Raw genomic sequence first — 57,671 nt, 5'->3', positions numbered from 1 at the left:
GTACGGATAGGGCAGGGCGGCAGCGAAGACAATGTCTCGCGCCCTTAGGCCTGTCGTCTGCTCCGCAACCCCCTTGTTCGCGGCGCATCGAAATGCCTGACGCCGTTCTCTATAGCTTTCGGCGCTGTCCTTACGCGATGCGGGCGCGACTGGCACTCGTCGTGAGCGGCATGATCTGCGAACTGCGCGAGGTCAGATTGTCGGCAAAGCCGGAGGCGATGATCAGCGCCTCGGCAAAGGGAACGGTTCCGGTGCTTGTTCTTCCGACCGACACGGTCATCGACCAGAGTATCGACATCATGCGCTTCGCGCTTGGGCAGCGCGATCCGGAACGCTGGTTGGAGCGCGACGATAATGACCTGATCGCGCGGAATGATGGGGCCTTCAAACACCACTTGGACCGTTATAAATATCCCGAGCGCTACGATGGCAATCAACAGGCGCACCGGGATGAGGGTCTCATGATCCTGCGTGATCTCGATGATCTGCTGGCCAGCTCCGGTCAGCTCAGCGGCAATTCACGTGGTCTCACCGATGCGGCTGTTTTTCCATTCGTCCGTCAGTTTGCCGCAGTAGATCGAGCGTGGTTCGACACTCAGGACCTACCACATCTGCATACTTGGCTTTCCGGCCATCTCGAATCGAGGCTGTTCGCGGCTATCATGGAGCGGGCGGCACCGTGGACGCCCGGTGACGCTCCTGTGATGTTGCAGGGGACGGAGCCGGACCTTTTGTGAATTACCTTCACCCGCTTGTCGTTGCCATATTTTGCCGCGGGGTGGTCCTCTCCGCAGCGATCACCAAGACCGTAGCGTCGGCGCGTCCCAGTGCTGCGTAAGTCGGGTTATTTTTTGCCAGAAAAGTGGGTTACAATGCTCTCGCTCACAGGCAAGTGTATCCTCGAAACCAGTCGGCGAAGCGGGGAACACCAATCTCGATCGGGATGCTCGGAGCATATCCGGTATCGCGAGTGAGGGCTGTGATGTCGGCATATGTCGCAGGTACATCGCCCGGCTGCATCGGCAGGAGATTGCGCAGTGCCTTGCGGCCAAGCGCGTCCTCCAGCACGGCAATCAGGCGCAGAAGTGGCTCGGCGCGGCTATTGCCGATGTTGTACAGCGCATGCGGTTTCACGCTGCCCCCCGCCTTCGGGGCGCCATCGTCCGCCGGCGGCTGATCGAGGCAGGCAAGGACGCCGCCAACGATATCCTCGATATAGGTAAAGTCGCGCGACATCTCGCCGTTGTTATAAACATCGATCGGGCGACCGGTGAGAATGCGTTCGGCGAATTTCCACATTGCCATGTCGGGGCGGCCCCAGGGACCATAGACTGTGAAGAAGCGAAGTCCGGTCAGCGGGATGCGGAACAGATGGGCATATGTCTCGCTCATCAATTCGTCCGCTTTTTTGGTCGCGGCGTAGAGCGATACGGGATGGTCGGCGCGGTCTTCAACCGAGAACGGGAGACTGGCATTGCCGCCATAGACTGAGCTCGAGCTGGCATAGACCATGTGCTCCAGTTCGCGCCCACGCGCGATTTCGAGCATGTTGACATGGCCCGCCAGGTTTGATGCTACGTAAGCTTGCGGATTTTCGAGGGAGTAACGTACGCCGGCTTGCGCGCCAAGGTGGACGATTGTGTCGAAGCGAAGTGGGGCGAGAGCGCCGGCGAGCGCTGCCTGATCCGAGAAATCAACGGCGCGGAAGTGGAACAGACCGCGGTGGCGATGCTCCAGAAGATCCAGCCGCGCCTTCTTCAACGATACCGGGTAGTAGTCGTTGAGGTTGTCGATCCCCACGACCGGTTGGCCGCGTGCCATGAGCGCGTCGGAGACCGCCGCACCGATGAAACCGGCTGCGCCCGTCACCAGAACTGTCGATTGCTTCATGTCGTTCATTGCCGCCTTCACGTCTGAAATATGATCGCCAGTGGGGATCTAGCGCAGAAAAGTGGACCAGAAGATAACTGCAGGGTAAGGCGCCGTCATTTCGCGGTTTCCGTGGCCCAAGACAGTCGACCGGGATCGGCATGGACGGACGTAGCCGGAAAAATGCGACGATGGGGAGAACTGGGCTCCAGTGTCTGCGCGCAAGCAGCCTAGCTCAGGGTGCGGTATCGCGGCGTAGCTTCGGGTAAGCTAGTGCTCATGAGCGCTTATGGTGATATGCGATTACGATAGTTGCAGTACCACGGCTAGCCGGCAAAAAGGACTGCCACTTCGAACTGGGAAGGCTGGCAGGCAGAGCAGTTCTGGGCTTGCGTCACCAAGCCTCCCGGCGATCACGGCATTGCCCGAATCGGTGGGTGGATCGCGGGAAACGCCCAGACCGTTCCTTAGAACGCAGGGGCGGGCCTGGTCGCGCCGCCGGCCTGAGCGGATCATTCTCGGTTGCAGCCGCAACTCAGCGCGGGCGGGACTACGGGCACGGGGGGTGGCTCGCATGGAGATGGCCCGTAGTCGCGACGTGCGCCTAGGCTCGGGTAGTTGGATTGAAAAAGGAAGTGGCCATCCTGCCCTACAGCGGCCCGGACGGCATCTCCTCGAGTGCGCGACTGGCGGCAGGAGGGACAAGGTAAGAGCTTGCTTCGCCTGCAGTTGTCAGCTTTGTTGGCGCTGCACCTGCGAAGGTCAACGCCCGATACCAGTTAGAAATGAAAAGCGCTGCCATGCGTCGGGAGCCCCTGCGGGGCAAGTCCGGTGGGAGAGGATGCCACCTAGAGCATCCCGACGCCTGCGCCGAGTCGCACGAAAGTCGTTTGGACGGGCGCTCGCGTTGGTTCAGGAGGGACTTACAGGCTTGTCGTCATGATCGCGCAGGGCCCAGTAAAGACCAAGCCCCGCCGCTGCTGCAGCGAGCAATGCGACCGTTGCGTCCCGGGCCTTCAAATCATTGTCTGCGGCGACTACCGCCGATTTTCGCTCGCCGCTCTTGAGCGCGCTGGACCCAGAACCGAATGTCACAGCAGCAGGGCGTACCGATGCGCTTGCAATGCCTGGTGCCACCACAGCAGCAGACAGCGAGCAAACGAGCCCGGCTTTAAGAATAGCCCTCATCACAAAATCCTTTCCCTGTCGCGGAACAGTGCGTAGCGATATCAGCGGAAACGAGCCAGCAAGCATTGCAGTTCCCCGCGCAGCGCGACCCTCGAATGAATTATCTGCTATCTAACGGTGGCCACTATTGCGCGGTTTTACGCTCTCCGCCAACAGGAGCGTAAGAATTTCAAATCGCCCTCTGGGCGGGCATTCAGCACAGCGATCGGCGCGACCGGTAGCGCTTGCGGCGACGGCGCGGACCGACATCGCCGGTCGGTGAGAGCTAGAAGCGCGCCGCAAAGTCGGCCCTAGAACGCCTCTGGTTCATTTCCTGTCGATGCCCCGCGGTCCAGGCTGCCCTCGCGGCCGAACTGATATAGGGATTATCCGATAACTTCAGGCCTGAGCGCGCTCCTTTTACGCCCCACGCAAAGGCTTCAAAATCCATCGTCACCTGTTACCACTCCGTCACGTCGATGGGTAATGTGACGGTGGGAACGCCGTTCCCGAACGCAAAGCTATACGAAGCGAATCGCGGCCAGCCGGCTCGCTCGCAGGACGGATCGAGGAGAGGGCCTTCGGCGCTGCAGCGGCCTCATGCTTGCTGCTGCTGCCATGTTCTGGGTATCGATGAATGTTTTTCCACCCATCGTCTTCTGCAGAAATGCCGCAACTCGTACCCGATTGACCCATGCATTTCGCCTGGCCATTCACAACTAGGACCGCAGCTCCCATCCCGCGCCGGAGGGCAGCGATCGGCGGACAAATATCGTGATAGAAGACCGAGCCCCAGACGAAATAAAGATGAGCTCTTTCACGAGACGATTGTGCCGCGTGTCAACGCTCGGGACGCGCGAAGGCCCGAGTTAAGGAAATTCAGGGGTAAACTAATCGGGCAGATGGAATCGCAAAAGACCGAGAGTAATAAACAAGATAGAACTTTTAAAACATGACAGCTGTTTCTATTAAGATGTAAAAAATATAATATCTAATTTTGAAATCTTATACACTAACTATGTAGTACTTAGTTTATTTCAGACTAGCGCTTGCTTGTGAGGCAAGAGGCAATTTCTTATTCGATAAGTTATGCGCCAAAATTATGGTGATGCGGTGATGGCTTGTTAACAATAGTGCTACTCGATACCGTCAAGATGCCTGCATCGGGAGACTTTTTTTGAGGCATGTTTAGGTGCGACAAACATGCGCACTTGCATCCATCTGGATGAATGGGCAAGCATCTGGCCTGATGCAGAAGCATGAGGATTTTGACTTTTAATAGCGATCACGCGGATCAACTTGGCGGCCATCGCGAAGGTGCTCACGGGGCAGTTGAGAGGCTAGCAATCCGCTTGCGTAGCGCCAAGCTGAGAGTAAACCAGTCGGAGGCAGGAGCGGGGTCGCTATGTTTTCGGCATCGATGCAACTTTTCAAGTGCGCTCTTGGCTCTCATAAGCCCGTTCGCGAGGATGTGGACTGGGATGGCAGGAACTATGTCAGCAATTGTCGAGGCTGCGGTACGCGCATCAGACGCAGTTCTTACAGCGACTGGCGAAAAGACTGGCTTAAGGGCTGACCCAGAACGGCCTGTACTGATCGCCGTTGTCTAGCATTATCTAGCGTGCGTGCCGCCGCGCCTGCTCGTGCCGGGATTGATTGCCCGTCAACGGTCTGTCGTATCATCCTTGCCCAGCCACCGCAGGATTTTGGCAAATGATATCGATTTCTTGCGGGCGCCGCCGACGTGGTTTGTTGCGGGCTGCGAAATTGAGGCCGAAGACGTGGGCAGGTCAACGCGGAAGGGGAAGGCCCGCCGGGATGCGGGTGAAAACGCCTAAGGACCCGCGCCGGCTTGTCCCCGTGAAGGTGCCTTCGGCCTTTGATTTGCGGTGAGCGGCGCCAAAAACGCATAAAGAAGAAAGATGGCGTGCCAGCGGCGGGTTCGAGCCAGACCCGCGCGTTTTGCTCCGGGGCTGGCGTTGGCTGCGGAGGCTTCATGCACCGTAGTCAGTCCGATAGCCGTGTTAACGAATGCTAGGTCTAACGTCCTGTGCGGCAGCATCGGCGCGTAATAGCTGCGGGCGCGCTGGCTCATTCCTCATCCCGGTTGCCGCGCGTTCATATACTGGAGGACACTACCACGACAAACCAACGAGCTAACTTCAGGTTGTCCCTACATCAGGGATGTCGGGTGACGCTCCGAGCGAGGATTGGTTGCTTCAAAATGGATATCGCATGAAGAGAGTAAAATTTGCGAGATTTTGCTTGCGGCGCGGACGAAGGTTGCTGACATTCGAAGCGTTTGGTCCCGTTCGGACCGAATGGGGTGACCGGGTCGCTGACGCGTATGTTCAGGTCGTCGACTAAAGGCGCCGGCACGTGCTCCCAACGCACGTTCTCGAGCTCGGTCACTTCTTATAACCGTCCCCCTCGATGCCGTCGTGCGCGATTATAATCCAATTATAAAATGGACGTTTCCTGCCATGAAAAGCAGCCTTCATCTGCGACGTTGAGAGTCGCGATTTAGATGGAAGGAAGTGACCATGAAAGAACGTGAACATAACGAAAGTGATGTCATTGAGCTTGGCATTGCTCATATCGAGACCAGGGGCAATGCTCTATTCGGCCGTGATGACACCCAGACCGGTATGAAGTACGGGGTCGCGGGAATTTCATCCGAAGACTGAAGCAATAGGGGTGCGTATCTCGCTTGATATGCGCACCCCACTTCAGGGAGGGCGTCAGATGGTACATGTCCTTAAAAGCGGGCTCTTCTATCGGTGCTTTCCTGGCACGGTGGTTTTTCTGGATCTACCCGGTGACCGATATTTTCAGTTGAGCGGCGAGCGCGCGCGGTATTTTGCCAGCTTTGTGGCGGGAGATGCTGATGCCAATGCCATCGAATGGTTATGCGATCGCGATATCATCGAAGCTGACGGTGGTCCGCCGCGCGAGCTTCAGCGCGACGCTCAGGAGCCATTGACGGACTACAAGCAATTGCCGGGCATCAATCCTCAGGCGAGGCTCGTCATGGAAGCGATCATCGCACTTCATTTTGCACGAAGGGCTGTTCGACATACGCCGTTCCAACGCATCATCGAAAACCTCGTCGGTCGGCGCGGCCAAGCCAACGGGCGCATCAGGTCGAATGGGCGCGCAGACGCGCTCGTGATTGCCGCTGCTTTCGAATCCCTCAAACGCTTCAGCGACACGACGGACATGTGTCTCCCCCTAAGTATCTCGATGATTACTGTCCTGCGGCGGCGTGGCCATGACCCAAGCCTGGTTTTTGGGGTATCGCTGCCATTTGCTGCGCATTGCTGGGTCCAGCAGGATGAAATGGTTCTGTCTGATCGCCTCGACCGCGTCCGGTGTTTCTCGCCGATCCTGGTCATCTGATGACCGGCCGATTTTTTATCGCGGCCGATGAGCCGCACTCGAGCCAGTCCCGTGATCGGGTGGTAGGGATGGACCCTGTCTTTTGCTCTGGGTCTTTCCGGGTCTGGTCCGAGGGGCCAGCCATCCACACGGGCAAGCGCGGCGTCATAATCGGGCATATGTTTACCCGGACCCTGCCGAGTCGGCGTGTCTCGCAGATCGATCAGCCTGCTTACGATCGCCTCGAGCGGTCGGGTTTCCTTGATCTGACGCGTGACTATTGGGGCGCCTACATCGCGATCTTCCTGACTGGAAGCGGTCATTTGGCCATTTTTCGCGACCCGTCAGGCGCACTTCCCTGTTTTTTCGGCTCAGCGGACGGGCGGGTCCGGCTTTCCAGTGACGCTGACCTAGCTGCTGCGAACGACGGAGCAAGCCGCGTTGACTACCTGGAACTCGCTCGTTTTCTCTGGTCGCCCGATGCGATGGGGCCAGCGACCTGCGTTGCGGGAGTAAACGAACTGATAGCAGGACATTGCCTCACAACCGACGGGCAGCGTTGCGACATCGCCTGTTGGTGGTCCCCTTGGGACTTTGTAGATTCACGCGCGGCATCCCGGCCCACGGACGCACCGCAAAAGCTTCATGCCACGACTGTGGATTGCGTTCGGACCTGGGCAGAATGTTTCCCGAACATCGTCCTCGGCGTGTCCGGAGGGCTCGATTCATCGATCGTGGCGGCCTCGTTGCCGCCGGAGGCGCCTTCTATTCGGTGCCTGACGATGATTGGACCCGATCCGGAAGGGGACGAAAGCGGCTACGCAACGACTCTGACCGATGCGCTTGGCCTGCCCCTGATAATGGAGCGGTACAATCTGCTGCGCATCGACGTCGGCAGAGGGACGCTTCCGCATCTCCCGTGGCCCATAGCGCGCCAATTCGCCCAGAACATACAGGCCGTGCACACGCGTCTGGCCGATGAGAATACAGTTGACGCCTATTTCACCGGGAACGGTGGTGACAATGTCTTTTGCTCCATGCGGTCGACCACTCCAATCGTCGACCGCTTCCTGACAGAGGGGCTTGGTCCGGGCCTCTGCCGGTCAGTGATAGATGTGTGCGACCTCACAGAGGCGAGCTTGCTGGCTGTCGTCAAAGCCGGCTGGCAAAAATACCGGCGTGGCGGCCGCGGCTATGCCGTTGTGCCGGAGTCGCGCGGCCTGTCGATCCAGGCAACAGAGGCCATCGCCGGGAGCCTCGTGCGCCATCCCTGGCTCGAGGCCCCCGCAGGATCCTTACCCGGGAAGGCGGCACATGTCGCCATGCTCATGCGCGCACAGAAAGGTCTTGAGCTGTATCCCAGGGGCAAAAGTGCGCCCCAAATCGCGCCATTGCTTTCTCAGCCGCTGGTCGAATTGTGCCTCACCATCCCCGCGTGGCAGTGGATTGGATCTGGGCAGGACCGTGCGTGCGCGCGGCAGGCCTTTGCAGATGTGCTGCCCGCCGCCTTGATAAATCGGACGTCGAAAGGCGGCCCGGGCGGCTTCATGCGTCAGATATTCGAGCACCATGCTGACACGGTGCTCGCCATGCTGCGTGACGGCATCTTGGTGCGCGAGAAAATTGTCGACCCAGGCTTTCTCGATGAACCGGCCATTCCTGGCTGGCGAGGCATTGCGAAGACCCAACGGCTTATGGCGCTCTGCGCGGCGGAAAGTTGGGCAAGGTCCTGGGAAAATCAACACTCGACGACAAGGTGACTCATTGGGGAAGCCTGGTATGCCGATTTCGATTTGGCTCCCCCATTTTCCTCCAGCGCGCATATTGGTCGGCATATGCCGGATCCGACGTTTCCGTCCCGCGCAGCCAGAAATCGAACCAAGCCAAATTCTCCTGCATGGCAGCGAGGCGGTTGGACGGGATATGAAATACGTGCGTTTCATAGGCGGTGGGCGTTTCGCCGGGGTAGAGCGTAATCTGAGCAGGAATTGAGGACTTGCGGAGCGCTTTGAACAGCTCGATGGCGCCGCTAAGCGGCGCGGCCATCTGCTGCAATATGGGACCACTTGCGGATCCGGCGCGTAAGGAGGGTGACAGGCGCTGATACCGTTTCAAATTATCGAGAGAATAGGGAGATCCGCCAAAGATGGCAGTATAGGTGCGTGTGCTCTCCGGATAAACGCTTGGCTCGAGAAAGCCGCCATCACCGCTCGATGCGGCCCGGAAAGCGCCGGACTGGGTCATCGTCACATTCACCATCTGCGACCCGCGGCTGTATCCGGCAATGCCGACCCGTACAGGGTCGGCTAGGCCGCGGCTCACCATGTCACCAACGGCATCTTCAAAACTGTAGACGCCGTTCAGCCAGACGAGCCGCTGTACCTCTTCCGGCTTTACCCGGCCCTCGGCTCCACCCCACTCGTCATAGGCCGCCATCAGCTTCGCACTCTGACTGGGCGAAGGGTCGTTCATCAGGATAACGACATAGCCTTTCTCGGCAAACACCTGCACCGGATAGTTCCACTGAAACTCTTCATGAGCAAAGCGCTCATCGGCATCGCTGCCATGTGTGACGACAATGGCAGGATAGCGCACTCCCTCAACATAGTTCCGCGGATAGACGACGAACCCTGTCGCGGAATAGCCAAGCCGATTGCGCCAGGTCTGCGCCTCGGCTCGCAATGGCGCGATGCGGTCGTGATCGGGCGAAAGGGAAATAAGCCGGTGAACTGCGCGTTTTCGGCGGGGCGTGACCAGCACCAGTTCAGGCGACCTCGTGATAGCTTCCCTGACACAGACGCCGATGTCGAGTGTCTCCGAAAAATCGCATTTGGTGACACTGCCGGAGACGACGAGCGCTTTGCTTCGTCTGGCATCCACAAGTTGCAGGCCGTAGGCCGGATGGTCAATGGCCCGGGTCCCAATCAGCGCAAGCGACCCGTCCGCTGATCGCCAGCTTCCCGCGGAGCGGGCGTCGCCGACAAGAAAAGCGACCTTGCCATAGGAATAGACCTTGCCGTCTGGCATTGTCTCCTCCAGCGCGCGTTCCCCGGCAAACCCTGCCGTATCAAGCCTGCCGCCGTGCGGCCCTAGCGATTGGATGCTGTGAGGGTCTTGCGGCGGCCCATCCTGACGCACCGGGAGTTGTCGATCCGCGTCCCACCGGAAGGCGATGAATTGGGATGCCCCGTCTGGTCGAACCTCTTCCGCGAAGAATGTGAATGCCGACCCGTTCCAGCGTGGGTTGCCATTCAGGTAGCGTGCAATGCGATCGGAAGTGGGACGGGTGAGGACGCTCACGTCCCGCCCGTCTTGAAAGCGAACGTGGAAATCTACTTCGACGCCACTAAGGGCACGTGGTCGTGCTGCCGCCAGCGCAACAGCGTCATCCCTCAGCACCGCCGGACGCAGCTTTTCCGCCCGCAGCACTGAATACCACAGCAGCTTCCCATCCGGCGACCAATCGTAGGACAGGATGCCAGACCGAAGTGGTTGCCTGGCCAGCAGGTCGCCAACCACCCCGTCAGCATTTCCCGTCGGCACTATCTCGTTATTGCAAGCAATCGGCTTCATCACACCGCGCCTGTCGATGCGGTAGAGCTGAATTCCATGGCCCACATCCGTGAGCACACTCCAATCGCTGCTCCCCGGGATAGACCTTAACCGGTCAATCCAGGCGGCTTTCAGCAACACGGTGTCGGACTTGCTGCCCAAATCGACCAGGTGAAGCGTAGAGATCGCCGCATCTTTGGAAATATCGGCGCGGCGACTGATATAGAGTGCAGATTTCTCATCCCGTGACAATATCAAATCAGCGACTTGAGGCACCGTTACGATGTCTTCAAGCGTCCATGCCCGCGCTATGCGTGATGGGCTGGATCTTGCGGACGTATCTGTAACCTGGACGGCATGCCCGGGCGCGGCAATAGCAATTAGAGTTGTGATGACCGCAGCTGTTCGAACCGTGATCATGGTGCTTACCAGGTTCTGCTGAGCGAAACGCCCAGATAGCGCCCGGTAGCTGAATAGTTAGTGGCATCGAACGGCGTGTCGAAGGGCGCATCCGTAAGAATTGAATCGGGTTTTGCATTGAGAATATTGAGGGCATTGACAGCCAATTCAAAACCATGGGCGAATTTGACTCGCCCGGTCAGATCGACCGTGGTCACTGAAGAGATTTTTCGAACCGTTGTTTGTCGGTTGTCCTCGACCCCGCCCGTATAATTCAGGAATGAGGCAATAGAGAATTGGTCACTGCTCAGGACCGCTCCGCCGCGGGCCTTAAAATGTGGCGGATTGAATATCGTACCCGCCAGGTCCGTTTTTGGCAGCCCGGCAATAAGCTGCTGATTGCTGCTCAGCCAGGTTCCGGCTGCGGTAAGTGCAAGCGTCTGGTCCCTGCCGACCTCCGCAGAGTACCGGACAGACATGTCGAAGCCCCGATAGAGTTGACTCGCCAAATTCCGGTCGCGCGCGTCCAGGATTGCTACAACCTTTGCGGCATCGAATGGCCCGGATGAGGCATTCTGGAGCCCGCCGAGTGCACCATTCGCGACCTTGTCGATCTCGGCGGGGCTGGGATTGAACGTGATGAGATCGGCGTAGATGGGGTTGGTGAGGGCACCAGCGGTTGAAACAAGGGGAGGTGCCACGCGATCGCTGTAGTCGAAGCGAAAATAGCTAGCCGAGATGTCCAAGCCGTGCAGGAGCCTTACCTCGGCACCAAATACCCAGCTTTCGGACCGCTCGGGCTTCTGATCCTCATTCGCGCCGAGCGCCGCCAGATAAGTTGAACCGGCAGGGAAGGCGGCACCATACCCCGAGATATCAACGAGAACGGCAGCGTAGCCGGCGTATTGCTGGTACAGCGTCGGCAACTTGAACGATCGGCCCCAGGACGCCGTCAGCCTTACCGCTTCGATCGGCTCATAGATGAGCGCCGCCTTGGGGGTAGCGATATCGGAAACACCAGAATAGTGTTCGTAACGGACTGCTCCTGTCAGCGAGAGCCGATGTAAGAAAGAAATATTCTGCACGGGGCCGATAAGCGGAAGAAAGATCTCGCCGTAGGCAAAATAGTTGTCGCGCTTGCGCGCTAGGTCGACGCTCGATGAAACTGCCCGAAGTTTGTTGCTGCGAAATCCACCGCCAAACGCCAACCTCGCGTCGCCGCCCGGCAGACCAAATAATGGTCCCTGCGCGCTTGCCTCCAGAGAAATGGCATCATTGTCGTAGTCTCGGGTTACATTTCCGGTCTGGACACCCGCGAAGTAGATTTTTGAAAGACCGCTGGTGTCATCGAATCCGTAAAAGCCATTCACTTTTGCGGACCAGTTTGCCGGCAGATCGACGTTCAGGCTCGGAGCGACACCGAAGGACTCGAACTTTGTTCGGGCCATCAATCCCTGAAACGTAACTGGCTGGTCGGTTAAATAACCGCTTGCACTATCCATGTTGCCTGTCTTGTAGACAAGATCAGTGCCGAATGTGATGTCCGGCCCAATATCCTGATGCAAACTTATCAGCGCACTGTGGCGGTCAATACCCGGATATATAGTCGACCTGGGATTCTGCGACTTTGTGTAGCTTCTCTCGCCGGCGAAAATGGGATCATTCTGAAAGTAGTCATAAACGGCGAGGAATCCGCCGCCGGACCATACCGAACCACCTACAATATCGTATTGCTGCTGAAAGTTTCCTCCATCGGTAGACCCTCCGATCCTCGCTGTCATCGACAGCCCGGAATAATCAGGTCTGAGGATAATATTGGCCACGCCGGCAACGGCATCCGCGCCATAAATCGCAGAAGCTCCATCCGAGATGATCTCGATCCGATCGACCGCGGTCGCCGGGATGGCGCTGATATCTATCGACGCACTGGTGCTGCTGTAGCTCAGGCGATTGCCGTTGAGCAGCGTCAGCGTAGCATTGGGGCCGATGCCTCGTAGATTGAAGGTCGAAGCTCCGTTCACGTTAACATTCTGGTCTGCTGCGCCCTGTGAGCTTCCGATCCCCGGATTCTGTCCACCCCCGAAATTCTGGGGCAGACTTCGTGCGACTTCGCCCAGGTCCGACTGGCCGGCGTTTCTCATGTCATTCTGGGTCACCGTCGTCACCGGGGCCGATGGCGGGGCCCCGCGGATCCGGCTTCCGGTGACGACGATGCTGTCCTGTTGCCCCGCTTCGGCATTGCCAGCAGGAGATTTCGACGCGGTGCGAATGACAATTGCGTCGCCCGAGAAGCTGGCGACGAGACCACTGCCGTCGACAAGTATTTGGACGGCCTCCTCGACAGTGAAGTTGCCTTTAAGGGGGGGTGCCGACCGACCGAAAACATCCCTCGGCGTAAAATAAATTTGCGATCCGGACCGCGCAGCGACTTCCCTAAGAGCATCGCCCATTTGCTGCGCTTCCTGATCAAACGCGATCAGAGCGCGCTGCTGCGCCGTTGCCTGGATCGGCCAAGCCGCCACTGCCGACCCTGTCAGTACGATTCCCATCACTGCGCGCGAGATATTCATATCAGCCCCTGAGCTTGCTCCGCCTTCGATCGAGAGGCGGCTGTCATTTGGGTCTGACGCGGTCTGTGCCGCTTACCTTAGGGGGGCGATGAAATATTCTTCCTCGCAAGCACGATCTCCCCGCCATGCTTATGAACATCCAGATCAAAGAGCTGGGCTACGCTGTCGGCAAAACGCTCGGGATTGTTCAACCGGAAGCGGCCGGATACTTCGAGATAAGCGAGCGAAGGGTCTGCCAGCTTGATCGGGTGCGCTGAGGATCGATTGGCGATTGCCACTAGATCGGAAAGTCTTGCGGAACGGTAGTCGACGTCCTCTTGTGGCCAGATGAGCGCAGGCAAGGCGATGGGTGCAATGCCCAGAGACCGATTGCCATCGCTGCTGAACGTCACCGCCTGGCCAGGATTGAGGCGGCGCATTGCTGGCCCAGCGTTTGAAGATTCGCCTGGAGCTCCTGGAACCACATCGATGTGCCCTTCGATCAGCGCGACCTGCACATGATGGTCGGCGTTCAGCACGACATCGAAAACAGTTCCACGCGCGGTGACGGTACCGCCGCCGGCATGGACGATGAACGGTCGTCGATCATGGGCAACATGGAAGCGCGCGCGCCCTGCGTCCAACCAGAGATCGCGCCGGTCGGCGCCGAGTGCAATCTGCATGCGCGCACCGGAGTCCAGGGTCACCGATGAGCCGTCGGATAAACTATAGAACCGGGCATGTCCTACAGCCTGCAGCAGTTGGCCTGCCTGTTCAGACGCCCCAGTCATCTCCGCCTGTTTGCGGGCCGGCACGGCAATCCATACAAGTCCCATCACCACTGCGACGGAAGCCATGGCGGCTATAGGCGCAAGGTATTTTCGGCGACGCCGGACAGAGGCGGCCTTCCCAAACCGTGTGGATGTCTTCAGCACATCTGAATTGGTGAAATGCTCAGAAAGGCGGTTGTAGGCTTCTCGGTTTTCTGGCCCAGCCGTCATCCAGGCATCGAACTGCGGCTTCCATTTCTTGGAATCCGGTCCTCGCATGCGGGCAAACCACAGCGCGGCTGCGGCCGGGCCGGCGTCGTCTTGATCGGTGGGCATTGTCATTCTGGGGCTACGACCTGTTGAATATGCGCAATCGCCCGCATCATATGATACTCCACCGTCGCGATGCTTATGCCCAGCTGCCGATGAATGTCGCGATAACTCATATCCTCGACGCGGTGCAGGAGATAAACCCGGCGGGTCTTCTCGGTCATACTTTGAACGGCGTCTTCATACTGCCCAAGCAGCTGGGCGGCTTCCAGAATTTTATCCTGTTCCGCTGCTGTGGCCATATCATGATGTGGCTCAAGCGGCACGAAAACGGCCTCGGCGACGGTCTTTCGGCGCGAGCGATCGATGAGCAGGTTGCGAGCGATGCGGCGGACGTAGCCGGGCGGATTGCTGAGCGCTTTCGTTTGGCGGCTACCTGCAAGACGAACAAACACCTCCTGTACAAGATCGGGTGCGGCTTCATCCCCGACCTTGCGGCGGAAGTACCGCAGCAGACCGGCTGCTTCTGTCCTGAACAGAACGTCGATCAGGGAGGTCGCAACCGGCGAACCTTCGACGGCGGCGGGGCTTTCGTCCTGTTGCCTCGCCACAGCGGCGGGGCGCAGGTGTAGAGGCGACGAAGAAGAGGGCACCAGCAAACCATGCGCGGCAGCACCGAAGGTCCGGCGCATGCCGGTCCATCAGATACACGAGGTAAGCCGCCGTCGGGAAGCGTCAGCCGCCCTGGTTCCGGTTGGGCCACCCGTCCACTTCGGGACAGGTGAGTGTGATGCCTGACGGGATATTCCCACGACGCCTTTGCCAGCATATCGGCGTCGCAATCCGAGCTTGCCTTGGATTGACCGAATTTGCAACAGTGGGCTTGCCGACCTTGTTCAGCCGCCGGTTGCGGCTTCCAGCGCAGCCAGATGCTCCGTGCAGCTAACCTCGACAAGTTTCATGAGAATTGCGCCGCGCGCTCCCAACCAGGCGAGCTGCTCTTCGTCGATCATGAAGTGCTTGTGGTAGCGGGCTTTTACATACGCGACCTGAAGCCGTTCGTAAGCATCAATCTCAAACTGCGTGTCACGAGGCCAGGCTTCAGTCAGGCGGCCATCAACTTGTTCCGCCTGCTCCCGAAGCTTGACGATATCGTGGACGTAAGGCGTGTACAAGGTGCGGACGAGGAGGACGGTGTGGTAGAGTTGCTCAACACATTGGTGGAGCTCCAGCGCGGCCTTCTTGAACCGATTTCGCTTCATGTTGCTGCAATAGTCATCCCAAAATTCTTCGGCCATTTGGAAAAACTGTTTGTAGTAGTCGAGCGACATCCGATAAACTTCTGATGGCGTTTTCTCTTTCGGTGTCGCAAGCTGGGTCTTATCAGATTCATAAAGCACGATGCCATCGCGTACGACATCCATAAAGAAATATCGGCCATGGCGAAGGCCTTCGTTCACTTCATCCAGGGAATGGACGATGAGCTGCGCCGGTGCCAGAAGGTAGTGCTTGAAGAGGTATTCAACGCGTAACCTCTCTTCAAGATTTGCCCAATACCGTATCTTCTCGGTCAGGCGTTGGTCGCTGACGATGATTAGCAAATCCACGTCGGATTGCTTGCCGACAGCCGTCGCCACATCGTCTACCCAATCGCCGCGCGCATAGCTGCCGAACAGGATAATTTTTAGAATCGCGCCATTGGTTTTCCATTCGTGACGCGCAAGACTGAGTGAATCGGCGAATTCCTCATGAACGATGTCAACAATTCGTCTAATTAACTGCTGTCGCTCAGACGGAAGATGGCCGAGATCCCTTCTGACTGACGGGGTCAGTAAATTCGACTGTATGTTCGTATCTGTCATGTGTTCGCAACCATTGCGCAAATTTGATCGGAGGTCGAAACATCGGATTCTAACTGTTTTATCCGTTGACAGCAAACGTCTTTCGTCACGCGTGCAAGTTCTTCAGTCTGCTTGCCAAGCCATATAAGGGTCTCGTTACTTATATAATATTGTTTTGAATAACGCGCCTTCACATAGGCGTCTTTGAGTCTGCTGAACATCGTGTCTAAGCGTTTCGTGTCCGTAGGCCAAACGTAAACAAGTCGCCGATCAATTTGCTCGGCAAGATGTCGGAGGTGTCTTATATTATGGGAATGGGGGGTGTATGATGTCATAACCAGCAGCACCGTGTGGTATAGCTGTTCAACACATTGATGAAGCTCGAAAGCAGCCTTCCGAAGGCGACCCTTTTCGAGGTTTGACTTGAAATCGTCATAGAACTCGGCAGCATCGGGATACCAACTGTCGTAATATTCTCTAGCCTGTGCCAAAGCATCCGCAGGCGTCTTCGCGATTGGCTTGCGTAATGCCTTGGTGTCTGATTCATAGAGAATCACGCCCTCACGGGCGATATCGACGAAAAAGTACCGCCCTTGCGCCAAGTCGTTATTCACTTCTTGCAGGCTGTGGACGATTAGGCTGACCGGCGTCCGCATCACAGTGTTGGTGAATTCCTCCTGCAGGTGGGTTTCGAGCCCATACCAGAATTTAGGATCAGTCAGTCGCTTGTTGTTGACGATCACCAGAATGTCGAAATCCGAGCGATAGCCTTTTATCGTGTGGGGCTCGTGAACCCAGGACCCCCGAGCATGGCTACCATACAGGATGATCTTGTTGATCCGTCCCTTCTTCTTCCAATCCCGTGCATGCTCGGCAGTGGCTACATCAAAATATTCGAAGACAAGTGTTACCACCCGCTCAAGCTCGCTGCGCTTGCGTGGAGGGAGATGGGCGAGATCGGTCTTCATGGGGAACAACCTAGCAACAAAACTGGTCCCGCGCACCCCCGCTTGTGCCGAGCAAGTGAACAGTCTCCACCAGAGTCGCCGGTCGAGATCTCTGGATCAGGGAAATTGGTGTAGCACGAGACCGCGGTTTCGGGGCTCGGTCCTGAGGAAGGCGGATAGTCGCAGAGCCATCTTTCGGATTTTGATGAGGATCGCGGAAACGCGGGCTACCCTCGCTTGATCGATGAAATCGGCCGTTTGATTCGCCGTTTGAGCGCCCGTTGAGCAGCGGCTCAAATCGGACTGAGGCTTTGCAGTTCTCAGCGATGGTGACTCGGCGCAGTAGGACGGCGGCCATCATTGCTGTGATGACGTCCGTTCGTGCGTCAACCACGGTCTGTCCCAACGAGCAACCTCAGATACTGATCCGCCTTCGCCTTGCGCCGGACATGATAACGGATGAGCATGTCGGTGAGCTGTGATCGCCGTGCCTTGGAAAGCAGCGCCGATTCAAGGTCATCGATTTCGGAGGTCACGTCGGTCAGGATCATGGAATCGAGATTGCGGACGGCGTGGAGGCGGTCATTGAGGTTTCCGACTGCAAGAGACAGTTCCTTGTTGCCGCTGCCCTGGGCCATTGACAGGAATATCGCGGCCGTGCGGGAAGCATGATCCATGCCCTGAGCCGGTGCGGTCGTGAAGGCGATTGGCGTCGCGGCGAGCCGGACCAGTTCGAGATTGAAATCCAGAAGATCGCGCAGGCTCGGTTCGTCCAAGCGCGCCACGCAGAATCCCTGCCCCGCAACGGCATCCACGATGCGTTCACCCATCAGCCTGTTCAGGCTATCGCGGACCGGGGACATGCTGACCCCGAGGTCTTTCGCCAACTGCATCGCTTCCAATTTGAAGCCGGACGGCCAGACCCCTGCCATCAGGCGGCGTTTGATTTCTTCATAAGTCGGCGCAAAAACATGGGAGGGGCTCACGTCGAGGTCTCCGCGAAGCCCCTTAGCATTGCTTCCTGATCAGGCCTCAGCGCGTCGATCGCACCTATATGGTCAGGAATGTCGCTACTTAGCAGAATGGAGGGACATTGGCCCTCATAGTTGCCCAGGTTAGGCCGATGCTGCGCGTAACCGGCAAGCGCTGCCAACTCCGGCGGAAACTCCCGAGCCACCTCAGGGGGGTACGCCAGCCACTGATTTTCATAGGGCTTCAGCCATCCAAGACTATAGCCGATCACAACCGCGCGCCGGACACCACTTCCGGCGTTGGCGCCGGCACCGTGGGCGGTCGATCCCAGGAAGCAGATAGCTGATCCCGGCTCGCACTGTGCGATTATCGGTTCGCCAAGACATTCGCGGGCCAGGCCGGCAGCGCCGTGACTGCCCGGATAAATCTGCGTTGCGCCATTGATGGGAGTGAACGGGGTCAGCGGCCAGATCACATTGATGAGATATTCGTGAAGACCTTTGACACCGGCCCACATGTCATGGTCCCTGTGCGGAAACTGTCTGACTTCTCCGGGATGTATCTCGATCGCTTGGGCGACATTCAACTGCAGGCGGTCGCATGCGTCGCCTAATATGGCCTTCGCCACCTCGAGTATCACCGGGTGCATCACCAGCGCTTCGATGTGGCGAGACCGCCGTAGAAGGCTGCCAAACCGCTTCGTCTTGTATCCGTAGAAGCGACCTTGGCCAAACGGCGTTGCATAAAAAACAGGGTCGAGATCATGGACAAGTGAGGCAATCACTTGTGCCGGCACAGCGTCCGGGATGATGCAGTAGCCTTGCTCGAGTAATTTCTCCGTCGCTCGGTTAGCAGACATGAAAGGGGGCCGACTCATTCCGGACCCTCCATCGATCCGACAAGTTTGAGTGAAAGCGGTTCATAGACTCCCTTGTCCTTCAAGCCCTCAATGCTTTGTCCATCGATGCGGATGTGGAGGGCGGCCAGCATGGTGTCGCCATGACGGATAGCACGGCCGAGCGGCACACAGTGCCAGCCAAAGCGCAGCACCTGCATCAGCCAACTGATCTCCGCGACGCCGGTGTAGTCGGTAATTCCGCTGCGCAGGGCATGCTCAACCAAGGCGCACACCAGCTGGTTACGCGCGGAACGCCGATCACCGGCCGTTTGATGCCGATCGAGGCAAAAGCGGGTAATCTCCCGCACGGTCGGCCCGCTCGGCACGGGCCCGTCGCAGAGATGGGCGTACTGCCCGCCAAGCAGGTGCGGACGATCGGTCTGGAGCAGGCGCGCAGATGCGCGGTGCGCACCGTTTCGGTCCAGCAGGATCAGATATTCGGCTCCAGGATCGTCAAACTGATCGACTTCGAACTGGCCCGCCAGCACGGGCAAATCCCATTTGAGGAGGTCAATGAACACCTCCTTGCGCGCGGCGAACATTGCTCTGAATGCTTCGTGATCCGGTGCGAATAGTCCGCACGCCGGCATTTCTGCCATTTTTTGCTGCATGACGATTTCCTTCTTAGGACGCCTGCAAGCAAATCATCGGGCCGAGTTACGGTCTATACCAAGAAGGGGGGATGGGGCGCCTAATGGCAGGCACCCCATCATGGCGCCGGCCTTATTGCTATCGCCACCATCGGAAGATGTCGCCGAAGCTGATGAGCCCGTCGAACAAGACACACAGAATCAGCGAGGATCGGGAGTGCACGTCATAGCGTTCGCGGGCCGCCTTCAGGTGCTGGACAACCGTATCCGGCTTGATGCCGAGAATCCCGGCAATTTCCTCAGCGGTCTTGCCTCTGGCCGACCACAGCACACATTCACACTGGCGATCGGTCAGGACGGGCCGATCGGATGGCGGGCGAATGCCTGCGATGCGGCGGGCAGTTGTCAGAGCGAGGGCGCCCACAAGTTCGGTGGCCCCGAGCATATGATGCGGGAGGCGCCTCCCGGGACGCACCACGAAGGAGCATGAACCGCTCGCCTCGCCGGGCAGGTGCCTTGGGACTGTGTATCCATCGTCAATCCCGTTGTCCCGCCCTACCGCCAGCATCCGCCAATCGGAGGCAGTCAGAGGAATGATATCCCCGATGCGCTGCCACGCAAACCCTGTGAAGCTGCACTCCGCCCCACGGCGGATGGGGTCTGCGCGCGAAAGACTGAACCCTGTGTAAACTTCCGCCCATTCATCTGGATAATCGTGAATGAGCAAAGAACGCCGATCGGCGTGGCCCGGCCTATCGTCATAGGTCAGCGCGAAATGGTCATACCCCATTCTTCGCGCAAACTCGCGCAGGGCATGCTTCAGATCACCCGCTGCTCGAGCGGATGTGACGATTTCTGAGAATTCCTCGAAAAGTTTTAGACGCATCGTTTTGAGTGTTCGATTGCAGGAGCGTTCCCAACCCGTTGGTCATGCACATCGCCTTTGCTATGCTCCCGCAGCCGTTTCTCGATCCGGTAAGAGGGCGCCACAAAATGGCCGCTGCTTGTGCAGCGGTCGCCCTCATTAGAATCATCTCCACTTACCGACTGCTCTCAGCAATGGGCCTGATTTCACCCACATCTGGCAGTTAAGGAGTGCAGGATGATGGCATAATGCACAGGTATAGCAACAGTTTTCCTATTATTGGACGACATTGGCTGGTACATTGGGCGTACTTGGGCAAAATATCGCAGAAGTAGGGATCATTTTGTCAAGATTGGATGATGGGTAAGTTAAAAGCCTAACTGTCCGCCGCACTTAGACCTTCCGGAAACTTTTAGCCGACTTGAAAGAGATATCTTTTATCGCCTGAGCTATGTCGGACCTATATTCCTTCGACAAGGCATTTGAGCGAGATGCCTTTTCGCATGCGCGCGCGCGGCGCAGACAAACCTCGAAGCCGCAGGGCGTTTTCAGAAGGCCTTGCGCAGCGTCATGCCTGCTGCGGTGATGTTGCCAGCGTCCAGTCCAATACTGCGTGTCGCGAAGAGATCGAGATAGAGACTTCGGCCCAGCTTCATGCTTGCGGTAGCGCCAGCTTCGGACCACCCGTCCGCGTAATGCTTGCTATCGAGTTCGAACCCCTGCTCGCCTCGCCGCAGACGCAGGGCCGAGACGCCGTTGCTCGTCCAGTTGCGCGAGATTGACATGCCCGCATAGTGAACGCCAGAAGGACCGAAGGCGTGGTCGATGCGCACGGCGGCGTTGGTAGACCAGGTCGGTTCATCGGTTTCGAGGTCGGTGAGGCCCGAGCCGGTCGGGGCGGGCCGCAGCAGCCGGCCGTCAGCGAACGAGGCGGCCACCGTCGGCGTCAGATAAAATCCCGATCCCAGCGGGACCACGCGGCCGAAATCTGCTCCGAGCGCCCAGTAGGGGCTGTTCTTGGCTCCGGTGCTGGAGCGGCTGCCGCCTCCGTTCGTTGCCGCGGCGCTGATACGGCCGTAGTCCTGGCGGCCATAGCTCGCCCAACCGTCGAGCACCCAGTTGTCGAAGTTGCCGCCCGCGCCGATAGTGCCTACCGTATAGTCTGATGGAAGCGCTACGTCGGCCTGGAGCAACGTCCCATGATAGCGCATCAGGCTGCCGCGCACGTAGCCGCGCCCGATGCGGCGGGTAAGGCTCAGCGATCCCCAGCTGCCGTCGGGCCCGTCATCGCGCGCGCTGATCCCGGCCGAGACGGCGGCGGTCCACAGCGGTTCGGCGGGAAGAGCAGGCGCAAGCTGAGCCGAGGCGACGGTGAGGGGGTCAGCGGAAGCGGCCGCTTCGTCCTGCGCGAGCGCGGGTGACGGCGCGGCAGCCAGAACGACGAGGAAAGGTGCGGCCGGTAGCCTGAAGTTCGTCATGCCTCAGGCAGCTTTGCTCAGCGGCGGCCGCAGCGCGGGATCGAACGCGGCAGGCACCGCGACGCGCGCGACGAAGCCATCCTGCCCGTGGGTGAACGACACATCGCCGCCATGCGCGCGGGCGATCGAGCGGCAGACCGCAAGGCCGAGGCCGCTGCCCGCGCGGCCCGAGCGGCGCGCCGCCTCGCTACGATAGAAGGGTTCGAAGGCACGATCGAACTCGTCCTCGGGAATGCCGGGGCCGGCGTCGACTATCTCGGCCACCGCCTCGCCTTCTGACAGCGAGACCCGCACCTTGGCGCTGTCGCCGTACTTTACTGCGTTTTCCAGGAGATTGCCGAGCAGGCGGCGGATGCCGACCGCGTCGACGTCGACCGGAATGTTGGCGTTGCGCTCGATCTCGACGCGTCCTCCCACCAGCCGTGCATCGGCGACGCTGCCGGCGATGAGTTCGGCGAAGTCTACGCGCTCGCGCGGACCGGGAGTGGAAGCATCGCGGATGAAGGCGATGACCTGGCTGATCATCTCCTCCATCTCGGTCACTTCCTTGAGCAGGCCCTCACGTTGATCGTCGGGGACGTCCTCGATGCGGAAGCGCAGGCGGGTGAGGGGGGTGCGAAGGTCGTGGCTGATTGCGCCGACCATCGCCGTGCGGTCGTCCACGAAGGCGCGCAAGCGGTTGCGCATCTGATTGAACGCATTGGCGGCGCGGCCGATCTCGGCGGGGCCGGAAAGCGGCAGGATCGTCGCGGAGGGATCGCGGCCCAATTGCTCGGCGGCGCGGGCGAAGTCGCGCAGGGGCAGGACGATGCGCCGCACAAATAGCCAGGCGAGCGGGCTGACGATCGCCAGTGACAGCGCGAACCACAGCATCACGCGCTTCTGCCAGGCATTCGGAAATGGCTCGGCGCGGGGGGCAACCGCGAGCCAGGTGCCGTCGCCCTGGCGCGCCGCCGCCACGAAGTCGCCCTCGATGAAGGGCGGGGATGCTGAGGCGAACAGCGAGCTGCGGACCCGGCGGAACGGGATCGGTTGCGGGGTGGAGGTCAACTCGGGCGCGGCGGCCGGCGCGGTCGCCGGGGCGGCGGGCTGTGCTTGGGCGGCGGGCGCGTCAACATCCTGGGCGGGTGCATTGGCTACCGGCTGAGGCGCGGCAGGCGCGGCGGCGGTCGGGCGAGCGGCGGCCACCGGAGGCAGCGCTGGGTCGGCCATGGGCGGCGGCGCTATCGGGATCGGCGCCGTGATGATCGGCACCGAGGGCATGGCGTTCATGCCGGGCCGAGCCATGCCGATTGGGCCTGCCGTGTCCCGGCCGGCCGCGCCCGGATTCGCGTCGCCGACCCCGCCGGGATGGTCAGGTCTGCGGGCGGCACCTGCCCCGGGCTGCGGCCCGCTGGCCCCCGGCCGACCTTGCGACGGAGTGGCCGGACCGCGCGGTCCGCCACCCGGCTGGCTGCCGATGGCGCCTTGCGGCTTGTCGGGCCGGGGCATCGAAGAGCCCGGCTGGCCTGGACCTCGCGGCGCAGAACCGCCGGGGAAGCCACCACCACCGGGCATGCCGCCGCCGCCCGGCATCCGTCCGCCGGGGAAGCCTCCACCCGGCATGCCGCCGGGGCCGGGCGAGCCGCCAGCCGGCGGGCCACCGGGGATCGCCTGCGCCTGCGCCTCTTCGACGAGGAGCGAGCCGATCCCGCGACTGGTCACCACCGCCAGCGGCGAGCGCGCCTCGCTGGGAACCGCGACGCCGCCCACAGGAAGCTGCGTGTAGAAGGCGAGGACGACGTCTTGCGATTTGCGGCCAAGTCGCAGCGCCAGTGCGTCGCGCGAGGATTCGGAGACCAGCCAGCCCTGTCCGCGAACGTCGGGCGGTCCGCTCATCGCCTTGCGCTCGAGCCGGTCGGGCGCCGGCCCGCCACGGGTGAGCGCGGCGGCGACCTCGTCCATGTTCCAGCGCACTGCCGGTCGCGGCGGCAGCAGCACGGTGAGCGCGAGCGTCACCACCTGCGCTGCGACGAGCACGCACACGAGAATGGCGACCATTTGCATCGCCAGCGGCATGCCGAGCCGGCGCGGAAGGCTGGGGAGGTTCATGGACATGCCTGTGCCACGCAAAGGCGGCTAATTCGAGATGGAGCATTGTCGCAGGCGTCCCGCTTCGGGCGCGCAATATGCGAAGCGGGGACAGGAGAGAGGGACACGTCCCTCCTGTCCCCGCTCCGCGTTCCCTCCTCCGTCCACGAAGGTCGGTGGAAGGAACGGTCACCTCGGGCCGGTCCGGAGGCGCCGCCCGGAAGGGCGCGGGTCCGGATGGAAACTCGTTTGGCTTGCGCCTGACAGCGCGGCAGGTAACGCACACCTGTGTCAGTTTGTGGACTCTCGATTCCGCCACTGTCCGGATAGTGGACAGTTCCGGGACCGTCGCCGAGCAGGACGGGTGCGACTACAGAACCTGCTCGGACGACGGCCCCGGCACCGTCGGACGCCATGGCGGCGGCGCCCTGGACGGTGGCCTTTGGCACGACTGGGCCATGCTCCGTGAGAATGGGCGCGGGGGGCGCTGTCAATCTCATGGAGCGGGCTGCCCGATACGTGTCGTGGCTGGCTCGACTGTCCATGGCTCACTGTTTGGGGCACCGAGGTTGCGGCTGGATTTCACCGCTTTGCACGGACATTTCAGGGCTGTCGCAAGCTGTAACGCCGGCTGAAATCCGCACGGAACACGGCCTATCCATGAGGGCGGAATGATCCTAGAACCGCATGCAATGGACCTTTCGACCCGCATTCTCATCGTCGACGACGACGAGGGCATCCGCTCGCTGATCGGAGAGTTTCTCGCCAAGCACGGCTACGAGACGGCCACCGCCGCCGACCCGCTGGAGATGCGCGCGATGCTGGTGAACGAAAGCTTTGACCTGATCGTGCTCGACGTGATGATGCCGCGCGAGGATGGGCTGACCGCCTTGCGCCAGATGGGCGCCGACGCGCCCCCGGTCATCATGCTCTCAGCAGTGGGCAGCGACGTGGACCGCATCGTCGGGCTTGAGATGGGCGCCGACGATTACTTGGCCAAGCCGTGCAACCCGCGCGAACTGCTCGCGCGCATCCGCACCGTCCTGCGCCGCCGCGCTGCGGCAACGCCCGCTGCGGGCGAAGGCGGGCCGCGCGTCCCGGCGATCGATTCGGGTATCGATTCGGGCGACTGCCTGCACTTCGGCGGCTGGCGGATGGATCTGGGCCTGCGCCTGTTGTTTGACCCCAACAATGCGCTGATCTCGCTGTCGGATGGGGAGTTCCGCCTGCTGCGCGCCTTTGCCGAGCATCCACGCCGGGTGCTTACCCGCGACCAGCTGCTTGACTGGTCGCGCGGGGAAGATTCGGAACATTACGACCGCGCCATCGACGTCCAGCTCTCGCGGCTGCGGCGAAAGCTCTCCGAGGGGCAGGGCGGCAGCGACGTCATCCGCACCGTGCGCAACGAAGGCTATCTCTTTGTGCCCGCCGTGACCAACGCCTCGGAGACCTAGCGCAACACGCGCAAACTTCACGCAATCCTCCTGAAATCCGTTGGCAACCGCCGGCGCACAGTTCTCGCGGTGCAGGGCCGGCAGGCAGGCCGGGGCACACGGAGGACGAGATGGACGATCGGGAGCATGCACATGGCCATGGGCTGGCCGAGGATCTCGGCGCGATAGGCCGTGAACTATTCGGCCGGCGCCGCGCTCTAGCCTTCCTGGCGAGCGCGGGCACCACCGCCGCGCTGGCGGCCTGCGGTGGGGACGACAGCGGCTCCGCCTCGTCGTCGAGCGGATCGGCTACCACGACCTCATCTTCGCCCACCTCCTCATCATCCACCTCTTCGTCATCCACGTCTTCGACGTCGGGCGGGACTTCGAGCAGCACCTGCATTGCAGACCCGACCGAGACCAACGGTCCCTACCCGGCTGACGGCACGAACACCGCCAGCGGCGCGACCTCGAACGTGCTGACCACGAGCGGCATCGTGCGCTCGGACATCCGCTCCAGCTTCATCGGATCGACCACCACGGCGACGGGCGTGGCCCTTGAACTCACGCTTCAGCTCGTGGACGTGAACAACGGCTGCGTGGCGATTTCGGGCGCAGCGGTCTACGTGTGGCATTGCGACGCCTTGGGCCGCTACTCGCTCTATTCGAGCGGGGTGACCACCGAGAGCTACCTGCGCGGCGTTCAGGTGACCGATGCCGAGGGCAAGGTCATGTTCACGACGATCTACCCTGCCTGTTATTCGGGCCGCTGGCCGCACATCCACTTTGAGGTGTTCACCGGCGGACTGACCTCGGCGAGCACCGGCCGCACCGCCAGCCTGATCTCGCAGCTCGCGATGCCGGCCGCCACCAATACGGCGGTTTTCACCAGCGACGCGACCTACACGGCCAGCATCGCCAACTACAACGCGATCTCGCTTTCGTCCGACAACGTGTTCGGCGACAACACCTCGGCGCAGCTGGCACAGATGACGCCCACGATCACCGGCAGCACTTCGACCGGGTACTCGGGCAGCGCACTTATCGGCATCGCCGCTTGAACTGACCGGGCGGCACCGCGCCGCACCGACAAATCACAGCTACCAACCCTTCGGGACGTAAAAACATGTCTTCGCTGCATACCACCTCCAGTCTGGGCGCGATGGTGCTCGCCTTGGTTTCCGCCCCGGTCCTTGCCGACACGACCGTATCGACGGACACCGTGACCCCGCTCACCACGTCGAGCGCGGGCAACGTGACGGTCAAGAGCGCCGGGACCCTCGCGGTCGCGAGCGGCAACGCCATCACCGTCGACAGCGCCTCGACCGTGACGATGAACGGGACGATCGAAGTGGGCGGCGCTTCCAATGCCTCGGCGATCGGCGTCGCCGCCGGCACGGACTCGACCGTCAATATCGGCGAAGATGCGGTGATCACGGTGCTCGAAGACTATACCGTCGACGATGACGACAGCGACGGCATCGTCACGAGCGGCATCGCTTCGGCCAGCAACCGCGCCGGCATCCACGTCGCGGGTGACGCCTCCGGGACCATCCTCAACGAAGGCGCGATCACGGTAGAGGGCCAGAACTCGGGCGGCATCGTGCTCGATGGAGACTGGACCGGCTCGATCACCAATACCGGCTCGATCAGCGTGATTGGCGATAACGCGGTCGGTATCTCGACCAAGGGCGTGAACGGCGACCTGACGGTGAAGGGCTCCGTCGCAGTGGTCGGTTACGGTGCCAGCGCGGTCAGCGTCGCCGGTGACGTATCCGGCGATTTTACCATTCAGGGCTCGGTGACCAAGAGCTATACCTTCACCAACGACGACGGCGACGCGGTGGTACTCTCCCGCGCCGCCCTGCGTACCGGCACCGCGGCGGTCTCGGTCGCCGGCAACGTCGCGGGCGGCATCTACATCGCCGCGCCGCCGATCGACGACGGGTCGGACTCGGACGACATCGACGGCGACGGGGTCGATGACAGCGACGAAGGCACCGGCATCGTCACCACTTACGGTAACGGCCCGGCGATCCAGGTGGGCGGTATGAGCGACATCACCGTGGGATCGGTGACCGGCAACGCAGGCGCTTACTCGCTTGCCATCGACGGCACCGTCACCGCCAATTCGTACTACAGCAATACCAATGCCTACGGCGTCGTCATCGGCGGCCAGGGCGGCAACGTCACGCTGGCCGAGGGCATCGGGGTGACGGGCACGCTGTCCGCCACGTCCTACGACACCTCGGCGACCGCGTTGCTGATCAACCAGGCCAGCATAGTCACCAGCCTCTACAACAGCGGGTTGATCAGCGCCGCGCTGACCTCGCCGGGCGAAGGAACCACGGTCGCCATCCAGGACTTGTCCGGCACGCTTAGTTCGGTCGTGAACACTGGTTACATCACCGCCAGCGGATCGAGCACCGACAGCCGCACCGCGCTCGACCTCTCGGCCAACACCACCGGCATCACCCTGACCCAGTACCTCAACGACGACGATGCGGAGACCCGCGCTGATTACGTCGAGGACAACGACGAGGACGATCCGACGGTCTACGCCCAGATCACCGGCGACATCCTAATGGGTTCAGGGAACGACAGCATCACGTCCTCGACCGGCGGCATTGCCGGCGACACCTGGTTCGGCGCGGGCGAGGACAGCCTGACGCTGTCCGACGACGCCACCTACACCGGCGACGTGCACTTCGGCACGGGCCTTGCCGCCGCCAGCCTGTCGGGCGGATCCATTTTTTCGGGCACGATGGACTTCGCCGGCGAGTCGGGGACGGTGACGGTCAACGACAGCGCCGTCTATTCAGGCCAGCTCACCGATGCCGCCAATGTGGCGGTCACAGTCAACGGCGGTACACTGATCCCCGACGAGACGGCGACGGTCAGCTTCGGTAGCCTTCATGTCGTCTCCGGGGGCACGATCGGCGTCTATGTCGACGGCGCCGAAAGCTCGACTTTCGTGGTGGGCAGCGCCGCGCTGGAGGACGGCGCCAGCGTGAGCGCGACGGTGAGCAGCCTCGCGACGGCCGAGGGCACCTACACGGTGCTGACCTCGGACAACCTGACTATCGAGGGTTCGCTGGCCTCGTCGGTCGATACACCTTTCATCTACAACGGCTCGGTCAGCAGCGACGACAGCAACATCTACCTGACCCTGGCCCGCAAGACGACGGGCGAGCTGGGGCTGAACAAGGCGCAAGGCGCGGCGTGGGATGCGGTTTACGCGACCTCGCAGAACGACGACTACATGAACGCCAGCCTGCTGCAGGTCGAGGATTCGGCCACCTTGCGCGGGCAGGTTGGATCGCTGCTGCCCGACCATGCCGGCGGCGTGTTCAAGGCCGCCGGCATGGCCGACCGCCTCGCGGCACGGCACATCAGCGACGAGACCTCAATGTTCGAGATATCCGACATCGGCGGCTGGCTGGAGCCGGTCTACTGGCGCGCCAGCAAGGACGCAACCGGGACGGCGGGCTACAAGGCCAGCGGCTGGGGCCTGTCGGCGGGCGCCGAGCGGCGCACTGATCTCGGTTATTTCGGGGTGTCCTATGCATGGATGAAGGGCAACGTGAAGGATAACGGCGGTACCGGCGACCTCGACATCGGCCAGCATGACGTCGGCCTGTTCTGGCGCACGGCGAAGGGCCCGCTGATGGCTTGGGCGCGCATCGGCGCGTCGCGGATCTCGATCGATTCCACGCGTACCTATACCGGCACCGTAAGCGACACAGACTACACCTACGATGCCGATGGCAGTTGGAAGGGCTGGCTGTTCTCGGGCCTGCTCGGTGCGTCGTACAAGTTCGACATGTCACGCCGCTTCAGCCTCAAGCCGAAGGTGGAACTGGAGCAGATGTGGCTGAAGGAGGACGGCTACGACGAAACCGCCGATAGCGACGCCGTCGCCCTTACGGTCGCCAGCCGCACCAGCAAGGCGCTAACGGCAACTCCGACGGTGACTGCCTCCTATTCGCTCGGCGCGATCTCTCCCGACTGGCGCCCATTGACCCTATCCGTGGAGGGTGGCCGCCGAGAAGTGCTGACCGGAAAACTCGGCAGTACAACGGCATTCTTCAATGGCGGCGACAGTTACGATGCGGGCGAGGCTTTCACCATCGCGGGGGATAGCCTGAAGGGCGCTTGGGTGGGCGAAGTGAGCGTTCTTGCCGGTGGTTATGATTTCACCTGGAAGATTGCCGCGCGCACGGAGCGCAGCAGCACCGGCTCGGACGATTCACTCCGCGCTTCCCTGAGCGTGGCGTTCTGAACACTAGCGAGGGTCACGGGCCGGCAGAGCAAACAGGGCACGCGGCGGACCAACGGCTCATAGGGTCCAATGCCGGCCCGAGGATCATTTACAGGTATGAACGGCCATCTCAGACGGAGGACTTTATTGCCTTGCACACTCTTCGGCCATAGTGGCATGGACTAGCTTCCAGTGAACGCCTTGCTGCGCAAAAGACCGAAAATCCGGCGTTTTGCAAGGCCGCCCTGCTCGTACTGATTGTCAACGTGCATCCCCGAAAGTGTGCAGCAACGTATCGCGCATTTGGTTGCCTCCTTGCTGCCATATTGTTGGTGATTGAAATAGCCGACCTTTTTCAGTCATTTCAATTCTAAGGGTATCCAAGACCCTGCTCGGTATTTCGGATTTTCGATCAGTATGGCGGGGCGGGACAATTTGGCATTCTGGCGCAGACTGGACTGCGGCGGAAGCCAACAAAAGTCCCGAGGTCAGTGTCATTGGAAATTCATACCACTATCCTTCGGTGCGAGTTGGTTGAAACGCCCTCAAAAGATCGCGGCCCGGCTGTCGCTGTCCAACCCGAAAACGCCAATCCTCGCTCTTCGAATCGCGGTGCGACAAGTTTGTGACGAGCACGCAAGGTGCGGAGAAACGCGGCCCGACTTGCAAAGGCCCTCTACTCGAGAGCGAGACCTGGGCCTACGTCAAAAATATCGTTGCCACCCCTAGGCCTGAACTGCGGCACCGCCAGTTGTCAGTTGATCGAGCGGGGCCTCCAACTAGAATTTGCTTAGTAGAAGGAGGACGGAGCCGGAAACCCTAGCTAGCCATCTCCCTTCGGGCGGCGCAGGCAGCCCGTGGATTCTAGGAGATCGTCCTCGCTGACGCCTCGGCGGCCGCCGAGCATTCGCATGGGGCCCGTAGCCAATCTGCCACGCTCTCAGCCCAGCGATGTACGTGAAGGCGAGAGCAATGGGATCGATGCGACCTTGCGCCATTCGCAGACACAGCAAGATCGGGCCTGTATAAATGAATTGCGATGGACCGGCGGAAGCGGCTTGCCTCCACCGGTCAGTCTAAGCCGTCCGTTATGAACGGTCCGGCCCTCGGGTCGCGCGTGTGGTTTGCGCGAACTATTGCAACGCGTCGATCCGGGAAATTTCCGGGGTCACCCGATCGCATTCAGATCGCCTCGCCCCGGCTAAGGCTGACAAGCTGAGCCAGGCCGTTGGTGCGCGTCTTAGCGACGATCGCGGCGCGGTGATCCTCCACGGTCCGCGCGGAAATGGCGAGTCGCTCGGCGATATCCTTATTGGAGTGGCCGCGTACCAGCAGGTCGAAAACTTCGCGCTCGCGGCGGGTAAAGGCGTCGGTGACGGCAGTGATGCGCCGTTTGCGAAGCGACCAGGCCAGGCCCTCCGCGACGGCGGCGATCAGGCGCGTCTCGTCGATGGGTTTCTCTAGGTAGTCGAGGCCGCCGTGGCGGCGCACCGCGTCGACGGCATGGGCAGTGGTGGGCCATGCGGTCATGAACACCAGCGCCACCGCCGGGTATCTGGCGCGAAGTGCGTCAGCGAAGGCGAAGCCATCCATCTGGCCCATCTGGATGTCGCTGACCACGCAACCGAAGGGCTCAGAGGAAGCGGGATCGGCCAGCGCGGCGAGCATGCTTTGGGGCGCGGTGAAGGCGTGCGCGGCGATGCCGTTGCGGCAAAGCAGGCGGGCGACGGTGCCGGCAAGATCTGCGTCGTCGTCGAGAACGGCGACGGGCGCGTTCTGGGTCATGCGAAAGCTCCAGTAAGAAGTGGAAGCGAGATGATGAAGCGCACCAGACCCGCTTCATCGCGTCGCGTGAGGGTGCCGCCATGCGCCTCGACGATGGTGCGCGCGATGACGAGGCCCACCCCCATTCCGGCACCTATCCCGGTGCCCGTCCCGCCGGGGAAGGTGCCGGGCGCGGCCGGTGCCGGGTTGGAGACCTCGATCGCCACCTCATCGGCGTGCGGGATGACAGCGACGCGCACGACCTGCCCCGGGCTAGCGGCGAGCGCGTTGCGCAAGAGGTTGACTAACGCCTGTGTCAGCTCGATTTCCTGGACCTGCACAACAAGGTCGGCAGCGACGGGGACGCAATCTACACTTCCACCGGCGACGCGCGCTTCGGGAGCGACGATCTGGCAGGCAGTCAGTACCAGCACTTCGACGGGCAGGGGCGAGGGCTCGTCAACGTCGCGCCCGCCGAAGCGGCGCAGCCGACGCACGAGGTCGGACAAAGCGCGTGCTTTGCGATCGACCAGCGTAGCGCTGGCGACGGTGTCCGCATCGAGATGCCTGGTTACGGTCTTGAGGTGCGCTGCCTCTATGGCGAGAGTGGAAAGAGGCTGGCTGATTTCGTGGATTACTGCCACCGACATCGCGCGGAGGGTCTTGAGGCGCTCGGCTTGGAAGAGCAGGCGATTGCGCCTCTCGAGGAGAGCGCGCGATGTTTTCTGCGCGTCGGAGAAGCTGCCCGCCAGCCAGGTGACAAGGACTACAGCGGCAAGGCCCAGGTGCAGCTCGAGCCGCCTGTCGTCGGCCAGAGAACCGGCTGAGTACGGCAGGAACACGCAGACTTGCGCGCAAATCGCGAACCACGCGGCGGTGCGGCCGTGGCGAAGCCCAATCCACGCGCCGCCCAGCAGGCTCGGGATCGGCTGCGCTCCCAGCCCTGCGCGCCACAGGGCGATCGTTAGCATCAAGCACAGCGCGAAGACGAGCGCGTCCTCCGCCAGCGGGCGCAGGTGTGGGCTCGGGTTGAAGGCGGAAAGGCGCAGCGCCGGAATGCCTTCGAGCACGGTGCAGAGCCAAAGCAGCAGCGGCGCAAACACGAGTATGCCGAGCAAATCGCCCACGGCCAGTCCGGTTAGCGAGATCGCGACGTCCACGCCGCTACGATAGTAGCTGGCGTCGGAGGGCAGCCATGCCTCGAATGGCACTACCATCACGGCGTTGAAAGTCGGCGCGGCGACGGCGGCCAGGCCCAGCATCATCGGCGGCAGCGCCAGCGCGTCGCTGCGGCTCCGGGCCAGACGGCGCACCGCCGCTATCGCCAGCCCGCAAGTGAGGCCCGGACGTATAGCGCCAGTGATAGCTTGCACCGCCGCCGGGCCAGACGACGGGATAAGGCCGACAAAGCCGTCGCTGATGACCTCGGTCAGGATGAGCCACGGGGTCATGCGCGCCCCGCGGCTCCACAGCAGGGCGAAGCGCAGTCCAGCGGCAGGATACCACAACGAAAAGAACCCGGCCCCGGCCCACGGCCGTGCGGCCCAGTGTAGCAGCGCGAAGCAGAGGGGATAGATGGCGAGCAGCACCGCGTCCTCGCGGCGGAGCGCCATGGCACGCAAGGCGGCACTAGTTCGGGAAATGGCAGCGGCGTCTGGGACGGTCATCGCACCAGCTCTGGCCTGTCCGGCGGGGTGACGTAACCCGGAAATTTCACGGGAGCGTCCGGTCCGCCTGAATCAGACCCGCGAGAAAGGGCGGCCGATCTGAGGCGAAGCAGAGGTCGGAGGCTGCGTGTCGGGGCGCCGATCCTATGGCCGTAAATGATATGAGCTTAAGTGGCCCGCATTACGGCGCGACAACGACGTGGGGTACCAAGTCTGTGGCGCCGCTCAAGCTTGCGCGTAGATGGGATGCACCTAACCGGGAATTTCCCGGATAACAAAACATGACTGTTACGGTCAGAAGGATGAAGTAGACGGTATCGTCGCCTCAAATTAGAGGATAACGTCAGGCAGTTTTTGAGCCACACCATAATGATCATTTCTGTGGGTACCCTCGGGCTTGTTCCGCCCTGGAGAACAAGTCCGACTTGGCCGGCGGGCGTCTCAAATTAAGCCCGTCGGTCTTGGGTACGATCACGGACTTTTGCGATCAATTTTTCTCGCCTAAGAAAAGGCAATGATGGATATGCCGGATGCAGATCTTGATCAGGATGCTTGGCAGGCCTCGCTCATGCGCGTTGCGAAGCTAATTTGTGACCGAGGCGAATATCTCTGCATTATCTTAAAAGTTCGTGCTTCCGGGGTCAAGTTGAGGCTTTTCAATGATCTAAAGCTCGATGGAGAGATGTTGCTCGAGGCGGGCATCGGACAGACCTTACGTGTCAGTTTCTTGCACGCCGATGCCTCTGGCGTGACCTTCACTTGTGAGGAGGCCATCGATGTTGCGCAATTTGTCGCGGAGCCAAGCGTCTCTCGGAAGCGCCCGGTAAGAGTATGCTTACGGCACCCCGCCAGCGTTGTGTTTCGAAAGCGCGAATTTAGCGCTGAAATCGTCAATCTTTCATGCCGCGGAATATGTATCGAAACATCGGCATCGTTCTATGTCGGTGAGCGTACGCGGCTTAGCGCCAGGCTTTTACCTGACTTCGACGCTACAGTGCGCTGGAAAATTGGAAACAGGTGTGGTCTAGAATTCGACAACGCGTTGAGCCTCGCTGTCTTTGCGGACCGGACCAGCGCGATTCAGATTCTCGCTCATGCAAATGCTCAGGCGGTTGGTGATAATGACGAGGTGCAGGAATATACTTTTTGAATGCGGGGGCGAACGCATCGTAGCCCCCGTCAACGCTGCCGCGTCAGCAGCAAAGGCGATCGATCCATCATCGCCGCGATCCGCTTCTGCGCCTTCATGGCCTAGCGCCCGGATCGGGTTCGTTTTCCGTTGAGCGATCCGCGCAGCGAACCGACTGAACAGCTTGGGCCAACGGCACAAGATGGCACGAGCCAGTCAACAGTCCACATGATCACCCAGGGCGGGCTGTTTCCCTCTCTGTGCGGAGCTGCCAAAAAGCGTTCTGGCGAGTTTCGAGCTTCCCACGCGAGGGAAAGCGTCACATGTCCGACCTGCAGGCAGTTGCTGGCCTCACCGCCGTCATCCTAAGATTGCCTGAGTTCCATGCGCCTGTTGTGGAAAGGGATCACGCGGCGATGCTTGGTTTCCTGCAGTCACTTCAAAGGGGCAGGAACACGGCCCACCGTGCAGATTGAGCTCGATGTAGACAATCCAGCGGGCGGGACAGCCAAAACCACTTTCGGGAATGTCTTGCAAATTCGGTTTAAGGTTGACGGCATCATCGCCATGAGGGACGCCGCCGCGGCGGCTAAGGGCGCGTGTTTCTGTGCAGGAGCAGTTAGGCTTGCCGAGCCATCCCTCGAAGCCTTGACCGGTGGGCAGCAGTCGTCGCGGTCGCCGCGGTCGTGCTTTTCGAATTGGCCGGACTTCCAGCCCGGCACTTTCAGCACTTAGGCCTGAGTCGGATTTTTTTCTAATTGTCTTGGGGAGAACCTGAGATGCCGATCGTGATAATTCGGGTTCGGACTGGCGGCTGGCATGATGAACGCGGCGCGTCCGGCGGTGCAACTGGGCGGCCGTAGCCGTAGTGATCGTTGAAAATCACACCTTAGCGGGCGAGACGGCTGATGTTGGTAGTCTTGCCCATCAAGCCGTGGGCAAATGCCGGACGTTGTCACCCCTAGCGATGAGGATGTTGTGTTTTTCATTAGGGATCGTTGATAATCCGCTGAGTTAGGGTGGCTTGGGGGGCACGCTAATGGATGCGGAGGCGGCTCTTATCGGGTAACGCGCAGGATGGCCAAGTCTTGGCTGAGATGCACTTGGCAGAATGCCTCCGTTCACCCTTAGCGATGTCGCCGTGAACTCACGCGCGAACCAAGCGTTATGGATGCCAAGGAGAAAAGCAGTGCCTGAGCGCGAAATTGATATGACCGGGGTTGACGCCCCTATTGAGACCGTCGGTGATGCCGAGCTGATCGCATCTGATCGGGTTGAAGGCACTGCAGTGTATGGTCCGAACGGCGAAAAGATAGGTCATGTTCACAATTTCATGGTGAACAAACGAACCGGCCGGGTTGCGCATGTCATCATCTCTGATGGCGGCTTTTTCGGATTGGGAGGGTCGCATTTCATCCGCGCGCCGTGGGCAGAGCTCGCATATAATTCGAACCACGGCGGCTACGTTTCGCAAATCACGAAGTCGATAATGAGCGAGCAAGGACGCCCCTCTGCCGACGAAGTCGAGATGACGATTTGGTGAGGGGAAGGCAGTTGCTGAGCTAGTATTCCAGCTCTGTCTAAGATCGCGAATGATCATTTTGAATACCTGTCTGCGTTCGGCCTTTGCGTCGAAGGCATTCGAGCAGCTCCACTCTGGGCGCATTTCTGGCCGCAGCCGGAAGTTGCTTTTCTCTCGGTGTCCCATAGGAATACGAGCCTATGCGATAAGTCTGATGGTTTTCATCCACACCTTTTTATCTGTTCGTAGCTGATCCCAGCCGACGCTCGTTACCCTGAATTTCGTAAGCTATCTGAAGTTGTGGCAAACGGGCAGCTGACGCGTCGCTGTTCGAGCGTCGCTGCCGAAAGGTCACTGACGCGCTTGGGCGGAAGGCCATGCTTACGAGGAAGCGGCGGAGCTTGGCCGATGCGGCGGGACGGAGAACCGCGGTGGTAGGAACGGTCATTCCCGCCGTCCTGATTGAAGGGCGGTGGCAGGAATATGGGAACAGCTACGCTCCCCCGATTGAGCTTTGCAGCGGTCATGACCCGTTTGTCTTACCCCTTGGAAACAAAGAGAATGGTCCGCTCTTCGACGACGTCGAGCACAAGGGTCTGCCGGAGATCTGAGTCACATAGCCCCTATCCGCGCGCCATGTATCCGGTTAGTGCCGTACTTATTGGTTCATTCTGGGCTGACGTTAGATCCGGCGCAAGGCGCCGGTAGGAGCAGACTATGGACTTTTTCACGGACCTTGAAGGCAATTCATACCCGATACGGCTCATAGAGGGAGTGTCGGCGACCCATGATCGCGTGTTTTTGCGCAGTGGCGACGGCGAGGCGTTCAACGTCGCCATTAATCCGGTAATTGCGAAGGGAATCCTGTTTTCCGATCGGGTCATTGTTCCGGCTCACCGTGGCTACGAGGTGCTGTCGTTCTATTATGAAGCTGACGCCCCTGAAGCCGATAAGCCGTTCATAGAAGCTGAGCCCATCATAGCGTGGGCAACAGCGCCGTTTGGCGAGCTGTTACCAGTTACGACAGACCCCGATTTCGATTTGCTCGAAGATCATCAAGCGATTTTGGAGCCGGCTGGCCGAGTTCGCTCCCTGGAAGGTTGGTATGCGAACAAGGATGAATGGAGCGGCTTTATGAAGGCTCAGGCCGATCAGGGGTTCGAGGACGATAGCAAACTGGGCTGAAGGCGATCCGGATTAAACGCAGATCGAACGCGTGGGTGAAGTGCGCCATCGATCCATCCGCGCTGCACTCCTCGCCGTAAATGCTGACGCAACGATTAAAGATCTTTAATCCCGGCGGCATAGACAAATCTTAAGAACAGCCCGCATAGCTTTCTCGCGACTCGGAGGGACGTATGCGGGCGTTATTCGGCATATTTCTATTTTCTGTACTACTCGTTTTCAGCGGTGGGGCTCATGCTGCGCAGGTTTCGGCTAATTCCTTGAACTGCCGGTCCCGGCCCGACGCCAGCGCGCCGGTGGCGGCCAAACTCGCGCGCGGCCGGCACGTTGAAGTGAGCGAGGCCGGTGGTGGCTGGTCTCACTTGGTTTCGCCAAACTGCTGGGTAGTGGCGCGCTACCTGATTGCCGATAGCGCTGGCCACGTACCATCGCGTCCAAGCAACTATGCCAACTCGACCCGTCAGTCCTACGGGTCGCCCAGCTACCTTTCGTCGACCAAGAAATATTCCGCTGCTCGGAAGTCGAGCATGTCGTCGCGCAGCAATCGATCTTCGTCGCGTCGCCGCAGCGGGGCCGGCGGATCATATGGCGGCACCTGCCCGTGCAGCGGAGGGAACGTTTGCATCGGTCCGCGCGGGGGCCGATACTGTATCACCAGCGGCGGCAACAAGCGCTACGGCGTCTGAAGGTAGCTCGATATGTCTTTCCTTCTCGCCGCGGCCGCCGGGCTATGCATCGCGTCCGTCCACGACGGTGACACCATTCGCCTCTGCGATGGCGAGCGCGTTCGCCTCGCTGGGATAGACGCGCCCGAGGTCAATGGCTCGCTGAGGTGTGCGCTAATCGAGCGATCGCGACTGGCGAGCTCTAAAAACCCGGCCTGGTGCGATTACACAGCTGGGAATGCGAGCAGAGACCATCTCAAAGCTTTCCTCGGCTCGGGGCGCGTCAGCATCGAACGAGTGGGCACTGATAAAGACGGATGGACGCTCGCCCATCTTTATGTCCGCGACGAGGATGCCGGCGATTACCTGGTGGCGTGGGAGTTGGCTCGGCCCTTGGTAGAGTAGTCGCGGAGAGATACCGCGATTACATCCTATTGAGAGGAGGATGATGTGCCCCCGCCATTCCGCTTTTTTCTGGCTATGCCCTTCTTGCTGGCCGCTACTTTGCTTGCCATTCCAAGCTCGCTTTGCATGTACATGGCAAAGCTGATCGAGGGTCAAAGCTGACCTCAGCGGCAAGAAGACAAGGGCCCGGGTCTGCTGGTGCAGATCCTGGGCAATTACAGGTACCACGAATGGTCCCTTCGGGTCGTGAGCGGAACGTAATCTGTGGCGCAGCTGATTCGCAACCGGGGGCTACGCCCTACCTCCTTCGGAGCAGAGGTTTGCGGAACAGCGGATCCTCGTAGCCTCCGAGAATGGCCGAAACCGGAACCTTCCGCTCCGCTTCCGAAGACGAGGTGATCGTCGCGCTGGATGGCGCCTCGTTCGGTAACTGGCCACAGGACCTAGCCGGGCTGAGCGAGTGCTTCAACCGCATGATTGACCACAAGCTCGGTGAGACGGCCGGCGACAGCATAATAAGGCCGAGGTTGCGCAACCGGTGCAATGATCAGCCAGCGAAAGCCCGCCGCAGCACGCCGAGAGATGCCCGCCCGAAGTAGCGCACGGCCCTGGGGCATTAGGGCCCAGCCTTATTCCATGGCCGCTAATCATCGTCCTTGTTCGACGATGATTGGGTCAGCCACATGGCGTCCGCCATCTCCTCGACGAGACCCTCCTCGTCATTCGCGGTGCAGATGCGGCTTCGGTTGGGAGCGTCGTCATCCATCCGCCGCGACTTTGCCCACCGATCGATGAGGATCTGCATTTCCCGGCTCCGGACGTCATCGACCATGTCATGTGGCGGCGTCTTCGTTAGCGCTTCCCAATACCGCTCGACCCGGAAGCCCTCAGCGATCTTGCTAAGGGTGAGCCAGGATAGAACCACCCGCACAGCCGGGGTGGGGATGATCGGCTTATCCTTCGCGGCCTCGCGGGCAGCATCTCAATCGTGTGTCGGATCATTTGGTTGGGAAGAGGGTGCGGGAAGCGCCATTACCACTCCATATCGGTTGCAGAACGAAAGTGGAACAGATAGGTTGGTTTCAACATCGCAATGGAGTGATTCTCGCATGCCACCGTTCTCAAGATTGAGCATAAACGAGCTGCGCGTGAACTTCGAAGATTCACCAGCCGAGCCCGTGCCCTTCGGCCGCTGGGTATTGCAGCAGATCGACCGCGGCGGCTTTATCGGCGAGCTGGCGAAGGCGGCGAAGATCGACCGGGCCTTCCCGAAGGATGGCAGTCCAGAGGCAGTACGCAAGCGCCTGAGCGAGCAAGGCGCCGACCCCGACATGCATGAAGCGCTGGACGATGCCGAGCTGGATTGGAAGGCTAGCTGATGATGGATCATGAACTGGCCGACCATGCCGAGCGCCTTCATGGCCTGGCGGCTTCGCGGACCGGTACCCGCGACGATCTGATCCGGCTGCGCGACATTATGCCAAGCGTGCTTGAGCGGTTCCGGGCCCAGATCAAGACAACCGACGAGATCGTGACCCTCTCGGAAATTAGGGTCGAAGACTTTCCGCAGCTCGCCACAAGCCTAGGCATAGAGCCCTCCAACGCTGTGGCGCGCAACCCGTAGGCGCGAAGACGCCCCATGCGTTTCCCCGACGCATCCTGAGCCGCTGCGCACCCTCGCAGCGGCCTTTTCTTTAGCCGGAGGGCTGTCAGTTCATGTCTCGCGGCCTCTCGAGAAGGCCTTAGGCTGCCGCGGTGGAAGCCAGACAGGATCATGACGTCGTCCAGGTCCTGCGGCGTTTCCTGGATGACCGTCAGCCAGACGCCCGCATGGTTCGGTATCAGGTTGATCCTCACATCGTCGCTCGGAAAAGCCGAAGGATCGAACTCCATCATCTCACGAGACCCTTGCTCGAAATCGAGCAGTTTGCGCTGAATGTGAACCTGCGTGGCGACAGCGTACCTCAAAATGGCGGTGTCGGGGAAGGGCCTGTCGTGGGATTGGAGGCCGCGCGGTTACGGCAGGGTCGATCTCGACACCGTGCAGGTCGTGAAGGACAAATGAGCCTTCTCAGAATCAGACTTGCAAGACATGGTGCAACGGGTCGGGGCCGAGGCGGGTGAGGGACTGATGCTCAAGCATTCTAATGCACCCTATCGACAAAAATCGTGCACGCGCTTGGCAGAAGGTGAAGCTCGAGAACTCCGGCAAGTGGGCGCGGCGCCCTATCGCCGCTTATAGATCGGAGTAAGTCGGTGATGGCCAATTCAAGTCCCGAGCACGAGCGGAACACGGCTATCTATGTCGCTGTCGTCGATGGTGCGACTTTCGGCGATCTCGCTGAGCGGTACGGCATCAGCAAGGTTCGGGTGCAGAAAGCTTACGCCCGCGAGCGCACGAACGCCTGGGAGGCGCGTAGCCGCGGCCATACCACCTACCTCGACCGGCCCATCCCTGAGGACGTTTGACCCGTATCCCCACCCGGGCACGAGCAGAATGCCGAGAAAGTGACTCTGAGGGGAGAAATGCAGCAGAAGAGCACCAGGCAGCGCCGTGGCTCGACGATCAAGTTCACTGGCGCCGTGACCGCGAAGTGCGATTCACGATGCGCGACGGCCGAGACATGCGGTTAGAGATCTGCGGTTTGTCGTGAGGGCGCCTTTGATTTACTCTCGGCATGTCGACTCATCCTGGAGTGGGTTATCTCTGCCATTATGATCCAACCCCTAATCGGCGATAAGCGGGCACGACGACAATGGTGTTGGTCGCCGCGCCCGCCACGCGCCTAGGTGATCTGAGACGCTCAAAACTTACGTTGTCCTGGTCCGCTACCTCCGGCTATCACGCTACCGAATCTGACGGTGGGGACCAATAGATGCAGACGTTGACGAGGGCCGGACTAACCGTTGCGCTTCAGGAAAAAGCAGGTCTGTCCAAGCGGAAAGCGGATGCCGTGGTAAACGGCATTATCGAGTGCATGTGCGAAGCGCTCGAGCGAGGAGAGCAAGTAAAGCTTTCCGGGTTCGGAACTTTCATTTTACGCGACAAGAATGAGCGCATGGGGCGCAACCCGAAGTCCGGAAATCTGCATCTGGTGACTGCTCGGAGAGTTATTGGCTTCCGCGCCTCTCCGCTGGTAAAACGCAGACTGGTCGCTCCACAGATGTGAGGTGAAGAGGTGGCGACCACGGGGGCAGGGTGGGCCGAACCGCTGTCCAACCCAAGTTTATGTTAATATGATGTTTTAATAGGCCGCGCCGTCACACTCCTCGCCGCGGAGCTCAAACGTCTGATGAATATCGCCGCGCGTTCAAGGGCTGTTAACGATGTTCCGACGCTGACACCTTTCGCCGGGGTGCACATGCTGATCGAGATGTCCAAGGGCCGTGATTAGGTGCCGGATTGTCAGTTGAGGCTTCGGATGCTTGCCCCTCGCAGTAAGCCTGATTTTGAGCGGCTGGCGCCTTAGCGATGGCTCTCACCTGGACGACCTTGCAGCGGAGGCAATGTCGCGCCTCCCTCCGGTTCTTGGGAAACCACCAGCCCCAGGTTCCCCATTTATGCGCGATTACGCAAAGCAAATTCACGTCGTATCTCCGTTGATGCCAGCTGCGACTACGAGGCCGCTTAAATGCGGGATAGGGTATCAAAAAAAATCCGGACTGCCTAAGCGGCGTGAAGCTGGTAACCTCGAATGCCCATGAGGGCATCAAGGCGTCTGTCGCCAAGGTCTTGAGTGCTACCTGGCAGCGGTGGCGTATCCACTTCATGCGCAATGCCTTGGCACGCGCCGGCAAGAGCGGCCGCCGCGTCATGACACTTGAGATCGTCGCGGGATTGAGCAATAACACCGTCATCACGCTGCCTGATATGGCAAGCTGATCAACGCGGCTTGACCGGAGATCGACGTGGCCGCGCCCTGGACCCTACACAACGCAACGGGATGCGATCCCTTCACTTGCTACGGCAGGCGCGGCGCATCGCCGGGACGGCTTCGGGACTAAGCGGGCGGGACCACGAAGCACAGCGCTGTCCCGCGCCGTCCAGCATCACCGAGTAGGGCAGGCCCGCAGCGCTTCGGCTATGAACCTTCCATAATTGCTCTGTGCGAATCTTCGAAGCCACCTGTACATTGGCTGGAAGCACAATGCGCAACCTTGAAATTCCATCGTCCGTCCAGGCAAGTACGACCGGATTGCCCGATGCGGCGGCGGCGATCCCGGAGATAGCGCGAACCTCGGCGACACAGGGCGCGCACCAATTTGCGCCGAAAAGGATGAGCGTCAACCGGTCCTGCGCTTGAGAGCCTTCAGGGCAAAGCGCGACCCCGCATGACAGGAAGGCTGCGGCCATAGACAGTCTGGACATGGCTGAATAGTACTTGGGGGAGAGACGATTATGCAAGCGGGGTACATGCAATGAGTCTTCTGGTCTTCCTTGCGGCAGCAGCGACTGCAACGGCAGCAGCCGAGCCACCAGCCACGGCACCCAAACCGGCGACACTTCAGGAAAGGTTCAATGCAGGCAGTGAACTCGCCAGTGCCGGCAAGTGCGCTGAGGCAGTTGCTGCGCTGGAAGCGCTGGAAAAAGACCCCCACGTCAAGCCTGGTTCCTTTCCGGCGTTGACGATCGCGGTGCGCAAGGGCACCTGCCTCGTTGCTCTTGGCCGTTCCGAGGAAGGCGAACGTGCCATTGCCCTTGGCCTTCCTGCGCTTGTCGAAGCTGGGCCGACTTTTGGCACCGACGTTTCTGAGGCCCGCCGGGCGCTCGGCGATGCGCGGCAGGAACGGTCTGACCGGGCCGGCGCCGCGCAGTACTACAGGCTTGCGCTCGAAGGCAGATCCGGCGCGGCCCGGCTGCGCCTGCTCGGCAGCCTCTCACGCGCGCTGGCATTCGACGGCGACGAGGCCGCGCTTTCCCCGACCGCCGAGGCGTTGACCCTGCTGACCACGTTGCCCGACATTCCCAACGCTGTCATCGCTAGTTTTCGCACTCTTCGCGCGCGCACCCTGCTAAACCAGGGGCGCACCGACGAGGCCTACAAGGAACTGAAGCAGGCGCTCGCCTTAAGCGGGGGCCTGACAACCCGTACCTCGCTCGATGAGGTGTCGCTGCGGGGCGATCTGGCGATGGCGGCCATGCTGATGAAAAAGCGTGACGATGCGCGCCTCTATCTGGCCTACACTGGGGCAGGGCGTATCAGTGATACTACGTTTGCTCAAGCGGAGGCTATGGACCTGCCGCTGTGCGGCTCGGAGACGGGGCTCAGGTCTGATGACGTCGCGGTCGTCGAGTTTGGCATCAATGCGGACGGTTCCATAATGTACGCGCGGACGGTCTATTCGCGTGGTGGCCCCCAAGTGGCGGCCGCATTCGAGCAGGCGGTAGGAGACTGGTACTGGCGGCCCGACGCTGCCAAGGCGATCCCGGAGTTCTATCGCCTGGCCGCGCGGGTTGAGCTGCGTTGCAGCAACCGCCTCGGAAAGGGGCCCGGGCTCTGGGCGCCGGTCAACAGTCGGTTCGGACAATGGGCCGCCGGGCTGCTGCCCGCCCAAGTGCAGGGTCCTGGCCGAGCGGCAGTTCTTGGTACACTGCGCGGGATAGGGGAGGACAAAAGCGGGGCAACATCGCCGGCAATGCGGGTCGCGGCGCTTGGTACGATGCTGGTCGCCGACAGTTATGCGCCGAGCCTAATCGCCGATGAGGCGCTTGCACTGACCGGCAAGGCGTCCGCACCGCCCGAGGTGATCAACTGGCTGCGCATGCAGCGGGTAATGCACACCGAAAAAACAGGCCTGCGCAAGGAGCAGGCCCGCAGCAGGGCGCTGGTGGCGCTGGCCGCGGAGCCTGCGATAGCAGCTGACGCGCTTTCGGCGGACACACTGTTGCTGGAAGCAGCCGGCACCCGGACCACCCGCCGTGATCCGCAATCCGATGCCTGGGTCTCGCAGGTGGCGCAGGACAATCGGCTGTCCGAGACCCACCCGCTTCGTCAGCTGGGCTGGCTCGCGCTGGCGAACCGATCCGCCGCCGCGGGCAATGTCGCGGCGGCGCAGGCCTATTACGCCAAGAGCGGCCTCAGCGACGAGCAGTGTGCCTTGCTCAGCCTGCCGCCTTCTATCCGCAAGACCAACGTCGGTAGCGGCGACTATCCGATGTCGGCAGCGATGATGGGCTTCGAGGGCTGGGTGCGGCTGGAGTACGACATCAACGCCAATGGTTCGACAACCAACGTGCGGCCGCTCGCGGCCTATCCGCCGCTGATCTTCGGTGACGCTGCGACGGCTATAGGAAAGGGAGTGCAGTATGACATGAGCTACCGCCCCGGCCAGACTGCAACGGCGTGCAGCGCCAACACCAATACGATCAGTTTTTTGATGCATTGAACGGGCAGGGGCTTGCTGCGCAAAGGAGGCAGGAACTTGCAGGATATGCGGATCAATCTCAGACAGATTGGGTTCCGGTTTCCCGGTCGGCGCGCAATGCTGGCTGCGGCCCGTCCGGTTCTCTCCGGCGACGATCTGGCGGCATCGTCGCCGCAGCGCCGAGGAGCGCGTAGCAGCGCTGATGATCATTTGCGGAGCTTCCTCTTTCCCGCTTCCTTGACGAGCAGGTCGTGCATACGAGGACGACGAGGTTACGCAGCTGATCCTCGACACGCATGAGACGGCGGCTTTCACGCCCTGGCCTCGAAGACGGTTGTCGAAATGCGCTAATGGCTTCTTCACGAGAGCATCAGCGGTGAGGAGATCGCCCGCACCGTACTGGGAATCACTGCGGAGATGGCGGCTGCGATATCAAGCTGATGCGCAACCAGGATCTCGTCGCAGCAGCCGGTCGCATCGCCAGTGCAGGCTAAGTGATTCAGCCGAGCAAGAACGCAATATCTTCGTCAGTGAGCGCCGTCGAACCCGTCTGGGCCGTGTCGTCCCACAGAACGTTTGCGAGGTCCTGCTTGCGTCCCTGCAACGCGAGGATCTTCTCCTCGATCGTGCCTGTCGCAATCAGGCGATGGACGAAGACAGGTTTGGCCTGCCCGATACGGTGAGCGCGGTCGATCGCCTGAGCTTCGACGGCCGGGTTCCACCACGGATCGTAAAGGATCACGGTGTCCGCCGCCGTGAGATTGATGCCCGCTCCGCCGGCCTTCAGACTGACGAGGATCAATGGCACAGCTCCGGACTGGAAGCGTTCCACCGGGCGGGCGCGATTGCGGGTGGTGCCGCGCAATTGCTCGTACCGGATGGCCATGCGATCCAGATCTTTGGCGATAAGGTCCAACATGGTCGTGAACTGGCTGAAGACGATGACCCTGCGGCCCTCCTCGACCAGTTCGTCGAGCATCTCCAACAGGCGCGCGCGTTTTGCCGATGGGACATCTATGCCCAGCTCCCGCGGGAGCAGCGCCGGATCACAGCAAATCTGCCGAAGCTTAAGCATTGCGTCGAGGACGATGATTTGCGAGCGCATCAGACCCACGCGGTCGATCTCTTCGCGTACCCGCGCCTGCATCAACAGTCGCTGGCTTTCGTAAAGGCGCAGCTGCGCTTCGGAAAATTCGATCCGTTCTGAAATAATCGTTTTGGGCGGCAGTTCCGAGGCGACTTCGTCCTTGGTCCGACGGAGCATGAAAGGACGCATTCGCCTTCCCAGCGATGCTTTCGCATTCGCATCGCCATGTTTTTCGATCGGCGTACGATAGGTTTTGCGAAAACTGTCGAACGTACCTGAGAGACCTGGATTTGTGAGGCTCGCCAAGGACCACAAGTCCGTCAGTCGGTTTTCGACAGGCGTACCGGTAAGGGCTATGACCTGCTTCGCTTTCAGCGATGAGGCTGCCTTGAAACCCGCCGTCTTCGGGTTCTTGAGCACATGGGCTTCGTCAAGAACCACGAGCTCGTAGTGATACTGCGCCAGCAGTTCGTCGTCGCGGGCAAGTAGCGGATAACTGGTAAGCAGGATTTCGGCGTCGGCGAGCCGCTCACCCAAGGCCTCGTAACGCCCGGGCCCATGCCATAGCAGGAATTCAATGTTGGGTGCGAAACGCGCCAGCTCGGCTTGCCAGTTTGGCAGCACCGATGTTGGAGCGACGATCAGTATCGGACCTTTTCGACACGTTCTCTGCTGCCGGACGTAGAGAATATGCGCGATGGCCTGCAAGGTCTTGCCCAGCCCCATGTCATCGGCAAGAATTCCGCCCATGCCTGCGCCGTGGAGAGCCTGCATCCAGGCGCACCCGCCCAATTGGTACGCCCGCAGTTCCGCTGCCAGTCCGGGAGGCACAAAGGCGAGATTATCTTTGTTTTCGCTGACATCGTGCAATGCCTTGGCGAGAATTTGCAGCTTGTCCTCACTGGTCCAGGGCAGGCCGGTTCCGGCCAGTTCATGAACGATCCCGAGGTCATGAGGGCTCAGCTTCAATTTCGACGCATCACGGTCTGTCAATGCCAGGCGCAGGAGCGCCTCGATCAGCGGTCGCACTGCCCCAAGCCTCACCGCTGTGAAACAGGAGCCGCCAATTGGGAGTGGGATGAGATGGTCGTCGCCGTACTCGAGCACAGTGCTGCCGCCGCCGGCCAGCACGCGGCGCAGAGCAGGAAGGACGTCGACGCGCTGCCCCTCGATCTGCGCGGCGAGTTCAACGTCGAACCAGTCGATTGCACTATCGCGGGCGTGTTGCGGAGTCTCGTTAGGTACGAGAGCAAGGCTCGGCCGATCGTCTGAGGCAAGTTCGTCTGGGGCGAGGTAGACATGGGGCCATTTGGGCGCGTACTCAATCAGCCAGCCTTCCGCACGCAGCGCGGTCACATCATTGATGAGGAAGTCAGGAAAGGACTCCGCAAGCGGGCGGCCTGCCTCGCCATCGATCAGCCCGTGGTCCCAGGCCTGTGCAGGTTTGGGCTCGAGCGCGTCGGCATGAACGATGGGCAGCAAAGAGGTCCGGGCGAGTCGATCGACTGCGGCCTGTTCAGCTTCAAGGTTGCGTAGGATGCGGGTAGGCCCGGCAGGCCCGGTAACAATGACTTCCGGCGTAGTAATAGCGCTACCGATGCGGTGGCCGGCGTAGTCGAATTCCAGTCGGACCAGTTCCATCGTTTCCATGCGTGCCCGCGAGCGCCAGTCCCAGGCTGGAGGATGCCGCTTCACTTTGTCGATTATGAAGCGCAGCACAGGTCTCGGCGTTATCGATGAGAGCTCTTCGGCAAATGAAAGGGCGGGCGGAGGCAGCGCGCCACCGGAAATTCGCTCCCATCTGGAGGCGAGAGCCGCGATCTCGACAGCACCGATAGGCGGCATGGCGAGCAGCCGCCCGGCAATCACGGGTGCGACGTCGGTCTCGATGAGGCCGAGTTCTCCTTGCGCTGGATCATAGAACACCGGCGGATCGCCGGCGAAGATGACCGGTTGGTCCGGACTGTCTTCTCCGTTCGGTTCCAGATCGACGATCTGCCGGCCATCTTCCAGGGTTTGCCAACATAGCCGCATCTGCAGGTTTGATGCCGCGATCGAGACGGCCGGGCCATCGGGGCGATGCATACGCAGCATCCCGGCATGCGCCGCCTCGCGAAGCCATTGCCAGCCATGTCGTCCGTGCGGAACGCGGTTGGGGCCAAAGTCGCCGCCTCCCGCAATCGATGCGGTCCGCGCGAGCAGGCGCTGTGCCACCGGATCAATTTGCGCGCCTAAACGCTCGAGCTCCCAGGAACGCACCGTATGCCAGGAAGGCTCCCCTTTGCCGCGGTGCCAAGCCTGTATCTGCAGGTGGAAGCGCGGGGGGATCGCGGGGACCGGCGCATTTTTCCGTTCGGTACGTTCCGACTTGAAGAGACTATTTTGCTCTATGGCGAAAATGACAGAGTCATTCTGAACGACCCGCAATTCGTCGAGCATTGCAGCATTGAGCCATTCTCCTACCGACCCGGAGAGTTGCGGTGTACGCTGCGCTGACGCCATAATCGTCAAGCGGGGCTTTTCTGCCGCGATTGGTGGCCCTTCATTGCGCAGGGCGAAAAGCAGGGCTGCAATATGCTTGCAGGCCTCTCCCACGGGACAGGTGCACTGGCTATCAGGGAACCCATCGTACTCTTCATCATCGAAGACGATCGAGGCAAAGTAGCCATTTTTTCCGCTGCCCCGCACGATACCGGCAACCATGCTGAACTCCGGATCGATCTGCAGGTCGCTCACGCGTCCCTGAAGGAAATACTCCTGCCCGGCGTAAACCATTCGTTCGGTCTGCACGGCAGCGAACAGCAGTTCATCGGTGACAGGGGGTATCATGAGGCTCACTTTTGCAACGGCCTCGGTCGATGACAAGCGTTTTGACCGGGAGGGGGCTTCCCGTGAGCGTTCGGTTCCATGCCTATCATTTTCGCCGGGCGGCAGAGCTAGGCTACCTTCACAGGCGGCCAGGCGCGTTATAGGGACCAGTTGCTCGCGCGCAGCGGCTGCGCCCCCCGCGAAGAGTCTGCCTTTTTTCGCTAGGTGTGCCGACTAGGCCTGCGACGAGTGCCTCGGCTGCGCTGACACCGGCTGGATGGGATCCGACGGCGGCTCGGCCCCAGCGCACCTAATCGGAATCGCGGAGTTATGATCGGCCGCGCTGTTTCCCTCAGGCCATCCTGTATCTTGCGGGACGGAGCCGCCGTCGGTGACCGTCAATCGCTGCCGCTCTGTACCCTCACCATGACAGGTTGGACGACTTCGTCTCAAGCGACTGCCGCCCTTCGCCATTCAGGTACAATAGGTAGAATAATAGACGCTTGCGGGACGGGGGTCGTCGCTAACGGAACGGGGCCGCAGCGCTTTGACGCTTCGATGACCGCACCGTGCAGCGGGCACCTTCACCAATCAAAGACAGCTTGCTGTATCAGCGCGGTCACTCAGCCGGAACGATCCCAGCGCATCCGTGTTCGACAAGTTCGCGACAAGGAGCACGTGATGACCCGTTTTACTTTTCACACCCCGGACGGGGAGGAAATCGAGATCGATGGCGACGACGTGGTGAGCGTCAGCACGGGTGATGACTCGGAGACTACACTCGTCGAACTCGAAGATGGTGACGAGGTTGTGGTCGCTGCTGGCAAGTTGGAGGTTATCGCCCAACTCGGCCTCGACCCGCTCGAACACGATGAGATCGACAATGATGCGACTGCAGGAGACTTCGACGAAGACGACTGACCCTGGTCAAATGCAAGAGTTGCCGCCATCCGATCGCTGGTCTGGCCCAAGGTCGGCGATCGGACTTTCTCAGGCTTTCGGACCGGCCATCTCGGCAGCCGTTGAGCGCGTCAAACCATGCTCGTCGCGGCGCAAGGCTGGGGTCTCAGCGCCAGACTTGAACGCCGGGCTTGTTGGCTTGTGAGACATGATTTTCTACGATGGCGCGCGCGGAGCGCTGTTAGTACAACTTCAACACGCGGCGCGATGGCAAACTCGCAAGCTGCGCCAGTTCCAGAAACCGTCAATTCCAGAACTGGTCCCTGCGCGACTTCACAATGTTTTCATGATGCCGCTTGATGTCGCTGGAAATTTTGTCGGCATGGGCGCGGCAGAGGTTTCTGTTCATCGTCTCGAACTCGCCCTCACACGACGATATTGCATTCGACAGTGAGATGCAGAGTTCCGCTGTGTAGAACGACACTGTTTCGGTGATAGCATCAAAGTAGGCGGCTGGCTCGTTCATCAGCGAGACTGCGATGAGCGACCGGAGAGGATCCACCGATAGATAGGCGCTCAACCGGTGCAGTTCGACTACAGTCAGCTGCCCCGCCTCAAGCCGCTGAAAGAAATGCCGGCGAAACCGTTCGCGAATGATGCCCGCGTCGTGGAGGATCTGCGGAGTTATGTCTCGCCGCTCCATGACGGCACGGATGATTTGCGCATGCCCCCGGGTGAGCGAGGGGCCTTCGCAAGGCTTTGGGAACGCGGCGACACGATCTTCGGCTGGCTGCATTTACGTCTCCCTTCGGCAGGCAGAGGGGCTTGCATATTACCCGGTGCGGATCGCGATCGGTTTGCCGTCGCGACATCCCAGGAAATATCAGCTCAGCGAGAAGACCGGTATTACAGGTTGGGGGTATTGCATCTCCGACAGCACGTGGCCGCGAGTCGGATACGATCGGCATTTCGCGAGCCGGAGCCACCCTAACCGCTGCCGCTTCTGGTCGCCTCTTCCGCAGGGATGGCCATGCACACTGCTTCTGCGGCCTTTGTCATGACAGTTTGCCCCAGGGCGGCGCCGGCTCTGGATCAAACCTGCATTCCGGAGCGCTGCGCCCGTGCCCGTGGTCCTCATCTGGCCTCTCGCTTTTGCAACCCCGCGGCAGATCAGTTCAGATCAATGGGCGCTTGAGCGCACAGCTGAACAACGGAGGAATCCATGATCGAGCAAGCAGGGTTAATCAACAGGCATACCGCGACGAGGGCAGGCCAAGTTCTTGCGGCGGCGGCAGCTGCATGCGCTCTGGGCGCGGGCGCGGCTTTTGCCGGAACAGATACCACCTTCGACACCGCACTGACCCAATTCACGGGATTCCTCGAGGGGTCCGGAGGCAAGATCATCACCGTGCTGTCGCTGGCCGGCGGCATTGTCGGCCTTGCCTCCGGCCGCTTCTCGCTGGGCCAAGTCGCGATCCCCGTAGGCGTGGGCGTGGGTGCCGGAACCGGCATCCCGATCGTCACGTCGACCATCACTGCAACTGTCTGACAGGCGCCGGGGGCGCGGGGACTTCCTGCGCGTCCCCCGGATATCGGGGGCGAGTCCATGGATCAATACAGTATTCCCAGACACCTGGATGATCCGGAACTCATCGGCTTCTGGACGTTCGACGAGTTCGTCGTGATGCTCGTACCCTTCGGGTGGGGTATCCTGTCTCAGCATATCGTGGTCGGCCTGCTCTTCAGCATCGGGGCATGGCTCGGTTATCGCAAGCTTCGGGCAGGCCGCTCGATGTGCTGGATACTCCATCTCGCCTATTGGCATCTGCCAGGAGGGTTTTTCGGGCTCAGGTCCGCACCGCATTCCCACATCCGGGTACTGGCGGGCTGACATGGACGCAGCCTTCGCTCACCAGCAGTCGCAGCGCGCGCTCAGGCAGCGCAACTTCCTAGCCATCGGCTGCCTTGGGCTAGGTATCGCTTGCCTCGCTCTGGTGACCATGGCCGTGCGCCGCGAGCGGGAGGTCATTCTTCAGCCGGTCGTTCCCAGAACCATGTCGATCTCGTCTTCCGGCGTGTCTCGCGACTACCTCGAGGCGGTGACGCGGGACACGGCCCAGTTGGCGCTAAACCGTTCGCCCGAAACACTCCAGTATTGGATGGATTCGATCCTCAAGATCAGTGCGCCCGAGGCGCGCGGCGGGCTAAAATCGAAGCTCATAGGCATCATCGAAGAGCAGCAGGGGTCGCAGGTGACCCAGTTCGTGACGATCGACTGGATACGCGTCGATCCCGCCTCTCTTACCAGCGAAGTCGGCGGTGTCCTGCACACGATCGTAGCCTCACGAGACGTGCGCCGCGAGAACCGGGTCTTCCGTTTCGCATGGAAATACGAGGGCCTGAGCCTGAAGCTGCGTGGCTTCGGCGTCCTCTCCAGAAAGGACCAGATCGATGAGTGAAATGATCGCCGCATGCGAGATCGCCTCGGGCGTTTCGCTGCTGTCTTCGCTCGACTGCTTCGCCAAGCGATGCTGCGGAACCGCTCTGCTGGCTGCGGGACTCGTGGCGGCCCAGCCGGCACTTGCGGATCAGACAGTCATCGCGGCGGACAATGGCTCGGTCCAGTGCGATGCCTCGAAGCAGGATCTGACGAGGATATCGCTCAGGGACGACCGTTTTACCGCGGTTTCGAAAGTCGCCAGCGCTGTCGCTGCGGAAGACTTCTCGGTCGTTCACGAGCCGACCCGCGGCGACATCTATATTTCTGTGCCGGAAGGATACCAGCGCAGCTCGATCTCGTTCTTCGGCACGACGCAGAAGGGTTTCGTCTACAAGTTCATCTGCCGGGTGGGCGGCGCGGATGCGACACAGGTCTTTGTTACCAATCCCGATTCTGCAAGGGCTGAGCCGGCCGCCGTTCGAGCGCCGCTCCGCAGGGACATCCCGCTCGGTGCACAGGCAGTCGCCCTTATAAAGGCAATGTTCGAGCAGCGGCCGATCGAGGGGTTCGAAATCCGCGACGAACCCCGCGCGCCCGTGACCAAAGGCAGCCTCAAGGTCCAGCTTGTCAGCGAATACGACGGCGTGACCGTGGCCGGTAAGGTCCTGCGGATCGAAAACACCGGCGAAACGTCGGTCGCTGTGAGCGACGAACTCATCGCCCCGAGCGGCGCAATCGCTGTCAGCATCGCCAATGCGAGACTGGAGCCCCGCCAGGCCACGGGCGCCTACGTTGTCGTGCCGGCAGGGGACCGGTGATGGATATCCCCGCGCGCAAGCCCAAGAACGTCGAAGGCGAAGTCCCGCAAGTGCATGACCGCCTCGACGCCGCTCTGGGCATTGCCGAGAATGCAGCTGCAGCGAAGCGGCAGAAGCTGCTCCTGTTCGGGGGCGGATCGCTGATCGCGCTTGCCGGCGTGGCCTACATCACTGGAGACGATAAAACGGAAAGCTCGAATTTCGCTGACGGGGACAAGACCGTCGAAATTTCGACTGACGCCATCATGAACCGTCAACGCGCCGAGCGGGAATGGATGGCAATGTACGAGCGCCAGCAGACGGAGCAGGGCAACCAGCTCAAGGGCATGCAAAGCACCGTCTCGAAAGTGGACCAGGTGCAAGAGGAGCTTCAGACACTTCGCCAGGAAAATGCACAAGTGAAGGCGGATGCCGCGCGGGTCCTCGAGGCCTACGAGAGCGAGAACCGGCGGCTGCGCCAGCAGGTCGGCGCGCGGAGCGGCGAGGGTAGCGGGGCACCTGCAGCCGGCGCCGCAGCTGCTGCCAAGGCGCTGGGGGTGTCCATGGATACGGGCGCGCGGCTGAACGAGGTGAAGCTCGTCTCGTTCGCACCGGCGGGGCCGGCCACGCCGGTCGGAGACGGCAGGCAGATCGCCGCCTCCGGCAAACAGGTTGGCGCCGCTGGCGGCCAAGCGCTCTATACCGACAGTCCGAACTACCTGCCGCCCAACTCGATCGCCCAGGCCAAGGTCGTCGTCGGCGTAGATGCCGCGACCAATGTAAGGAGCCAGAGCGATCCGCTTCCAGTCCTGCTGCGCGTGACGGGGCCAGCCAGGTCAGTGTTCTCGGATGGCAAGCTGCTGCGGACCCGGATCCAGGGCTGCATGGTCAATGGCGCTGCTTACGGCGACCTCTCCTCAGAGAAGGTCTACGTCAAACTCCAGCGCATGACTTGCCCGCAGCCTGGTGGCCGGTACGCGGTCTCCGAAGTGAAAGGCTTTATCTCGTTCGGCGGCAAAGTTGGCCTGCGCGGCCGTGTCGTCAGCCGCGAGGGCGGACTGATCGGCCAGGCATTTCTTGCCGGTGTAGCGGGAGGCTTCGGCAGAGGCTTCAGCGCCAATGCCAACTCAGTTTTCTCGGGCACGACGGTCAGTGTCGACGGCAAGCGCGAGGCGCTGTCCCCGGGCGAGATCGTCAAGGGCGGCCTTGGAGAGGGCATCGCCAGTGCTGGCGACACCGTCTCCGACTACCTGATCGAGCGTGCTGAGCAGTATCAGCCGGTCATCGAAATGCCGACCGGCGCCGACGTCGAGGTGGTGTTTCTCGACGGGACCTTCATCCGGAACTGAGGTGACCCATGACGCGACGAGCCATTTGCCATTTCAGCATCGCCCTCGCCGCGCTTGCGGCCGGAGCAGGAACCCTGACTTGGGCCGCTAGTGCGGGCGATGCCCGGCTGGGGCGGGTACTCGCGGCGCGCCTGCCCCGCACCCCGGTCACTGCGATCGACTGCGGCAAGATCGACGGTCTGTGCGAAGTGCAGGCGGGCAAAAGCCTTTTCTACACCGACAAGGCAGGCCGCTTCCTCGTCATCGGCCGTGTCTACGATATGGACACGCGCCAAGATCTGACGGCCGCGCGGTTGCTCGAAATCAGCCCGGAACTCCTTATCGGGGACGCGGCCGGGCTGGGCGCCGGGGACGAGAGCCGGGTGGCGGATGGGAGGCAGGTTTCGGATACACCGAAGCCGCAGGTACCGCGCACCCCGCTCCGAGAGAAAGTGGCGCTCGCCGGCCTTCCCGAAACGGGCGCTATCCGGTGGGGGGCGGGCCCGCAGACGGTCACAGTCTTCAGCGATTTCCGCTGCGGCTATTGCAGACAGCTGCATCGTACGCTCGCGGAGATGAAAGTTTCCGTGATCGAGCGCCCGATCTCGCTGCTTGGAACACGCCCGATTTCCGATGCCGTGATCTGCGCCAGTGACCGCGCGGAGGCGGTGGCCAAAGCTTACAATCATGAACCGATTGATGCTGCAGGCGAATGTGACACCAGAGGCCTCGACGCCAACGAGGCGTTCGCGAGAGAGAACGGCTTCACCGGCACGCCGGTGATCGTGCGCAGCGACGGTGCTGTCGTCCATGGCTATCGTCCCCGCGCATTTCTCGAAACATGGCTGAAGGAAACACGCTGATGGGCTGGCTCCTGCACAAGCCGCTTCTTCTGGGCGCAGTCCTGGTCACGCCGGCCTGTACGTCACTGGGCACGAATGTCAGCGGCTCGTTCCGGTGCGAGGCACCTGACGGTATCTGCGCGCCGTCGGTTGCCATCGACGACCGGGCCCTTGCCGAAATCGTAGATAGTGAGGAACGCGAGCGCGCGGCGCCTGCCGGGCGCTTCAGCGTAGATGATGGCGAACCAGGCCGGAGAGCAGTCGCAGACGGCGGCGCAGGTGGGGACGGAGCGGGGGCCATGGCCCCGACCTTCCGGCTCAATGTGGTGTTCCCCACCTATACCGACATCGCCGGCGCCGCGCACGAGCGCCGAACCGTGACGGCGCAGGTCGGCCTGCCGGGAAGAACGGCGAGCAGCGTGGAACTGGCATGGCGGCCGCCCGGCCGTGACAACGTGACCGGACTTCTCGCAGCGGCGCAGAACGCTCCGCTGATTGTCTCCGAAACCAGGAATGTTTCTGGCCCGGCAATAGTGCCAGGCTCTCCTGATGGCGGCGATCCGAATGTGCCTGCGGCCGCGGGCCCGATCACACGGATCAGGTCGGAGGTGGATGCAAGCCTGAGGAGCAACATACGCTCACAAGCGCGGTCCTTCCCGCCGTCGGAGGAAGATCGATGAGCCTTTTTGACAGCCTCTATGAGATGGTTCTTGGCGACAGCCGCAAGCCCGAGAGGACTGTGCGTCTCGCATCTGTCCCGATGTTGTCGCACTACCTCGGCTACCGCTCGTTCGACGAGACCACCAAGGTGTTCTACCAGGTCCGATCGAAGGGTTTCATTCTCGAGCTCGCACCGCTGATCGGCGGCGACGAGCGCACGGCCGACATCATCGGCGGCATTTTTTCCGACATCCTGGTCCCCGGCTGTGCTTTCAGCATTGTCAATTACGCCTCGCCGCGTGTCTCGGAGAAGCTGGCCGAGTGGATGCTGCCAAGGGTGGAGGCAGGCGGCGTCTTCTCGACGCTGGCACGGCACCGAGCGGACAAACTGCGCGGCGGGGCCTGGCAGTCGCTCGCAAGCGACGGCCCCTTTCTCGTGCGCAATTTCAGGGTAATTCTCTCGATCGGCGCGCCCGATGGTTCGAGGATCGGCATCGACGATCTGCTCACCATCCGCGACGCCCTCATTGCGGCGCTCGATTCGATCAACATTCCGGTTCGGAACCTCGGCCCGGTCGATCTGATCCGCTTCTTCGACGAGGTTCTGTGCGCTTCGACGGGCGCCGGCGACGATGCGCCCGGCTACAACCGGTTCGATCCGATCAACGAGCAATGCGTGCGGCGGGACGTTGTCACCCATGTCGAGAAGGACCGGCTGCTTCTTCACGCGCAGTCGCTGCGACCGACCGGTAGCGTGGTGGAGGGTGTGCCTGAATACGAGGATTACGTACCCGAGCGCTTCGACGTGCGGACCATGTCCATCCGCAACTTTCCCGACCGCTGGGCTCCGTGGGACACGCAGAAGATCATCGGCGACGTGTTCAATCCCAAGCTCTGCCTGCCGTGCCCGACGCTGCAATCGGTCTGCGGGACGATACCGGGTATCGAGACTTCGGAATCGAGGGCGGGGTACAAGTTCGCCCGGACCCAGTCACTCTCCGAAGGACAGGGAGTCCGGCTGGTTCCCAAGCTGCGGGACCAAGCGGCCGAGTGGCGCAGCGTCCAGGAGCGCGTGAAAGCCGGCGAGAAGCTCATTCGCTGCTATTATGCGATCAGTCTGATCGCGCCTCGGGGGGCTGCCGAGACCGCCGAAAGGTCAATCAAAGGTATCTACAAGGCGGCCGGCTGGGACCTGATCGACGAGACCCACATTCAGCTTCCCGCCTTCATGGCGCACTTTCCCCTGATGATCGCCGATGGGCTGGCCTCGGACCTCGATCGCATGAAGCGGTTTCGCACGCTGCTGTCGTCGAACGTCGCCGCGATCTCGCCAGTGCAGGGCGAGTACGTCGGCGGCGACATTCCGCATGTCCTCTTGGTGGGACGACGCGGACAGCCGCAGTTCTGGTCGCCATTTCAGAACCGGGCGGGCAATCACAATGTCGCGATCGCCGGGAAATCGGGGTCAGGCAAGTCGGTTTTTCTCCAGGACCTGACCGCCAGCTTGGCCGGGGTCCGCTCGAAAGTCATCGTCATTGATGACGGACGCTCGTTCGAGCACATGGCAAAAGTGCTCGGGGGAACTTTCACCGAGTTCAGGTTGTCCTCGGGCATTTCGATCAATCCGTTCCGCATGATCGATCCGCAGCTCGCAGACGGCGACGAAGATTATCTCGTCGACTGCCTTGCGATGCTGAAAGCCATCCTGTCACAAATGGCGCGCTACGAGACCCGTCTGAATGATACTGAGCGTGGGCTCATAGACCGGGCCGTCAACACCGTGTGGAACGAGCATCAGCGCGGCGGAACGGTGGACCTGGTCATTGCCGCGCTCGAAACTGAGGATCATGCAGCCGCCGCCGAGCTCGCGATGGCGCTCCTGTCCTTCTCTTCGCAAGGCACGTACGGGCGCTTCTTTCTTGGCGAGAGCAATCTCGATCTATCCGCCGACCTAACGGTTTTCGAGCTGTCCGACCTAGCATCGCGCGAGGAGCTGCGCAGCGTAGTGCTGACCTCGATCATGTTCGTTGCATCGCAGACGATTCGGCGCATGAACCGCACGATCCCCAAGGCGCTGCTCATCGACGAGGCGTGGCAGATGCTGCGTGGCGGGGCTATGGCCGATTTTGTCGAGACGTATTCGCGCACTTGCCGCAAGTACGGGGCCTCGCTCATCACTGCGACGCAGTCGATCAACGACTACTACAAGTCGGAAGGTTCGCGGGCCGCGCTGGAAAACTCCGACTGGTTCGTGATCCTGCAGCAGAAGGCCGAGACGATCTCGGATTTCCGAAAGTCCGACCGGTTTGAAATGAACGGGTACACCGAGGCTCTGCTTCGCTCGCTCAAACGCAACGGCATCGAGTATTCCGACGTTCTGATCCGGGGACCGGAAACCGAGACGGTCTGCAGGCTCGTACTCGATGCCTATTCCGGCACGCTTTATTCCTCGAGTCCGGACGTTTTTGCTAAAATCGAGGCCCTGGTGGACCGGGGCTACAGCGTTGCCGGCGCGATCGAGTGCGTTGCATTTCCCGGCCGCGGCGGACGTGACGAACGCAAGCTGGACACCGCGCCATGAGCGGGGATGTTGCCCACGGTGGAACTGGGAAGGCGGGTTTCCAGGAAAGCCTCGCGGCCGGCCTGCGCCTCGCAGGCTGGCTGGCGGTCAACCTGCTGACGTCGCTCGGCGTGCTGACTTTCGCGGCATTCATACTCGGCGGTTTTTCGATCGAGGGAACCATGCACCATCTCGCCAATCTCTCGGTGCGGTATATCGAGGCTGGCGGCGGCCGCC

Annotated in this window: 50 protein-coding genes and 2 pseudogenes (1 of these 52 running past the window's edge); 31 read left to right on the top strand and 21 right to left on the bottom strand. The window is 61.1% G+C overall.

Annotated elements, in window-relative coordinates:
* Positions 1-48 carry the 3' end of a rhodanese-related sulfurtransferase gene (locus PMI02_RS04740; protein WP_052025431.1) on the top strand. It extends 948 nt beyond the left edge of the window, so the window shows 48 of its 996 coding nt (coding positions 949-996); the start codon falls outside the window, past its left edge; its stop codon occupies positions 46-48.
* Positions 49-92: 44 nt separating this feature from the next.
* Positions 93-737: a glutathione S-transferase gene (locus tag PMI02_RS04735; RefSeq protein ID WP_007679487.1), complete on the top strand. Its 645-nt coding sequence runs from the start codon at positions 93-95 to the stop codon at positions 735-737.
* 145 nt (positions 738-882) lie between these two features.
* Here PMI02_RS04735 and PMI02_RS04730 read toward each other — a convergent pair whose 3' ends face one another.
* The 3 genes from PMI02_RS04730 to PMI02_RS26950 form a co-directional block, all read right to left on the bottom strand.
* Entirely contained in the window at positions 883-1,899 is a 1,017-nt protein-coding gene (locus PMI02_RS04730; protein ID WP_007679486.1) for an NAD-dependent epimerase/dehydratase family protein, read from the bottom strand.
* Between the two features lie 882 nt (positions 1,900-2,781).
* Positions 2,782-3,057: a hypothetical protein gene (locus PMI02_RS26955; RefSeq protein WP_157222382.1), complete on the bottom strand. Its 276-nt coding sequence runs from the start codon at positions 3,055-3,057 to the stop codon at positions 2,782-2,784.
* A 1,115-nt stretch (positions 3,058-4,172) separates the two neighbouring features.
* Positions 4,173-4,361: a hypothetical protein gene (locus tag PMI02_RS26950; protein WP_157222381.1), complete on the bottom strand. Its 189-nt coding sequence runs from the start codon at positions 4,359-4,361 to the stop codon at positions 4,173-4,175.
* A 1,218-nt stretch (positions 4,362-5,579) separates the two neighbouring features.
* On the opposite strand from PMI02_RS26950, the gene PMI02_RS26945 reads away from it, so the two are divergent.
* The 3 genes from PMI02_RS26945 to PMI02_RS04720 are packed head-to-tail and all read left to right on the top strand — an operon-like array spanning position 5,580 to position 8,174.
* Complete coding sequence (locus PMI02_RS26945; RefSeq protein WP_007679484.1) at positions 5,580-5,723, top strand: benenodin family lasso peptide; 144 nt, start codon at positions 5,580-5,582, stop codon at positions 5,721-5,723.
* Between the two features lie 58 nt (positions 5,724-5,781).
* Positions 5,782-6,435 carry a lasso peptide biosynthesis B2 protein gene (locus PMI02_RS25760; protein WP_007679483.1) on the top strand — a complete coding sequence of 218 codons (654 nt, stop codon included), beginning with the start codon at positions 5,782-5,784 and terminating at the stop codon, positions 6,433-6,435.
* Positions 6,408-8,174 (top strand): asparagine synthetase B family protein, encoded by a 1,767-nt coding sequence (locus tag PMI02_RS04720; RefSeq protein WP_157222380.1) that lies wholly within the window; start codon positions 6,408-6,410, stop codon positions 8,172-8,174. Before PMI02_RS25760 ends, PMI02_RS04720 begins: the two co-directional genes overlap by 28 nt.
* Before the next feature lies 1 nt (position 8,175).
* On the opposite strand, the gene PMI02_RS04715 is transcribed toward PMI02_RS04720, so the two are convergent.
* The 12 genes from PMI02_RS04715 to PMI02_RS04660 all read right to left on the bottom strand — a co-directional run bounded on the left by PMI02_RS04715 (position 8,176) and on the right by PMI02_RS04660 (position 23,636).
* On the bottom strand, positions 8,176-10,386 hold the full coding sequence (locus PMI02_RS04715; protein ID WP_081496620.1) for a prolyl oligopeptidase family serine peptidase: 2,211 nt from the start codon (positions 10,384-10,386) through the stop codon (positions 8,176-8,178).
* A 5-nt stretch (positions 10,387-10,391) separates the two neighbouring features.
* Positions 10,392-12,935, bottom strand: a complete 2,544-nt coding sequence (locus PMI02_RS04710) for a TonB-dependent receptor (protein WP_052025429.1) — start codon at positions 12,933-12,935, stop codon at positions 10,392-10,394.
* Positions 12,936-13,012: 77 nt separating this feature from the next.
* The gene (locus PMI02_RS26210) at positions 13,013-14,026 is read right to left on the bottom strand and encodes a FecR family protein (protein WP_007679479.1); all 1,014 of its coding nucleotides are present in this window, start codon (positions 14,024-14,026) and stop codon (positions 13,013-13,015) included.
* Positions 14,023-14,646, bottom strand: a complete 624-nt coding sequence (locus PMI02_RS25755; protein WP_007679478.1) for a sigma-70 family RNA polymerase sigma factor — start codon at positions 14,644-14,646, stop codon at positions 14,023-14,025. The genes PMI02_RS26210 and PMI02_RS25755 overlap by 4 nt, the downstream gene beginning before the upstream one ends.
* Before the next feature lie 204 nt (positions 14,647-14,850).
* A complete protein-coding gene (locus tag PMI02_RS04695; RefSeq protein WP_007679477.1) occupies positions 14,851-15,816 on the bottom strand; it encodes a nucleotidyltransferase domain-containing protein in 966 nt (321 codons plus the stop codon).
* Positions 15,813-16,763 (bottom strand): HEPN domain-containing protein, encoded by a 951-nt coding sequence (locus tag PMI02_RS04690; protein ID WP_007679475.1) that lies wholly within the window; start codon positions 16,761-16,763, stop codon positions 15,813-15,815. Before PMI02_RS04690 ends, PMI02_RS04695 begins: the two co-directional genes overlap by 4 nt.
* A gap of 365 nt (positions 16,764-17,128) precedes the next feature.
* Positions 17,129-17,728 (bottom strand): GntR family transcriptional regulator, encoded by a 600-nt coding sequence (locus tag PMI02_RS04685; RefSeq protein ID WP_007679473.1) that lies wholly within the window; start codon positions 17,726-17,728, stop codon positions 17,129-17,131.
* Positions 17,725-18,573: a phytanoyl-CoA dioxygenase family protein gene (locus PMI02_RS04680; RefSeq protein WP_036502287.1), complete on the bottom strand. Its 849-nt coding sequence runs from the start codon at positions 18,571-18,573 to the stop codon at positions 17,725-17,727. Before PMI02_RS04680 ends, PMI02_RS04685 begins: the two co-directional genes overlap by 4 nt.
* 14 nt (positions 18,574-18,587) lie before the next feature.
* Positions 18,588-19,223, bottom strand: a complete 636-nt coding sequence (locus tag PMI02_RS04675; RefSeq protein WP_007679469.1) for an acyl-homoserine-lactone synthase — start codon at positions 19,221-19,223, stop codon at positions 18,588-18,590.
* Between the two features lie 118 nt (positions 19,224-19,341).
* Positions 19,342-20,088, bottom strand: a complete 747-nt coding sequence (locus PMI02_RS04670; protein WP_036502259.1) for a LuxR family transcriptional regulator — start codon at positions 20,086-20,088, stop codon at positions 19,342-19,344.
* Positions 20,089-20,615: 527 nt separating this feature from the next.
* Positions 20,616-21,545, bottom strand: coding sequence for an autotransporter domain-containing protein (locus PMI02_RS04665; protein ID WP_007679467.1), 930 nt, complete (start codon positions 21,543-21,545; stop codon positions 20,616-20,618).
* A gap of 3 nt (positions 21,546-21,548) precedes the next feature.
* Positions 21,549-23,636, bottom strand: coding sequence for an ATP-binding protein (locus PMI02_RS04660; protein ID WP_007679466.1), 2,088 nt, complete (start codon positions 23,634-23,636; stop codon positions 21,549-21,551).
* A gap of 650 nt (positions 23,637-24,286) precedes the next feature.
* On the opposite strand from PMI02_RS04660, the gene PMI02_RS04655 reads away from it, so the two are divergent.
* From PMI02_RS04655 to PMI02_RS04645, 3 genes are all read left to right on the top strand, one after another.
* Positions 24,287-25,069, top strand: coding sequence for a response regulator (locus PMI02_RS04655; protein ID WP_007679464.1), 783 nt, complete (start codon positions 24,287-24,289; stop codon positions 25,067-25,069).
* Between the two features lie 110 nt (positions 25,070-25,179).
* Positions 25,180-26,109 (top strand): intradiol ring-cleavage dioxygenase, encoded by a 930-nt coding sequence (locus tag PMI02_RS27880; protein WP_007679462.1) that lies wholly within the window; start codon positions 25,180-25,182, stop codon positions 26,107-26,109.
* Positions 26,110-26,174: 65 nt separating this feature from the next.
* Positions 26,175-29,330, top strand: coding sequence for an autotransporter domain-containing protein (locus PMI02_RS04645; RefSeq protein ID WP_007679460.1), 3,156 nt, complete (start codon positions 26,175-26,177; stop codon positions 29,328-29,330).
* A gap of 1,161 nt (positions 29,331-30,491) precedes the next feature.
* Here PMI02_RS04645 and PMI02_RS04640 read toward each other — a convergent pair.
* Positions 30,492-31,094 (bottom strand): response regulator transcription factor, encoded by a 603-nt coding sequence (locus PMI02_RS04640; protein ID WP_007679456.1) that lies wholly within the window; start codon positions 31,092-31,094, stop codon positions 30,492-30,494.
* The gene (locus PMI02_RS04635; protein WP_007679454.1) at positions 31,091-32,740 is read right to left on the bottom strand and encodes an ATP-binding protein; all 1,650 of its coding nucleotides are present in this window, start codon (positions 32,738-32,740) and stop codon (positions 31,091-31,093) included. The genes PMI02_RS04640 and PMI02_RS04635 overlap by 4 nt, the downstream gene beginning before the upstream one ends.
* A gap of 517 nt (positions 32,741-33,257) precedes the next feature.
* Between PMI02_RS04635 and PMI02_RS04630 the strand changes: the two genes are divergently transcribed.
* The 7 genes from PMI02_RS04630 (at position 33,258) to PMI02_RS04600 (ending at position 38,245) form a co-directional block, all read left to right on the top strand.
* Positions 33,258-33,890 carry a PilZ domain-containing protein gene (locus tag PMI02_RS04630; RefSeq protein ID WP_007679448.1) on the top strand — a complete coding sequence of 211 codons (633 nt, stop codon included), beginning with the start codon at positions 33,258-33,260 and terminating at the stop codon, positions 33,888-33,890.
* Positions 33,891-34,192: 302 nt separating this feature from the next.
* On the top strand, positions 34,193-34,345 hold the full coding sequence (locus tag PMI02_RS26940; protein WP_157222379.1) for a hypothetical protein: 153 nt from the start codon (positions 34,193-34,195) through the stop codon (positions 34,343-34,345).
* Between the two features lie 713 nt (positions 34,346-35,058).
* Positions 35,059-35,412 carry a PRC-barrel domain-containing protein gene (locus PMI02_RS04620; RefSeq protein WP_007679438.1) on the top strand — a complete coding sequence of 118 codons (354 nt, stop codon included), beginning with the start codon at positions 35,059-35,061 and terminating at the stop codon, positions 35,410-35,412.
* A gap of 380 nt (positions 35,413-35,792) precedes the next feature.
* Positions 35,793-36,002 (top strand): hypothetical protein, encoded by a 210-nt coding sequence (locus tag PMI02_RS04615; protein WP_157222378.1) that lies wholly within the window; start codon positions 35,793-35,795, stop codon positions 36,000-36,002.
* A gap of 106 nt (positions 36,003-36,108) precedes the next feature.
* Complete coding sequence (locus tag PMI02_RS04610; protein WP_007679425.1) at positions 36,109-36,576, top strand: hypothetical protein; 468 nt, start codon at positions 36,109-36,111, stop codon at positions 36,574-36,576.
* Between the two features lie 698 nt (positions 36,577-37,274).
* Positions 37,275-37,646, top strand: a complete 372-nt coding sequence (locus tag PMI02_RS04605) for a thermonuclease family protein (protein WP_007679422.1) — start codon at positions 37,275-37,277, stop codon at positions 37,644-37,646.
* A 353-nt stretch (positions 37,647-37,999) separates the two neighbouring features.
* Entirely contained in the window at positions 38,000-38,245 is a 246-nt protein-coding gene (locus PMI02_RS04600) for a hypothetical protein (RefSeq protein WP_036502250.1), read from the top strand.
* A 44-nt stretch (positions 38,246-38,289) separates the two neighbouring features.
* Here PMI02_RS04600 and PMI02_RS26930 read toward each other — a convergent pair whose 3' ends face one another.
* Positions 38,290-38,451 carry a hypothetical protein gene (locus PMI02_RS26930; RefSeq protein ID WP_007679421.1) on the bottom strand — a complete coding sequence of 54 codons (162 nt, stop codon included), beginning with the start codon at positions 38,449-38,451 and terminating at the stop codon, positions 38,290-38,292.
* Positions 38,452-38,794: 343 nt separating this feature from the next.
* On the opposite strand from PMI02_RS26930, the gene PMI02_RS04590 reads away from it, so the two are divergent.
* The 5 genes and pseudogenes from PMI02_RS04590 to PMI02_RS26925 form a co-directional block, all read left to right on the top strand.
* The gene (locus tag PMI02_RS04590; protein WP_369751203.1) at positions 38,795-39,025 is read left to right on the top strand and encodes a hypothetical protein; all 231 of its coding nucleotides are present in this window, start codon (positions 38,795-38,797) and stop codon (positions 39,023-39,025) included.
* 2 nt (positions 39,026-39,027) lie between these two features.
* The gene (locus PMI02_RS04585; protein ID WP_157222376.1) at positions 39,028-39,270 is read left to right on the top strand and encodes a hypothetical protein; all 243 of its coding nucleotides are present in this window, start codon (positions 39,028-39,030) and stop codon (positions 39,268-39,270) included.
* Positions 39,271-39,905: 635 nt separating this feature from the next.
* On the top strand, positions 39,906-40,115 hold the full coding sequence (locus tag PMI02_RS04580) for a hypothetical protein (protein WP_007679412.1): 210 nt from the start codon (positions 39,906-39,908) through the stop codon (positions 40,113-40,115).
* Positions 40,116-40,522: 407 nt separating this feature from the next.
* Positions 40,523-40,816: an integration host factor subunit alpha gene (locus PMI02_RS26200; RefSeq protein WP_007679410.1), complete on the top strand. Its 294-nt coding sequence runs from the start codon at positions 40,523-40,525 to the stop codon at positions 40,814-40,816.
* Between the two features lie 497 nt (positions 40,817-41,313).
* Positions 41,314-41,526, top strand: a pseudogene (locus PMI02_RS26925) (transposase); the annotation flags it as partial.
* A 75-nt stretch (positions 41,527-41,601) separates the two neighbouring features.
* Here the strand turns inward: PMI02_RS26925 and PMI02_RS27505 are convergent.
* A complete protein-coding gene (locus PMI02_RS27505) occupies positions 41,602-42,015 on the bottom strand; it encodes a hypothetical protein (protein WP_162130146.1) in 414 nt (137 codons plus the stop codon).
* A 50-nt stretch (positions 42,016-42,065) separates the two neighbouring features.
* On the opposite strand from PMI02_RS27505, the gene PMI02_RS04570 reads away from it, so the two are divergent.
* Positions 42,066-44,033: an energy transducer TonB gene (locus PMI02_RS04570; RefSeq protein ID WP_007679401.1), complete on the top strand. Its 1,968-nt coding sequence runs from the start codon at positions 42,066-42,068 to the stop codon at positions 44,031-44,033.
* 478 nt (positions 44,034-44,511) lie between these two features.
* Here the strand turns inward: PMI02_RS04570 and PMI02_RS25750 are convergent, their stop codons facing one another.
* Positions 44,512-47,928, bottom strand: a complete 3,417-nt coding sequence (locus PMI02_RS25750) for a DEAD/DEAH box helicase (RefSeq protein WP_007679400.1) — start codon at positions 47,926-47,928, stop codon at positions 44,512-44,514.
* Between the two features lie 660 nt (positions 47,929-48,588).
* Between PMI02_RS25750 and PMI02_RS04560 the strand changes: the two genes are divergently transcribed.
* Complete coding sequence (locus tag PMI02_RS04560) at positions 48,589-48,828, top strand: hypothetical protein (RefSeq protein ID WP_007679399.1); 240 nt, start codon at positions 48,589-48,591, stop codon at positions 48,826-48,828.
* Positions 48,829-49,111: 283 nt separating this feature from the next.
* On the opposite strand, the gene PMI02_RS04555 is transcribed toward PMI02_RS04560, so the two are convergent.
* Positions 49,112-49,603, bottom strand: coding sequence for a hypothetical protein (locus PMI02_RS04555; RefSeq protein WP_007679398.1), 492 nt, complete (start codon positions 49,601-49,603; stop codon positions 49,112-49,114).
* Between the two features lie 426 nt (positions 49,604-50,029).
* Between PMI02_RS04555 and PMI02_RS04550 the strand changes: the two genes are divergently transcribed.
* The 9 genes and pseudogenes from PMI02_RS04550 to PMI02_RS04510 all read left to right on the top strand — a co-directional run.
* Positions 50,030-50,356 carry a hypothetical protein gene (locus tag PMI02_RS04550; protein ID WP_007679397.1) on the top strand — a complete coding sequence of 109 codons (327 nt, stop codon included), beginning with the start codon at positions 50,030-50,032 and terminating at the stop codon, positions 50,354-50,356.
* Positions 50,357-50,413: 57 nt separating this feature from the next.
* Positions 50,414-50,698, top strand: a complete 285-nt coding sequence (gene traL, locus PMI02_RS04545; RefSeq protein ID WP_007679392.1) for a type IV conjugative transfer system protein TraL — start codon at positions 50,414-50,416, stop codon at positions 50,696-50,698.
* 1 nt (position 50,699) lies between these two features.
* The gene (locus PMI02_RS04540) at positions 50,700-51,266 is read left to right on the top strand and encodes a type IV conjugative transfer system protein TraE (protein ID WP_007679389.1); all 567 of its coding nucleotides are present in this window, start codon (positions 50,700-50,702) and stop codon (positions 51,264-51,266) included.
* Positions 51,259-52,065 carry a type-F conjugative transfer system secretin TraK gene (locus PMI02_RS04535; RefSeq protein WP_007679380.1) on the top strand — a complete coding sequence of 269 codons (807 nt, stop codon included), beginning with the start codon at positions 51,259-51,261 and terminating at the stop codon, positions 52,063-52,065. Before PMI02_RS04540 ends, PMI02_RS04535 begins: the two co-directional genes overlap by 8 nt.
* Positions 52,065-53,393, top strand: a complete 1,329-nt coding sequence (locus PMI02_RS04530; RefSeq protein ID WP_007679378.1) for a TraB/VirB10 family protein — start codon at positions 52,065-52,067, stop codon at positions 53,391-53,393. Before PMI02_RS04535 ends, PMI02_RS04530 begins: the two co-directional genes overlap by 1 nt.
* Before the next feature lie 8 nt (positions 53,394-53,401).
* The gene (locus PMI02_RS04525; RefSeq protein WP_007679376.1) at positions 53,402-54,235 is read left to right on the top strand and encodes a DsbC family protein; all 834 of its coding nucleotides are present in this window, start codon (positions 53,402-53,404) and stop codon (positions 54,233-54,235) included.
* Positions 54,235-54,894 carry a hypothetical protein gene (locus tag PMI02_RS25745; RefSeq protein WP_007679374.1) on the top strand — a complete coding sequence of 220 codons (660 nt, stop codon included), beginning with the start codon at positions 54,235-54,237 and terminating at the stop codon, positions 54,892-54,894. Before PMI02_RS04525 ends, PMI02_RS25745 begins: the two co-directional genes overlap by 1 nt.
* Complete coding sequence (gene traC / locus PMI02_RS04515) at positions 54,891-57,455, top strand: type IV secretion system protein TraC (RefSeq protein WP_007679372.1); 2,565 nt, start codon at positions 54,891-54,893, stop codon at positions 57,453-57,455. Before PMI02_RS25745 ends, traC begins: the two co-directional genes overlap by 4 nt.
* Positions 57,452-57,671, top strand: a pseudogene (locus PMI02_RS04510) (hypothetical protein); the annotation flags it as partial. The gene traC and the pseudogene PMI02_RS04510, both read left to right, overlap by 4 nt.

The sequence above is a fragment of the Novosphingobium sp. AP12 genome (genome assembly GCF_000281975.1).
Taxonomy (GTDB): Bacteria; Pseudomonadota; Alphaproteobacteria; order Sphingomonadales; family Sphingomonadaceae; genus Novosphingobium.
Note: the sequence above shows the minus strand (reverse complement) of the source record. Positions and strands in the feature narration are given on the sequence as shown.

Excerpts from the sequence above, each read along its gene's own strand:
- PMI02_RS04735 (WP_007679487.1), top strand. The coding sequence starts at position 93 with ATGCCTGACGCCGTTCTCTATAGCTTTCGGCGCTGTCCTTACGCGATG.
- PMI02_RS04730 (WP_007679486.1), bottom strand. The coding sequence starts at position 1,899 with ATGAACGACATGAAGCAATCGACAGTTCTGGTGACGGGCGCAGCCGGT.
- PMI02_RS26955 (WP_157222382.1), bottom strand. The coding sequence starts at position 3,057 with ATGAGGGCTATTCTTAAAGCCGGGCTCGTTTGCTCGCTGTCTGCTGCT.
- PMI02_RS26945 (WP_007679484.1), top strand. The coding sequence starts at position 5,580 with ATGAAAGAACGTGAACATAACGAAAGTGATGTCATTGAGCTTGGCATT.
- PMI02_RS25760 (WP_007679483.1), top strand. The coding sequence starts at position 5,782 with ATGGTACATGTCCTTAAAAGCGGGCTCTTCTATCGGTGCTTTCCTGGC.
- PMI02_RS04715 (WP_081496620.1), bottom strand. The coding sequence starts at position 10,386 with ATGATCACGGTTCGAACAGCTGCGGTCATCACAACTCTAATTGCTATT.
- PMI02_RS04710 (WP_052025429.1), bottom strand. The coding sequence starts at position 12,935 with ATGAATATCTCGCGCGCAGTGATGGGAATCGTACTGACAGGGTCGGCA.
- PMI02_RS26210 (WP_007679479.1), bottom strand. The coding sequence starts at position 14,026 with ATGACAATGCCCACCGATCAAGACGACGCCGGCCCGGCCGCAGCCGCG.
- PMI02_RS25755 (WP_007679478.1), bottom strand. The coding sequence starts at position 14,646 with ATGCGCCGGACCTTCGGTGCTGCCGCGCATGGTTTGCTGGTGCCCTCT.
- PMI02_RS04695 (WP_007679477.1), bottom strand. The coding sequence starts at position 15,816 with ATGACAGATACGAACATACAGTCGAATTTACTGACCCCGTCAGTCAGA.
- PMI02_RS04690 (WP_007679475.1), bottom strand. The coding sequence starts at position 16,763 with ATGAAGACCGATCTCGCCCATCTCCCTCCACGCAAGCGCAGCGAGCTT.
- PMI02_RS04680 (WP_036502287.1), bottom strand. The coding sequence starts at position 18,573 with ATGTCTGCTAACCGAGCGACGGAGAAATTACTCGAGCAAGGCTACTGC.
- PMI02_RS04675 (WP_007679469.1), bottom strand. The coding sequence starts at position 19,223 with ATGCAGCAAAAAATGGCAGAAATGCCGGCGTGCGGACTATTCGCACCG.
- PMI02_RS04670 (WP_036502259.1), bottom strand. The coding sequence starts at position 20,088 with ATGCGTCTAAAACTTTTCGAGGAATTCTCAGAAATCGTCACATCCGCT.
- PMI02_RS04665 (WP_007679467.1), bottom strand. The coding sequence starts at position 21,545 with ATGACGAACTTCAGGCTACCGGCCGCACCTTTCCTCGTCGTTCTGGCT.
- PMI02_RS04660 (WP_007679466.1), bottom strand. The coding sequence starts at position 23,636 with ATGAACCTCCCCAGCCTTCCGCGCCGGCTCGGCATGCCGCTGGCGATG.
- PMI02_RS04655 (WP_007679464.1), top strand. The coding sequence starts at position 24,287 with ATGATCCTAGAACCGCATGCAATGGACCTTTCGACCCGCATTCTCATC.
- PMI02_RS27880 (WP_007679462.1), top strand. The coding sequence starts at position 25,180 with ATGGACGATCGGGAGCATGCACATGGCCATGGGCTGGCCGAGGATCTC.
- PMI02_RS04645 (WP_007679460.1), top strand. The coding sequence starts at position 26,175 with ATGTCTTCGCTGCATACCACCTCCAGTCTGGGCGCGATGGTGCTCGCC.
- PMI02_RS04640 (WP_007679456.1), bottom strand. The coding sequence starts at position 31,094 with ATGACCCAGAACGCGCCCGTCGCCGTTCTCGACGACGACGCAGATCTT.
- PMI02_RS04635 (WP_007679454.1), bottom strand. The coding sequence starts at position 32,740 with ATGACCGTCCCAGACGCCGCTGCCATTTCCCGAACTAGTGCCGCCTTG.
- PMI02_RS04630 (WP_007679448.1), top strand. The coding sequence starts at position 33,258 with ATGGATATGCCGGATGCAGATCTTGATCAGGATGCTTGGCAGGCCTCG.
- PMI02_RS26940 (WP_157222379.1), top strand. The coding sequence starts at position 34,193 with ATGTCCGACCTGCAGGCAGTTGCTGGCCTCACCGCCGTCATCCTAAGA.
- PMI02_RS04610 (WP_007679425.1), top strand. The coding sequence starts at position 36,109 with ATGGACTTTTTCACGGACCTTGAAGGCAATTCATACCCGATACGGCTC.
- PMI02_RS04605 (WP_007679422.1), top strand. The coding sequence starts at position 37,275 with ATGTCTTTCCTTCTCGCCGCGGCCGCCGGGCTATGCATCGCGTCCGTC.
- PMI02_RS04600 (WP_036502250.1), top strand. The coding sequence starts at position 38,000 with ATGGCCGAAACCGGAACCTTCCGCTCCGCTTCCGAAGACGAGGTGATC.
- PMI02_RS26930 (WP_007679421.1), bottom strand. The coding sequence starts at position 38,451 with ATGCAGATCCTCATCGATCGGTGGGCAAAGTCGCGGCGGATGGATGAC.
- PMI02_RS04585 (WP_157222376.1), top strand. The coding sequence starts at position 39,028 with ATGGATCATGAACTGGCCGACCATGCCGAGCGCCTTCATGGCCTGGCG.
- PMI02_RS04580 (WP_007679412.1), top strand. The coding sequence starts at position 39,906 with ATGGCCAATTCAAGTCCCGAGCACGAGCGGAACACGGCTATCTATGTC.
- PMI02_RS26200 (WP_007679410.1), top strand. The coding sequence starts at position 40,523 with ATGCAGACGTTGACGAGGGCCGGACTAACCGTTGCGCTTCAGGAAAAA.
- PMI02_RS27505 (WP_162130146.1), bottom strand. The coding sequence starts at position 42,015 with ATGTCCAGACTGTCTATGGCCGCAGCCTTCCTGTCATGCGGGGTCGCG.
- PMI02_RS04570 (WP_007679401.1), top strand. The coding sequence starts at position 42,066 with ATGAGTCTTCTGGTCTTCCTTGCGGCAGCAGCGACTGCAACGGCAGCA.
- PMI02_RS25750 (WP_007679400.1), bottom strand. The coding sequence starts at position 47,928 with ATGATACCCCCTGTCACCGATGAACTGCTGTTCGCTGCCGTGCAGACC.
- PMI02_RS04560 (WP_007679399.1), top strand. The coding sequence starts at position 48,589 with ATGACCCGTTTTACTTTTCACACCCCGGACGGGGAGGAAATCGAGATC.
- PMI02_RS04555 (WP_007679398.1), bottom strand. The coding sequence starts at position 49,603 with ATGCAGCCAGCCGAAGATCGTGTCGCCGCGTTCCCAAAGCCTTGCGAA.
- PMI02_RS04550 (WP_007679397.1), top strand. The coding sequence starts at position 50,030 with ATGATCGAGCAAGCAGGGTTAATCAACAGGCATACCGCGACGAGGGCA.
- traL (WP_007679392.1), top strand. The coding sequence starts at position 50,414 with ATGGATCAATACAGTATTCCCAGACACCTGGATGATCCGGAACTCATC.
- PMI02_RS04540 (WP_007679389.1), top strand. The coding sequence starts at position 50,700 with ATGGACGCAGCCTTCGCTCACCAGCAGTCGCAGCGCGCGCTCAGGCAG.
- PMI02_RS04535 (WP_007679380.1), top strand. The coding sequence starts at position 51,259 with ATGAGTGAAATGATCGCCGCATGCGAGATCGCCTCGGGCGTTTCGCTG.
- PMI02_RS04530 (WP_007679378.1), top strand. The coding sequence starts at position 52,065 with ATGGATATCCCCGCGCGCAAGCCCAAGAACGTCGAAGGCGAAGTCCCG.
- PMI02_RS04525 (WP_007679376.1), top strand. The coding sequence starts at position 53,402 with ATGACGCGACGAGCCATTTGCCATTTCAGCATCGCCCTCGCCGCGCTT.
- PMI02_RS25745 (WP_007679374.1), top strand. The coding sequence starts at position 54,235 with ATGGGCTGGCTCCTGCACAAGCCGCTTCTTCTGGGCGCAGTCCTGGTC.
- traC (WP_007679372.1), top strand. The coding sequence starts at position 54,891 with ATGAGCCTTTTTGACAGCCTCTATGAGATGGTTCTTGGCGACAGCCGC.